The sequence below is a fragment of the Acidovorax sp. SUPP2825 genome (assembly GCF_030158995.1).
Classification (GTDB): Bacteria; Pseudomonadota; Gammaproteobacteria; order Burkholderiales; family Burkholderiaceae_C; genus Paracidovorax.
In genome coordinates, this window is sequence record NZ_BQXK01000002.1 from 279,511 (window position 1) to 334,608 (window position 55,098).

Below are 55,098 nucleotides of genomic sequence, written 5' to 3' on the forward strand. Positions count from 1 at the left end.
CAGCTCTCGCTGGGCCAGCGCATGCGCGCCGAGATCGCGGCGGCGCTGCTGCACGAGCCCGACATCCTGTTCCTGGACGAGCCGACCATCGGCCTGGATGCGCCGTCCAAACTCGCGGTGCGGGACTTCGTGCGCCGCGCCAACCGCGAGCGCGGCACCACCGTGCTGCTCACCACCCACGACATGCACGACATCGAGGCGCTGGCCGAGCGCGTGATCGTGATCGGCCATGGCCGCGTGCTGGCCGACAGCCCGGTCGAGGCCCTGCGCGCCCAGGTGATGGCCGAGCGGCGCCTGGTGGTCGATTTCGGGCACGACGCGCCTGTGCTGGCACCGCAGCCCGGCGTGTCGGTCCATGCGCGCGAGGGCCGCTCGCTGGTACTGGGGTTCGATCCGGCCGTCACCACGGCGCCCGCGCTCATCGCGCAGCTGGTGGCCGCGCACGCCGTGCAGGACATCCGCCTGGAGGGCCTGGCGATCGAAGAGGTCATCGCCCGCTTCTACGCGCTGCACGGCGCGGCCGAGGCATGAGGCCGCCGCTGGCGCTGCGGCCCTACACCGCCGCGTTCGTCTCGCGCTTCCTGCAGATGCTGCAGTACCGCACGGCGGCGCTCGCCGGCTTCGGCACGCAGTGCTGGTGGGGTGGCATCAAGGTGATGGTGCTGGCCGCGTTCTACGGCGGGGCCGGCGCCTCGGGCGTGCCCATGCCGCTGCAGCAGGCCATCACCTATACCTGGCTGGCCCAGGGGCTGCTGGCGCTGCTGCCGTGGTCGGGCGACCCGGAGGTGGCGCAGGCCGTGCGCACGGGCGCAGTGGCGTACGACCGGCTGCGGCCCGTGGACGCCTACGGCCTGTGGTTCGCGCGCAGCGCCGGCTGGATCGCCGCGCGGGTGCTGCCGCGCGTGGCGCTGATGGCGACCTTCGCCGCCGGGGTGCTGCCGCTGCTGGGCTGGCGCGAATGGGCCTGGCAGCCGCCGGCCAGCGCGGCGGCAGGGCTGGCGTTCGTGCTCTCGGCCGGCCTGGCGGTGCTGCTGTCCACCGCGCTGGTGATGCTGCTGAACGTGGCGGCCACGGCGGCGCTCAACGAGCGCGGCATCAACGCGCTGGCCGTGCCGGCGGTGGTGGTGCTGTCGGGCAACCTGCTGCCGCTGCCCCTGCTGCCCGATGCGTGGCAGTGGGCGCTGATCGCGCAGCCGTTGGCGGGGCTGCTGGACATTCCTTCGCGCATCCATTCCGGGCACTGGGCCGGCTGGCAGGCCGTGGGCGGGCTGGCCCTGCAGACCTTCTGGATCGCCGTGCTGGTGGCGCTGGGCCGCCTGGCGATGCGGCGCACGCTGCGCCACCTCGAAATCCAGGGCGGCTGAGATGGGATCGTTCGCGCTCTTCATCCGCCTGGCCGGCGCGTCGCTGCATGCGCAGGCGCGCTACCCCGCCTCCGCCATGCTGATGACCCTGGGGCAGTTCCTCGCCACGGGCATCGAGGTGGTCGCGGTGTGGGCGCTGTTCCACCGCTTCGGCAGCGTGCAGGGCTGGAGCCTGGGCGAGGTGGCGCTGTTCTACGGCCTGGTGAACTGCATGTTCGCGGTGGCGGACGCGCTGGGGCGCGGCTTCGACGTGCTGGGCACCGAGTTCCTGCGCACGGGCGCGTTCGACCGGCTGCTGCTGCGCCCGCGGCCGCTCGCGCTGCAGCTCATGGGCCACGACCTGCGCCTGAGCCGGCTGGGGCGGCTGCTGCAGGGGCTGATGGTGGTGGCATTCGCCACCGCGCAGGCGCCGATCGACTGGACGCCGGCCACCCTCGCGCTGGCGGCATGGGCGGTGGCCGGGGGCGTGGCCCTCTTCCTGGGCATCCTGGTGCTGCAGGGCACCCTGGCGTTCTGGACCGTGGAGAGCCTGGAGATCGCCAACGTGCTCACCTACGGCGGCGTGCAGGCGGCGCAGTACCCGCTGGCGCTCTATGCGCAGTGGTTCCGCCGGCTGCTGACCTTCGCCGTGCCGCTGGCCTGCGTGGCGTATTACCCGGGCCTGGCGATCCTCTCGCACCCCGACCCGCTGGGCGCGCCCGCCTGGGTGGGCTGGGTGTCGCCCGCCGCCGGCTTCGCCTTCCTGGCCGCCGCCTTCGGGGCCTGGCGCCTGGGCCTGCGGCACTACGCCTCCACCGGCAGCTGAACCCCCTCGAACCCGACCTGGCAAATAGAGACTTGACATTGTTTGTCTAGTCAATTATTGTTCAGGCCATGATCGACGCCCAAAAAACCGATGCCAGCCGCCTGCCGCCCGCCCCGCTCACCGTGGCGGGCATTCCGTTTCTGGTGGAAGAAAGCATCGGCTACCAGATGCGCCGCATCGTGTGCATCGTCGCCAGCGAGATCGAGCGCCGCATGGAGCCCCTGGGCCTGACCGATGCGCAATGGAAGCCGCTGCTGCGCCTGTACCTGAACCACGAGAACACGGTCGCGGGCCTGGCGCGCCTGTGCCAGCTCGACGCCGGCGGCATGACCCGCCTGCTCGACCGGCTGGAGGCCAAGGGCCTGTGCTCCCGCACGCGCTCGTTGGAAGACCGCCGGGTCGTGCACATCGAACTCACGCCCGAAGGGCACGCGGCGGCCGCGCAGATTCCCGACATCCTGGGCAACGTGCAGCAGGTGTGCGCCCAGGGTTTCCAGCCGGCCGAGTACCACCAGTTGCAGGATTTCCTCAAGCGCATCCACGGCAACCTGCAGACGCTGGGGGCGGCGGCCGACACCGCTGCGCCCCGCCCATCCTGAGAGTCAGTCCACCATGAACGCCACTTTTCCCTCCACGCCCGCCGCAGCCGATGCGGCCTCGGCCCGCGACGCCGCGGCGCCCGACACCCCCAGCCCGCTGCGCGGCGCGCTGCAATATTTCGCCACGCTGGCCATCGCGCTGGCGGCCCTGCCGGGCCTCACGGCCTGCGCCGACATGTCCGGCATCGCGCCCCATGCGCAGATGCGCGATGCTGCCTCGCTCGGCCTCGCGGCGCCGGCCGCCGGTGCCGGCGCGGTGGCGCAGCAATCCTTCGCCGAAGCCACGCTGCCCACGGACTGGTGGCTGGGCTTCGGCGACGGCCAGCTCGATGCGCTCATCGACCGCGCCCTGGCCACCAACCCCAACCTGAAGCTCACCGAGGCGCGCATCGCCCGCGCCCAGGCCTTCATCGAAACCGCCCGCGCGGCCGACGGCCCGCAGCTCAACGGGAGCCTGGACGTGAACCGGCAGCTCTACAGCGCCAACGGCCCCTACCCGCCGCCGCTGGCCGGGAGCGTGCTCAACAGCGGCACGGCGCGCCTGTCGGGCAGCTGGGAGATCGACTTCTTTGGCAAGAACCGCGCAGCGCTCGAATCCGCCCTGGGCAGCGCCAACGCCGCGCAGGCCGACGCCCAGGCCGCGCGCCTGCTGCTGGCCAGCAACGTGGCGCGCAGCTATTTCCAGCTGGCGCGCCTGAAGGCCCAACTGGGCGTGGCCGAACGCACGCTGGCCCAGCGCAACGAAACGCTGCGCCTGGTGCGCGACCGCGTGGATGCGGGCCTGGACACCCAGCTGGAGCGGCGCCAGAGCGAAGGCGGCCTGCCCGAGGCGCGCCAGCAGATCGAGGCGATCCAGGAGCAGATCGCCCTCACCCGCAATGCCCTGGGCGCGCTGGTGGGTCAGCCAAATGCAGCGAACGCCCTAGAATTTCCTGCCCTGGATGCTATTCATTCGATAGCAATTCCCGGCACGCTGCCAGCCGACCTGCTGGGCCGGCGGCCCGACGTGGCCGCCGCGCGCTGGCGCGTGGAAGCCGCCACCCAGGACGTGGCCGTGGCCAAGGCGCAGTTCTATCCGAATGTGAACCTGACGGCCTTCCTGGGCCTGTCGTCGATCGGGCTGGACCGCTTCGCCGAGGCCGGCAGCAAGGAGTGGGGCATCGGCCCGGCGATCCGCCTGCCGATTTTCGACTCGGGCCGCCTGCGCGCCAACCTGCGCGGCAAGGCCGCCGACGTGGATGCGGCGGTCGAGAGCTACAACGCCGCGCTGCTGGATGCCGTGCATGACGCGGCCGACCAGCTCGCCTCGGCCCGCTCCATCGACCGCCAGCAGGCCGAGCAGCGCCATGCGCAAGAGGCCGCCGAGGCCGCCTACGACATCGCCCGCCAGCGCTACCAGGCGGGCCTGGGCAACTACCTGAACGTGCTCACCGCCGAGACGGCCGTGCTGCTGCAACGCCGCCAGGCCGTGGACCTGGAGGCCCGCCGCCTGGACACCCAGGTCGCGCTGATCCGCGCCCTGGGCGGTGGCTACGCCGCCACCACGCCCGGCGCCGCGGGTGCCGTGGCCACGGCGGCCCCTGCCACCGCCACCGCCACCGCCGCGCACTGAGCCGCCCGCCACCCCTTTTTACCGAACCGAACACCTTCCCGACCGCGAGGAGCCTTTCCATGAACGCACCGCAAACCCCCGCCACCGCGCCCGCAGACCCCGGCGCCGCCAAGGCCCGCCGCCGCAAGGCCCTGATCTCGCTCGCCGCCGTCGTGGTGGTCGCGGGCGGCGCCTGGGGCGTGTACGACTGGCTGGTGGCCAGCCACTACGAAGACACCGACAACGCCTACGTGCAGGGCAATGTCATCCAGATCACGCCGCAGACGGGCGGCACCGTGATGTCCATCCTGGCCGACGACACCGACTTCGTGAAGGCCGGCGCCGCGCTGGTCAAGCTCGACCCCGCGGATGCCAGCGTGGCGCTGGAGCAGGCCGAGGCGGGCTTGGCCCAGGCGGTGCGACAGGCGCGCACGCTCTATGCCAACAACGGCTCGCTCAACGCGCAGATCAGCCTGCGCCAGGCGGACGTGGCCAAGGCCCGCTCCGACATCGCCCGCGCCAACGACGACCTGCGCCGCCGCCAGGCCCTGTCGGGCAACGGCGCCGTGTCCAAGGAAGAGTTGAACCACGCCCAGAGCCAGCTCGACGCGGCCCGCACGGCGCTGGCCGCGGCCGAGGCCGGCGTGGTGTCGGCGCGCGAGCAGCTCGCCAGCAACCAGTCGCTCACCCAGGGCATCTCGGTGGACCAGAACCCCAACGTGCTGGCCGCCGCCGGCAAGGTGCGCGAGGCCTACCTGGCCGCCCGCCGCACCGACCTGCCCGCCCCCGTGGACGGCTACGTGGCGCGCCGCACCGTGCAGCTGGGCCAGCGCGTGGCCGCCGGCACGCCGCTCATGACCGTGGTGCCGCTCAACCAGGTGTGGGTGGATGCGAATTTCAAGGAAAACCAGCTGCGCAACCTGCGCCTGGGCCAGCCCGCCAAGCTCACGGCCGACCTGTACGGTAAGAAGGTGGAATACACCGGCACCATCGCCGGCATGGGCGTGGGCACGGGCTCGGCCTTCGCGCTGCTGCCCGCGCAGAACGCCACCGGCAACTGGATCAAGGTGGTGCAGCGCGTGCCGGTGCGCATCGCGATCGACACCGAGCAATTGCGCACCCACCCGCTGCGCGTGGGGCTGTCCATGGACGTGAAGGTGGACACGCAGGACCGCAGCGGCCACCTGCTGGCCGACGCGCCGCGCACCCAGGCCGTGGCGCAGACCGCGGTGTACGACGACCTGGACAAGGGCGCCGGTGCCGACGTGGCCCGCATCATCGCGGCCAACGCTGGCCCGGGCTACAAGCCCACGCTGGCCGCCGCGCCGGCCAAGGGCGCGTCGCAGGTCGCCATGGCGCCGGCCACGACCGCGTCGCACTGACCCTGCGGGCCGCCTCGGCGGCGCCTCGCTCCCCAAGACAGACCCGCTGCGCACCGCCGCAGCGGGCCAGCCGTAGAACCACTCCCACAACACGCTGACCCATGTCTTCCCCCAACACCCCTGCGCCTCAGGCGCCGCCGCCCCTCGAAGGCAGCGCGCGCATGTGGGGCACGCTGGCCCTCTCGGCCGCGACGTTCATGAACGTGCTGGACACGTCCATCGCCAATGTGTCCCTGCCCGCCATCGCGGGCGACCTGGGCGTGAGCCCCACGCAAGGCACCTGGGTCATCACCAGCTTCGCGGTGGCCAATGCCATCGCGGTGCCGCTGACGGGCTGGCTGTCGCAGCGCTTCGGGCAGGTGCGACTGTTCGTGGCCAGCGTGACGCTGTTCGTGATCGCCTCGCTGCTGTGCGGCATCGCGCCCAACATGGCCACGCTGATCGCCTTCCGCGCGCTGCAGGGCTTCGTGGCCGGGCCGATGATTCCGCTGTCGCAGTCGCTGCTGCTGTCCAGCTACCCCAAGGCGCTGGCCGGGCTGGCGATGGCGATGTGGTCGATGACCACGCTCGTCGCGCCGGTGATGGGGCCGCTCCTGGGCGGCTGGATCACCGACAACATGAGCTGGCCGTGGATCTTCTACATCAACGTGCCGGTGGGCATCATGGCCGTGCTGGTCACCTGGAGCATCTTCCACAAGCGTGAATCCGAGCGGCGGGCGCTGCCCATCGACTCCATCGGCCTGGCGCTGCTGGTGATCTGGGTCGCGGCCATGCAGGTGATGCTGGACATCGGCAAGGAGCACGACTGGTTCGCCTCGCCCTGGGTGGTGGCGTGCGGCGTGGTGGCGGTGGTGGGTTTCGCCGCCTTCATGATCTGGGAGCGCGGCGAGCCGCACCCGGTGGTGGACCTCACGCTGTTCCGCATCCGCAACTTCTGGGCCGGCGCGCTGGCCACGTCGGTGGGCTACGGCCTGTTCTTCGGCAACGTGGTGCTGCTGCCGCTGTGGCTGCAGCAGTACATGGGCTACACCGCCACGCAGGCCGGCGAGGTGCTGGCGCCGGTGGGGCTGCTGGCGCTGGTGCTCTCGCCCGTGGTGGGCAAGAACATCGCCAAGGTGGACCCGCGGCGCTTTGCCACCTTCGCGTTCCTGGTGTTCGCGCTGGTGCTGTGGATGCGCTCGCGGTTCAACACCCAGGCCGACCTGACCACGATCATGGTGCCCACGATCATCCAGGGCATCGCCATGGCGTTCTTCTTCATCCCGCTGGTGACGATCACGCTGTCGGAGATCGCACCCGCGCGCATTCCGTCGGCCTCGGGGCTGTCGAACTTCATGCGCATCACGGCCGGGGCCATCGGCACCTCGGTCTCGACCACGCTGTGGGAGCGGCGCGCCACGCTGCACCATGCCCAGCTCACCGAAGGGCTGCAGCAGGGCGGCGTGGCCGTCACGCAGACGCTGCAGGGGCTGCAGGCGGGCGGCCTCACGCCCGAGCAGGCGCTGGCGCAGGTGGAGCGCATGGTGAACCAGCAGGCCTTCATGCTGGCTGCCAACGACATCTTCTATGCGTCGGCCGTGCTGTTCCTGCTGCTGATTCCGCTGGTCTGGCTGGCCCACCCGGTGCGACCCAGCGCCGGCAGCGCGGACGCCGCGGCCGGCGCGCACTGAGGCCGGGGGCTGGGGCGACTGTTGCGCCACCGCCTCACTCCAGGGCATTCGCGCGGGCAAAAAGCCGCCTGCGCAGGCGATGTCATCACGGGTTCATCCGGGATTTCTACAAACGCGGGGCTGCACCGGCATGCGCCGGCCGGCGGCCCCTGCGTCAAAAAATCCAGATAACCCATGACCCGCCCCTCTGCCCCTGCCCCCAAAACCTTCCGCCGTGCCCGGATGCCCCTGGCCATCGCCCTGGCCCTTCCCTCCCTCCTGCTGGCGGGCTGCGGCGGCTCCGGCGACGGCACGCCCGCCGCCGAACAGGGCCGCTGGACCACCGGCGACCTGCACACCCACACGGTGCAATCGGACGATTCGCGCACGACGCAGACGCTCGACTTCCTGCTCGGCAAGGCCTTCACCACCTACCGCCTGGACTGGATGGCGGTGACCAACCACCTGCGCTCGTCCAAGTACGACAACGCGGCCAACCTGCTGCCCGCTCCCAAGGCCTTCGCCTATGGCATGGAGGCCTATGAGATCCCGCGCATCCAGGCGCTGCAGGCCTCTGGCAACTACGCCGGCAAGCTGATCTTCTCGGGGTTCGAGTGGGACATGCCCACGCACGACCACATCGGCGTCGGCCTCTTCGAGGGGGCCAGCGGCAGCCTGAAGCCCTCCACCAGCGGGGCCAAGGAGTTCCAGTACCTGTTCACCACGGGCGCCGAATCGCTCTTCGACGCGGCGGACGTGGCCCGCTGGAAGGCCCAGTACCCGCAGCGCTTCAACCAGACGGCCGACGACGCGCTCAAGGCCATCGCCTGGCTGAAGGCGAAGTACCCCGACACCAGCTACGCCCTGATCAACCACCCCTCGCGCAACCCCGGCAAGTATTCGATCGCCGATCTGCGCCAGATGAACGACCTGGCGCCCAGGATCGTGTTCGCCATCGAGGGCATGGTGGGCAACCAGCTCGAACCCGACCGCGGCGGCTACACCTCGGCCTACATCGACGCCAACCAAGCCAACCGCACCTACGGCGGCACCGACGCCATCGTGGCGAAACTCGGCGGCGTGTGGGACGCACTGCTGGGCGAGGGCCGCCGCATCTGGAACATCGCCGACTCCGACTCGCACTTCGAGATCGACTCGAACAACAACAGCAGCGGCTACTACCCTGGCGAATACGCCAAGAACCACGTCTGGCAGGCCAGCAAGGCGGAGGGGGGCATCGGCGGCCTGGTCGACAGCCTGCGCGCGGGCCGCAGCTTCGGCGTCTTCGGCGACCTCATCAACGCGCTGGACTTCAACGTGTACGCCCTGAGCGGCAAGGGGACCATGGGCCAGGAGGTCAAGGCCTCGGCCGGCGAGAGCGTGACGGTGCGCATCCGCTTCAAGAGCCCGCCGGTCAACAACTACCAGCGACCGGTGGCCAGCGGCAACCTGGGCAACATGACGCCCAAGGTGGACCACATCGATCTCATCGCGGGCGACGTGGGCGAGCGCGCGCAGCCCGGATCGGCCGCCTACCAGCAGGCCACCAACCCCACCACCCGCGTGCTGCGCCGGTTCACGGCCGCCGACTGGACGCAGGACGGCGAGGGCTACTACACCATGGAGATTCCGCTCACCATCGCAAAGAACCAGTACCTGCGCCTGCGCGGCACGAACCTGGGCGAGAACGTGGCCGGTCTCACGGCGAACGGCGAGCCGCTGGCGGACCAGGCGGTGACCACGTCCGACCCGGCCCAGCGCCACGACCAGATCAACGACCGCAACTACGGCAACCTCTGGTTCTATTCCAACCCGATCTTCGTGTCGGTGCGCTGAAGGCCGGGCGCGGCGGGGCGCCTGGCGCCTGTGGATGGTCGGGGCAGTTTGCTATTTATTTAATAGCGCAATGCCCTAGAAACATATGCGCTGGAGCCCTTTCCGACTCGATACCCAGGAGGCGGCAGGGCCGCGCAACGCCCGCCCGCTTCACGTCAGGGCGGCGCCGGCCGGCACCCCGCCCCCCGTGTGCCAGCGCGCCTGCAGCCACGCGGCGAACCCTTCCGGCGCGCGGGCGATGCAGCGTGCGCTGGTGATCACCCGCGGGTCGCGCACCCACGCCACCGTCGCCTGCTGGGCGAGCAGCGCCTCGACCAGCCGCACGTCCTCGTGCGCCACGAGCGGCGCGAAACCGCCCGCGCGCCGGTAGGCCGCGGACGAGACGCCGAGGTTGGCGCCGTGGATGTGCCGGTGGCCGTTGCGGTCCTGGTAGTGCGATGCGAAGGCCTGAGCCACGTGCAGGGGATGCTCGTGCCAGTCCTCCACGCCGATCGTGCCGCACACGGCATCGCTCGCGCAGGCCAGTTGCGCCGTGATCCACTGCGGCGGCACGCGGCTGTCGGCATCGGTGCAGCACAGCCAGCGGGCGCCAAGCCCGACCAAGTGGTCCATGCCCACCGCCCGCGCCGTGCCGACGCAGCGCGCGCCGATCTCCACCACGTCGCAGCCCCACGTGCGTGCCAGGGCCGCCGTGGCGTCCCGGCAGGCATCGGCCACGACCACGATGCGCACGGGTTCCTGCACCTGCGCGGCCGCCGCGCACACCGAATCCAGGCAGGCGTCGATGAGGGCGGCTTCGTCGTGCGCCGGAATGCACACGCCGATCATGGGGCGCCCTCCGCCGCACGGGCCAGCCGCTCCTGAGCGCCGCCCGCCTCCGCCACCGAGGTGCCGCCCCCGTTCTGCCACACGTCGATGCGCATGTCTTCGTCGCACCAGCCGCCCACGTGGTCGAGCGCCAAGGTGTCCCGCGCCTGCGCGTGGACGCCGTCGCCATGGGCCGGCGCATCCGCCACCGGCGCGCGCCAGTGGCACATCGCCAGGTGGCCGCCGTGCTGCAGATGCCCGGGCACCTGCGCGAGGAAATGGGCGAAGTCGGCCGGCGGCAGGTAATAGGCCAGTTCCGCCACCACGATGAGGTCGCTGGGGGCCTCGGGCCAGTGCTGCGGAAAGCGCCAGTGCCGCAGCGCCACATGGCCGGCGCCGCTCAGCGTGGCGGCGGCGCGCACCAGCGCCGCCGCGCTGGCATCGGATGCGATAAGCCGGTCGCAGCGCGCGGCCAGCGCCACCGTGTTGCCGCCCACCGAGCAGCCGGGCTCGAAGCCCTGGGCATACCGGGGACGGGGGAGCGCGGCCAGCAGCAGATCGCGTTTGCGGCGCTCGTACCAGCGGGTGTGCACGCCCCACGGGTCGGCGCTGCGCGCGTGCAGTTGATCGAAGTGAACGGTATCGGCCAGGGGCGCGCCCATGTCAGGCCATCGCCCACTCGAAGCGGCCGTTCCACGCCTGCAGCGCCGAAGGCGGCAGCACCGGCGCCACGCCGCCGTCCGGCTGGATCTGGCTCTGGAAGGCGCGCACGGCGCGGGCCTTGGCCTGCACCAGGTCATCGGCCACGGCGATGCGCCGCAGCGTGCGATGGCGCAGCCGCGCGTGGGCCGCGTGTTCGGGCACCAGGGCCCAGACGGGGTACTCGATGCAACAGGCCCCCACCGTGCGGGCCGCCGCCAGGGCGGCGCGGGCGCAGGCCTCGTGGTCGGGGTGGCCGTCGTGGCGCCACGGCACGAAGACCGTGTCGCCCGGCGCCAGTTGCAGGTGCGCCGCGAGCGCAAGCTCCTCGGCCGCCAGGCCGCCATCGGGCAGGCCCAGGCGCACCACGGTCGCCGCGATGCCCAGTTGCGCCAGGGCGTTGGCCGACTCCTGCGGCCGGACCTGCCGAAGGCGCTCGGCGGGCCAGGCGTGCGAGCCGGGGTGGCTCGCCTCCCCATCGGTAACCGCGTAGACCAGCACCTCGTGGCCACGGCGCGCCAGTTGCGCCACCGTGCCGCCGAGCACCAGCACCTCGTCGTCGGGGTGCGGCGCGACGACCACCACGCGGCTGAAGGGCGCCACCAGCGATTCGGGGGTGGCCGGCAGCAACCGCGGCTGCGGCGCTGCCGGCACCGGCGTGCGCGCGGGCACGGCCCGCAGGCGCCGGGCGGCGGGCTTGTGGGAAGCGATCACAGCGTCCATGCGTTGTCTCCAGGAAGGGTTTCGTTCGCCTGTGCCGCCAAGCGGCCGAGCACCGCCAGGTCCCATTCGGCATGGCTCTGGCGCAGGAAGACCGCAAGATCCGCCACGCGCTGGGCGTGGTCGGCGTCGCGGCACAAAGGGCCCGCCCCCAAGGCGCGCCCCACGTGGTCGATCGTGGTGGACGCGGCCGCTTCCACGGTGCCGCGCACCTGCAGGGCCTCGCGGCGGCCGAACGGCGACCCGCCCGCCCGGTGCGCATCGATGGCGGCGGCGGCATGGCACAGTGCCAGGGCGGACGCGGACAGCGCGCAATCCACCGCGCCCAGGTGGGCAGCCAGCAGGTCGTCCGCCGCCGCGCCGCGCTGCTGCACCCGCTCGCGCAGGCGCTGTGCCACGGCGGCAGCGGCACCGTGCCAGCAGGCAGCGATGCCGGCCGCACCGTGCCAGAAGCCCGGCCGGTCCAGGTAGGCGCCGGGCGCCCCCACGGGCCATGCCGGCACCGTGTCGAACAGCACGTCCACGCTGGCGGTATCGGCCATGCCCACGGCGTCCCAGCCCTCGCGGGTGACGGTGACCCGGGGGTGGTGCATGGACACGGCAATGAGTTGAACCTGCCCGTCCGGATCGCGGGCCGTGGCCAGGGCGGCGCTGACGCCCGAGGCGCCAGAGCACCAGCACTTGCGGCCGGAGACCACCAGCCCGCCGTCGGGGCCCGCGGCCAGCTGCAGTTCTGCGCCGGCCGGCCCGCCCGCGGCCCACACGCCCCACAGGCCCTGCGACGGATCGACCGCACGGACCAGCGCGGCGGCGTCGCCATCGCCCAGAATCTCCCGCGCGATGCCGACCGCGTCGAGATGGGATTCGAACAGCTTGCCGATGGCGGCGTCCTCACCGGTCACCTTGGCGAGCCAGCGAAAGCGATCGGCGGTGGTGGCACGGGCCTGCGGGTCGGCACCGAACGCCTGGACATGGTCCAGTGCGTGGCGCACGGGGGTGCCCAGAGGGAAATCGGTGGGGGGAAGGAGATCGCGGCGCATCCTTCCGACGCTAGGGGGCGGCCCCCGGCGGCCGTGTCAGCCTCGGCCCCCTGCCGCTGTGGGACGCCGGTCGGCGGCCCGCTGCCACTCAGCCGGCCCCGGGGGGCTCCGCTCAGCCCACGTGCTTGGCGAAGAACGCCAGCGTGCGTTCGCGCGCCAGGGTGGCCGAGGCCTCGTCGTAGGAGCCGCGCTGGTCGCAATTGAAGCCGTGGTCGGCGTCGTACACGTGCACCTCCACTTCCGGGTGCGCCCGGCCGAAGGCCTGAACGCTGTCGAGCGCAATGAAGTGGTCGCGGTCGCCGAAGTGCGCCAGCACCGGAACCTTCGGGGTGCGCGCGCTTTCCTCGGTAGAGGTCATACCGCCGCCGTAGTAGCAGACGGCGGCCGACAGGCCCTGCAGCTCGCACGCCGCGCGCCAGGTGAGCAGCCCGCCCCAGCAGAATCCCACGATGCCCACCTTGCCGCCGCCGGCCTGCGCCGCGTGGTCGATGGCGGCCTGGATGTCGGGCAGCACGCCCGCGCCGGGCAGCGCCTCGACCCGGGACTTGAGTGCGATGCCGTCCTGCATGTCCTGGGCGCTGTAGCCCAGCTCGACCCCGGGCTGCACCCGGGCGAAGGTGGCGGGCGCCACGGCCAGGTAGCCGCGCGCGGCCAGCCGGTCGGCCACGGCGCGGATGTGCGAGTTCACGCCGAAGATTTCCTGCAGCACGACCACGGCGCCGCGTGCCTGGCCCTCGGGCTGCGCGACCCAGGCGGGCACCTTGAAACCGTCAGCCGATGCGATGTCCACGAAATTGCCCATGATGATGCGACTCCTTTGCCGGAAGGGATGGGTGAGAGAGGGTGGTTGAAAGAAAGCGGAGCGGTGAAAAGACGCGCCGGCCCGGTGGTGGCCCGGGCCGGCGGATGCTGTAATGCGGGACCTTTCGCCAACGGTGCATTCTTGCAGGAGACGGCAATTGAACAAAGTGGTACTTGTGACCGGTGGTAGCCGGGGCATCGGCGCAGCGACCGCACGCCTGGCCGCGCGCCAGGGCTGGGCGGTGGCGGTGAACTACGCCCGCGATGCGCAGGCGGCCGACGCCGTGGTGCAGGCCATCCGCGAGGCGGGCGGCCAGGCCATCGCCGTGCAGGCCGACGTGGCGAAGGAAGACGAGGTCGTCGCCCTGTTCGAGGCAGTCGATGCCCGCCTGGGAGCGCTCGGTGCCCTGGTGAACAACGCGGGCGTGGTCGATGTGCCCGCGCGCGTGGACCAGATGAGCGCCGAGCGCTTGCGCCGCATGTTCGACATCAACGTGGTGGGCAGCTTTCTCTGCGCCCGCGAGGCCGTGCGGCGCATGAGCACGAAGCACGGCGGCGCGGGCGGCAGCATCGTCAACGTGTCCAGCGCCGCGGCGCGCCTGGGCGCGGCCGGGCAGTACGTGGACTACGCCGCCTCCAAGGGCGCCATCGACGTGCTCACGCTCGGCCTGGCCCGCGAGGTGGCGGCCGAGGGCATCCGCGTGAATGCGGTGCGGCCCGGCCTCATCGACACCGACATCCACGCCAGCGGCGGCCTGCCCGACCGCGTGCGCGACCTGGCGCACCAGGTACCCATGGGCCGGGGCGGCACGGCCGAGGAGGTGGCCGAGGCCATCGTCTGGCTGATGTCGGAGGCGGCCAGCTACACCACCCTGTCCCTGCTCGAAGTCTCCGGAGGCCGCTGATGGACCTGAAACCGCTCATCACGCTGCTGGCCATCGTGAACCCGCTGGCCATCGTGCCGTTCTTCATCCACTACACCGACGGGTTCTCGCAGCGCCAGCGCCGGCGCACCATCCAGGTGGCGGCCTTCAGCGCGTTCTGCGTGATCGCGGCCTGCGCGCTGCTCGGGCTGCAGATCCTGGAGTTCTTCAACATCTCGCTGCAGAGCTTCCAGGTGGGCGGCGGCATGCTGCTGCTCATCAGCGCGATGAACATGCTCAACGCCCAGCCGGCCGAGGCCAAGCCCCACACCCACGAGCTGGAGGAAGGCGCCGAGAAGGCCGCCCAGGGCGACAGCATCGCCGTGGTGCCGCTCACCATCCCGCTGCTCACCGGGCCGGCCAGCATGTCCACCGTGGTGATCTATGCCGACCGGGCGCAGACCTTCTGGCAGCACCTGGCGCTGGTGGGCTACGGCGTGGTCATCGCCGGCGCCACGGCGCTGTGCTTCGCGCTGGCCGACCCCATCGCGCGCGTGCTGGGCAAGACCGGCATCAACGTGATGACGCGGCTCATGGGCCTGATCCTCGCGGCGCTGGCGGTGGAAGTGATGGCCGAAGGGCTGGGCAAGCTGTTCCCCGTGCTGGTCGCGCGCTGAGGGCACGGCATGGCCACCACCCACGCCCGATTGCTGCTGCTGGAGGACGACCCCGCCATCGCGCGCACGGTGGCCTATGCGCTCGAGCGCGAGGGGCTGTCCATCGTGCACAGCCTGCTGCTGCGGGACGCGCGCGAACAGCTGCGCGCCCGGCCTTTCGACCTGCTGGTGCTGGACGTGGGCCTGCCCGACGGCAACGGCCTCGATCTGCTGCGCGACCTGCGCCGCGACCCGGCGCACCAGGCCACACCGGTGCTCATGCTGAGCGCCCACGGCGAAGAGCTCGACCGCGTTCTGGGCCTGGAACTGGGCGCCGACGACTACCTGCCCAAGCCCTTCAGTCCGCGCGAGCTGGCGGCCCGCGTGAAAGCCCTGCTGCGCCGCGCGGCGGCCCCCGCACCGCTGGCAGCGGCATCGGCGCCGCCCAGCCCGTTCCACGACGATGCCGCCGGCCAGCGCGTGAGCCTGCACGGCCGGCCGCTGCCGCTCACGCGGCGCGAATACCGCCTGCTGGCCTGCCTGCTGCGCGGCGCCGGCCGCATCCAGTCGCGCGAGGCCCTGCTCGCCGGCGCCTGGGGCGACGACAGCGAAAGCACCGACCGCACGGTGGACACCCACATCAAGACGCTGCGCGCCAAGCTGCGCGAAGCGGACCCGGCGCGCGAATACATCAGCACGCACCGGGGCATGGGCTACTGCCTGGAGCCATGAGCGCCCGCTGGCACCGCTCCGCGCAGCCCACCCTGGCGAGGGCCTGACCCATGCGCCTGGGCATCCGGCTGCTGTTCGCCTTCTTCCTGATCAACGGCATCGCGGCCTTCTTCGTGCTGCGCGTGTTCACCGCCGAGATCAAGCCCAGCGTGCGCGAGGTGATGGAAGACATGATGGTGGACACCGCCAACATCCTGGCCGAACTGGCGAGCGACGACCTGGCCGCCGGCCGCCTGGGCGCCACTGCGCCCGGCACGCCCGAGAGCCGCTTCGCGCAGCACGTGCGCCAGTACGCGAGCCGCCCGGTCGACGCCGCGATCTGGGGGCTCACCAAGCAGACGCTCGATTTCCGCATCTACGTGACCGATGCCGCCGGGCGCGTGGTGTTCGACTCCGAGCGCAGCGCCGTGGGCGAGGACTATTCGGGCTGGCGCGACGTGGCGCGCACGCTGCGGGGCGAGTACGGCGCCCGCGCCACGCGCGAGGTGCAGGGCGACGACACCAGCGGCGTGATGTACGTGGCCGCCCCCATCCTGGTGGACGGGCCGTCCGGCCGCAGCATCGGCGGCGTGCTGACCGTGGCCAAGCCCACGCGCTCGGTGCAGCGCTTCATCGACCGGGCCGAGCGCAAGGTGCTGCGCGGCGGCCTGCTGCTGCTGGCCCTGTCGGCGCTGGTGGGCGTGGCCGTCACCGTGTGGACCGTGTGGCACGTGCGCCGCCTGCGCGATTACGCCCTGAGCGTGCAGGGTCCGGCCGACGGCGGCCTGAATCCCACGCAGCCCCTGGCCGTGCCGCGGGTGCCGGGCGAGCTGGGCGACCTGGCCCGCGCCATGGACCGCATGCGCGTGCGGCTGGAAGGGCACGACTACATCGAAGGCTACGTGCGCGCCCTCACGCATGAACTCAAAAGCCCCGTGGCCGCCATTCGCGGCGCGGGCGAACTGCTGCAGGAGGACCTGCCCCCGGCCGACCGCGCCCAGTTCGCCACGCAGGTGGTCGAGCAAAGCGAGCGCCTGCAGCGCCTGGTGGACCGGCTGCTGGCGCTGAGCCAGCTCGAGCAGCGCCAGCGGGCCGAGGGCGCGACCGCCGTCTCGCTGCAGGACTGCGCGGCCCTGGCGGTGCGCCAGGCCCAGGCCCGCGCCAGCCAGCGCACCATCGACCTGGTGCTCACGGGCGACGGCGCCGGCGGCCCGTGGGAGGCCGAACTGGTGACGCTGGCGATCACCAACCTGATCGACAACGCCATCGACTTCGCGCCCGCCGGCAGCGCGGTGCGCGTGGAGTTGCAGGGCCCGGTGGTGGCCGTGCAGGACGCGGGCCCCGGCGTGCCGGACTATGCGCTGCCGCGGCTGGGCGAGCGCTTTTTCACCACCGCGCGGCCGGGCGGAGAGCGCAGCGGCTCGGGGCTGGGCCTGGCCATCGTGCGCCGGATCATGGCGCTGCACGGGGGAACGATGGCGGTGCGCAACACCCAGCCCGGGCTGCGGGTCGAACTCGCCTTTCCGGCCGCCTGACGGCGGCGCCCCGGCCACCGGGCCGGCCGCGCGCCGGCGCACTTCACCGTGCACTCACAAACTTCATTTCCGCCTCACGCCCGATCACCACACTGCCCTCCACATCCACTGGCGGAGAGCCTCCTTGAAACACCCCCTGTTCACCAAACTGGCCGCGCTCGCGGCCATCACCCTGCTCCTGCTGTTCGGCCTGGGCCTCATCGAAGACGTGGTGCGCGACCGCCAACGCTACCGCACCCTCACCGCCGATGGCGTGGCGCGCAGCCTGGCGGGCTCGCAAACCCTGCTGGGGCCGCTGATCCACAGCGCCTGCGTGGAAAGCTGGGATGCCGTGACCGGCACCGGCAGCGAGCGCACCACGGTCGAGAAACGGCGCGAGTTCGTGCTCACCGCCATGCCGGATACCCTGCAATTGCGCGCCGGCACTGCCATGCAGGAGCGCTCGCGCGGCGTGCACAAGGTCAACACCTACACCCTGAAGGCGCATGTCGCCGCCGAGTGGTCGTCGCTCGCGAGCCTGCGGCCGGACACCACCGTGCAGGGCTCGCGCATGCAGTGCGGCGCGCCCCTGCTGATGATGGCGGTGGGCGATGCGCGAGGCATCCGCGCGGCCCAGCTCACCGTCGGCGGCCAGGCGCTGGCCCTGAAACCCGGCACCTTCCACCCCGCCTACCCCCGCGGCCTGCATGCCCCGCTGCCCGAAGCGCTGGTGCAGCGGCCAGGCGGCGACACCGGCCCGTTCAAGGCCGAGATGGACCTGGAACTCGTGGGCACCGAGAGCGTGGCCATCGTGCCGCTGGGCAGCCAGACCCAGGTGCAGATGGACGGCAGCTGGCCCCACCCCTCGTTCGCCGGCCGCTTCCTGCCATCGGAGCGCACCGTGGGGGACAAAGGCTTTTCCGCGCTGTGGCGCCTGTCTTCGCTGGCCAGCACGGCCCAGCAGGACGTGGCCGCCGGCCGCCCCGCGTGCGAGGCGGCCCCTACCGCGGACCGCGCCTACGACGCCGCGCCCGCCGACGGCCGCGGCTGCGCCGACAGCTTCACCGTGGCCTTCGTGGACCCGGTCAATCCCTATTCCCTGAGCGACCGCGCCACCAAATACGGCGTGCTGTTCGTCGCGCTCACCTTCGTGGCGGTGGGCCTGTTCGAGCTGATGAAGCGGCTGCGGGTGCACCCGGTGCAGTACCTGCTGGTCGGCAGTGCGCTGTGCAGCTTCTTCCTGCTGCTGGTGAGCCTGTCGGAGCACCTGCCCTTCGGCGTTTCGTATGCCATTGCGGCCAGCGCGTGCGTGCTGCTGCTGGCCTACTACGCCAGCCACATGCTGGGCAGCCTGTGGCTCGGCCTGCCGTTCGGGGCCGGCATCGCGCTGCTCTACGGCCTGCTCTACCTGCTGCTGCAGCTGGAGCAGACCGCGCTGGCCGTGGGTGCCATCGCGCTGTTCCTGGTGCTGGCCGCCGTGATGGTGCTCACGCGACGGGTGAACTGGTACGGCCTGACCGCGCAACGCCCTGTTTCCACCCCTCGTCCGGAGGCCGCATGAGCGCGCAGTCGCCCTGGCCGGCCCACCGGGCCAGCCCCTGGGACACGCACCTGGCCGCGCCAGCGCAGCCGGAGCGCGGCGAGCAGGGCCTGTCGATGGCGCAGGCGCAGCGCCTGCAGCGCTACCACGACCGCCTGCTGTGCGCCCTGGCGGCGCGGGACCGCGAAGCCTTGCGCCAGGCCAAGCAGGGCATCCTGAAGGCCGCCTACTGGCCAGGGGCTGCGGATGCCGCGTCCCCGGCCTGGCGCCGGGCCATGCGCACGCTCTCCTGGCAGATGGCGGCCTTGCTGCTGCCCCGCGGGCGCCATTAGCCCGCGGCGAGGGCCGCCGGGCTTCAGGCCGCGACCGCTTCGCGCGCCGGGCGGGGCGCTGCGGCCGTCTCTGCCTGCAGGGCCCCACCGTCGCCCGAGCAAGCGCCGCCGCAGCCGTGAATGGCCTGCGCCGGCAGGGCGCCCGGCGCATGCACGGTGCCGGTCGCGGGATCGAAGCCCACGCGGCGCAGGTGCAGGGCGAGCGCCGCGTCCATGGTCTGCGTGTGTTGCGGAAACCACAGGGCCAGCTCCGACGCCATGCGGCGCAGCACGGCCGGCTCGCCCGCTTCGGCCTGCGCCGTGCCCTCGCGCAGCACCTGCAGCACGACCTTGTGCTGCAGGCTGTGGCAGTTGCCCGAGGCGAAGCGGGTGGCGGCCATCCAGTCGTCCTCGCGGGCGAAGTGGTCGGCGGTGTGCGACACCAGCGCGTGCCAGGCGCCCAGCAGTTGCGCGTCCGGCGCGGCCTCCACGGCGGCCAGCAGTTCCACGAACTCCTGGTGGGTTTCGTCCATGAGGGGAAGGTCGAGGGCGAGGCCCTCGGACCATTGCAGTGCAGCCATTTCCAGTCCTTGCATCCAGTGGAAGGCCAGCTTAAGAGCCACCGCGGCACCGGGCTTTGATGCAGGTCAGGGCGCCGGCGATCGCGCACCGGGCCACGGCCTGCGGCGCAGGCCTGCCGGAAAGGGGCCGGACATCTGATAATTATTCGATGACTCAGCCGTCCACCCCGGGTAGTGCCGCCGCCGCGATGCCGTTGAACGAAGGCGAGCGCGTCGCCGCGCTCCAGATGCTCGGGGTGCTGGACTCGGCGCCGGAGCCGGTCTTCGACGACCTGGTGTGGCTGGCCAGCCAGTGCTGCGATGTGCCCATCGCGCTCATCTCGCTGATCGACGAAACGCGCCAGTGGTTCAAGGCCAGCTGCGGCCTGGGCACATCGCAGACGCCCCGCGAGATCGCGTTCTGCAGCCATGCGCTGGCGTCCACGCAGATCCTGGAGGTCCCCGACGCGCTGGAGGACCCGCGTTTTTCCAGCAACCCCATGGTGCTCGACGAACCGCGCATCCGCTTTTATGCAGGCGCGCCGCTGGTGGGCAGCGCCGGGCATGTCTACGGCACGCTGTGCGTGATCGACCGGGTGCCGCGGCACCTGTCCGGAACGCAGCGGGAGGCGCTGCAACGCCTGTCCAGGCAGGTGGTCAGTCAGCTGGAGGCCCGCCAGGGCCGCCGGGAGGCCCAGATCCAGGCGGGCACCCTGGGCCGCCTGCTGGAGGCCATGCCCGATGCGGTCGTGTCCTGCGGCCCCGATGGATTGCTGGGCGAGTTCAATCACGTGGCCCGGGCATGGCACGGCACCGACCCTCGCTCCCTGCCGCCGAGCGAATGGGCTGAGCATTTCGACCTGTTCGAGGCCTCGGGCACGCGGCTGCTGGCGACCGGGGACATCCCGCTGCTGGCCGCCTGGCGCGGCGAGACCGTTCGCGGGTTCGAGCTGGTCATCAAGGCGAGGGGCCAGGCGCCCCGGTCGGTGCTGTGCAACGCGTCGCCGTTGTTCTATGCGGACGGCACCAAGATGGGCGCGGTGTGCCTGATGCACGACGTGACGGCGCTGCGCGCCGCGACCCGGGCCGCCACGATCGCGGCCCAGCGCTTTTCGGGCGCCTTCAGCGCGGCCACCCACGGGATGGTCCTGGTCGCCACCACGGGCCACTGGATCGAGGTCAACGACGCGATCTGCGACATGCTGGGCTACTCGCGGGACGAATTGCTGCACATGGATTTCCGGCGGCTCACCCACCCCGACGACCTGATGTCCCACCGCGACCACATCGACCGGCTGGTCCGCAGGGAAACGCAGAACTACCAGTTGGGCAAGCGCTACGTGCGCAAGGACGGCGAGACGGTGTGGGCCCATCTGGCGGTCTCGCTGGTGCGGGACGAATTCGACCAGCCCCTGCATTTCGTGGCCCAGATCCAGGACGTCACGGAGCAGCGGTCCATGGAAGAGCGCCTGCGCGACAGCGAGCGCCGCATGCGCAGCATCCTGGAAAACACGGAGGATGCCTTCATCGTGGCCGATGAGGACGGCCACATTCTGGAGTGGAACCGCGCCGCCCAGGCGACGTTCGGCTGGCGCAGGGCCGAGGTGCTGGGGCGGCCGATGGCCGAGACCATCCTGACCCCGGCGATGCGAACGCGCAGCCTGGCGGCGCTCATGGGCAACGAGGACACGCGGGCCCGCAGGCAACTCCTTCCGGGATGGCACCGCGACCAGCACGAGTTCCCCATGGAGATCACCCTCAGCCAGGTGCAGCTGGAATCGTCCCGCATCGTGACGGCCTTCATGCACGACATCAGCGAGCGCGTCGCGGCCGACCAGCAGCTGCGCCGGCGCGAAGCCCAGCTGCAGCTGATGGCCGACAGCGTGCCCGCACTCATCGCGCACGTGGACGCGGACCTGCGCTACCAGTTCGCCAACAAGGCCTATGGCCGATGGTTCGGCAAGGACCCCGCGCAGATCGTGGGCCGCTCCATGGATGAAGTCCTGGGGCCGGCGCACTTCGCCAAAGCCTGGCCCTACATCGACCGCGTGCTGAAAGGCGAACGGGTGCAGTTCGAGGCAGAGGTCACCAACGCCGCCGGCGAAACCCGGGTCATGTTCGCCAGCTACATCCCCGATGTCCAGCCGGAGGGGCTGGACCCGGCATCGGCGCCCGCAGTCGGGTTCCACCTCACGGTGACGGACATCACCATCCACAAGGATTACGCCAACAGGCTTGCGATCAGCTCCGCGCGGCTGGAGCGGGCCCTCGAAGGGGCCGAACTGGGGCTGTGGGAACTGAACATCGAGGCCATGACGCTGCAGGTGGACGCCCGCGGATCGGCCATGCTGGGCTTCGGCCCCACCGAGGTGACCAAGACGGTGCCCGAATGGACCGCTGCGCTGCATCCGCTCGACCAGGAGCCGAACGTGGCCGCCTTCCGCCGGCATCTCGGCGGGTTGACGGAAAGCTACGAAAACGAGTTCAGGGTGCAAGGCCCGCAGGGGCCATGGATCTGGCTGTTCTCCCGCGGCAAGGTCATCCGGCGCAGCGCCACGGGCGCGCCCTCCACCATCATCGGCACCTTCATGGACATCACCCAGCGCAAGCTCGACGAAGAGGCGCTGGCCCGCGCGGCCCTGCTGCTGCGGCAATCGGGGGCCATGGCACGCGTGGGAGGCTGGACGCTGAATCCGGCCACGGGCGAGGCGGCATGGACGGACGAGGTCTACCGCATCCATGACCTGGAGCCGCAAACCGCGCCGGACCTGTCACAGGCGCTGAACTACTACACCGAGGCCTCGCGCCCCCTCATCGGCGCGGCCGTGCAGCGGTGCATGGACGACGGCACGCCGTGGGACCTGGAGCTGGAACTGATCTCGCACAAGGGGCGCCATCTCTGGGTGCGCGCCCAGGGCGAGCCGACCTACCAGGACGGCCGGATCGTCCAGCTGAGCGGGGCCTTCCAGGACATCACGGAGCGAAAGCACTCGGAGCTGCAACTGCAGCGCCTGAACGCCACGCTGGCGGAACTGTCCTATACGGATGCCCTCACGGGGCTGGGCAACCGCCGCCTGTTCGACGAGGCATTGAGCGCCGAGTGGGGCCGAACGCGCCGGCAAGACGCATCCGTGGCCCTGCTGATGATCGATATCGACCACTTCAAGCACTACAACGACATGCACGGGCACCAGGCCGGCGACGAATGCCTGCGCCAGGTCGGCGCCGTGCTGCAGGGGGCGTTGTTCCGGGCCCATGAAAAGCCGATGCGTTACGGAGGCGAAGAATTCGTGGTGCTCCTGCCGGGCACCACGGGCGACGAGGCGCAGGTCGTGGCCCAGCGGGTGCTGCAGGCGTTCGACCATGCCGCCCTCCCCCATGGCGCTTCGCCCCTGGGCCCGCACGTCACCCTGAGCATCGGCGTGGCGGCCCTGCAGCCCACGGCGGAAGTGACAGAAAAGCAATTGGTGCGCGACGCGGACCAGGCGCTCTACCAGGCCAAGGCCGCCGGACGGGCGCGTTTCATGCGGTGGCGCTGAACGCACGGCCCTTCGCTGCGGCCGCCGCAATGCAAAAAAAAGGCTTCGCACTGCGAAGCCTTTTTGCTTTTGGCACCCCCATCCGTTCATCCGAACGCGGGGGTAGGCCAACCCGTTTTACTGGTTGTAGACGCGCTTCAGATCGGCAACGCACTTGTCCTTGACGTCACCGGTCGCGGCATCGCAACGCTCCTTGGCGGCCTTGTATTCGGCTTCGCGCTTTTCTTCAGCGGCATCCTTCTTCACTTCAGCGACCTTGGCGTCCTTCTTGGCCATGTTGTCCGAAGGCTTGGCCTGAGCGCGTGCCACCTTGGCGTCTTCCTTGGCCTTCACGTGGGCGGCCTTGGCATCCTTCACGCAGACGTCCTTGGCATTGCCTTGCTGGTCGTCGCACTTTTCCTTGGCGACGTCGTAGGCGGCGTCAGCGCGGGCTTCGTTCACCTTGTAGGTGGCCTTGTCGCTGGGCTTGTACTGGGCTTCCAGTTCGGCCTTGGCGACCTTCTCGGCGCCCTTGGCTTCCTTCATGCAGACGTCCTTGGCGTTGGCCGTCATGCTGTCGCACTTCTGCTTGTTCATCTTGTAGTCGGCAGAGATGCGGTCCTTGGCGGCGCTGTGCTCTTCCTTGGTCATGGCCATGCCGCTGGTGGCGAGAAGGCCGGCGGCCACGATGGCCAGAAGATTGCGTGCGTGTTTCATATTTTTCTCCTTAATGTCTGTAGGGGGGGCGGTTGTCGATTTGCCTTGTGGCAGCACGGCGAACACCGCTGGTTTTTAAAAGTGGGAAAGGCCCGGGATTTACTTGTCGAAACGGAATTCGGGGTGGCGGTCTTGCCAGGACTTCAGTTCCTTCTCGGCGGCATCCTTGGCCAGACCCTGGCGCTCTTGCAGCTTGCCCAGGAACTGGTCGCGCTTGCCGGCTGCCACGTCAAGATCGTCGTCCGTCAGCTTGCCCCATTGCTCCTTGATCTTGCCGGTGAATTGCTTCCAGTTTCCCTTGACGGTGTCTTCATTCATGGCACAAGTCCTCTTGGTTATTCGCTTCAGCCCTCCACTCCGAGACGGTTTGGAACCCTGGCTGGATGCGATGGACGAACTGTAAAAGTGCCCCCTCGGGACAGGCGTAGTCATCCGGGGGCAGCACGCGTCAGCCCAGGCCTACGGTTGATAAGGACAAAAAAAAGAGGCGTGCACTGCACGCCCCTTTCGGCTATTGGCCCATGCGCTCAGTGCGCCAGATGCAGCCCGCATTCGCGGTTGTCCTCGCCCTTCGTCGGGTCCACGTAGTCGAAGTTGTTGGGCAGTTGGTGGGCCACGAGGTATTCGTACAGATCCTTGGACGACCAGTGCAGCAGCGGTGCGACCTTGAGCAGGCCGTCGGGGTTGATGCTCACCGGGTCCATCTGCGCGCGCACGGCCGTGTCGGTGGCGCGCAGCGCGGTGAACCACACCTGCGGCGCGGTCTCGCGCAGCGCGCGGGCGAAGGGCTCGAGCTTGACCTCTTCGGTGAAGGCGGCATGCCGCGGATCGTCGAGCGCGGGCACCGGGCCTTCGACGGCCTCGCGGTGGGCGCGCGATCGGCGTGGCAGGTAGATCGACAGGTTCAGGCCGAGCTGCCGGGTCACCTCGTCGGCGAACTGGTAAGTGGCCTCGGTGTTGTAGCCGTTGTCCATCCACACCACCGGCACGTCGGGCCGGGCCCGCGTGACCATGTGCAGGATGACGGCCTCGAACGGCCGGAAATTGGTGGTGACGATGGTGGGCCGGCCCAGGCCCACGGCCCAGTCCACGAGGCCCTGGGCGTCCTTGCCGAGTTCGGCGTTGATTCTTGCGAGGTCGATGCTGCTCATTCCATGCTCCAACGGGACCGGGCGAGAGCGGCCCGGTGGGACGGGCGATTGTGCCTTTTGCGCTGCAGGGCCGCAGCCTGGCGGCATCCCGCCCCTGCAGCCCGGCGGGGAACCGGTGAAGCGGGCCGCGAAAAATCAGTACAGCCGCTCGCGATAAGTGAGCAATCCGCCATTTCTATCTGCTGCAATGAAATTGCACTTAGAGTAAGTACAGTAACTTGCAGGCCATGTGATCAGCTGCTCAGATGACTCTGATCCCGGCGTCTGCCAGCATCTGCTGTAAGTGCGGGCTTTAACCGCATCGGAGCTCGAGCCATGAGCGTGGCATAGCTCTCCGCTTCAAGGTCAGCCGTAATCTCATGACATAGACGATCTATCTCTTTATCAACGAAGGTAAGGGTGCTCAAAACAAGGTGCTTAAGGTTTTGCCAAGATCGGGGCTGCAACAGCTCAACACCAACAGCGAGGGCCAAAACCTTTTCAACTTTGTAGGGATGTGTTCCATCGTTCAGAACCGCTCCGACATAGGCTTGCAAAGCTGAATTCTCATCATGAACAACGTGCTTGTTCCTCTCCAATCTAAGTTCTTCATAGACGGTCATCCCGTTTGGCTCATTTGCCAATATGACCGAAGCATCAAGCTGATAGGCTCTTCTTGATTCGTTTTTGCCAAAACACTTGAAGCATCGCGTGAGCGCAGCGACATACAGCCCTTCACGTGCGGTGTCTGGGCCATCTAGAAGGACGTTGATATCCTCAAGGTACTGGTTGGCGCGCACAAGATCAGACTGGTGAAGGATGAGGTCTGCAAGCATTTTTGCCTTAGAACCTCCAACGCTGACCAGCGACACTGCGTTGGGAATGCCGTTGAGTTCGATCCCTGAAGACGTTTGATGCAGTTCCATATCCACCTTTCTCAAAACGGTCCGGCCGGCTCGGTCATACGATCCCAACTGTAGATCACCAACTAACCGCGCTCGGCCCGGTTGACCCCGCCAGCCAGGCGCAGATGGGCGGCTGAGAGGTTTTCTTCGATGCGCAGTGGGTTGATGGCCGGCGTAGTCGTGGCGGTGCCCAAGGTCTGGCCAGTAACCTTGCCTCCGAAACTCTGCTGCTGGAGGTAGAAGAGTCGGGCGGCGCGCTGGACGTCGGCGAGTGCCTTGGGGCAGGTTTCCTGAAGCCACTTGAACACCTGCCTGCTGGTGTGACCTGCCCCCTTTAGACGTAGCAATGTCGAGTTAGCGATTCCAAGATTGAGCGCATGCGCAAACTCATCGTTAGGGTGGAGGCGCGACTCGCCAAATACTCGCGCGAGGATCAGCTGCAGTTGCTCGTCTGGTTCTCGGGGCGGCTTTAATTACATCCATTGCAAGCCGATTGGAGCACCCTGTTTCAGTCCATTCCCCTGCGTTCCTCAAAAGCCCAATTTTCGCGCCGTTGTTGTTGGGTTAGCTCAACTCCTTTCACACCGCAATGCCGCAGTACGGCAAAAATACAACAATAAGAATCATTCCCATTCTCTTTTTATAATCGGCGTTCCATGCCGCACCCCGCCTCGCTTCCTCCGCCGCCCGAGCCCCTGCTGGCCGCCCTGGTGAAGCACTACGAAGACCTGGTGGGATCGCTGCGGCACCGCTTCGGGGACGAGTGCTTTCCGCGCGAGATCGTGAACGACCTGTGCGTGCGGCTGCTCGAGCGCCCCGTGCCCGGCGAGATCGCCAATCCGCTGGCGTTCCTGCGCTGCGTGGCGCGGGACCTGGCCATCGACCGCTACCGCGCCCAGGCCCGGCGCCGCGAGACGGCGCACGAGCACCCCGAGGCTGACGCCCCCGTCCCTTCGGCCGCGCCGCTGTCGCCGCCGGAACTGGCGCTGGCCGCCCACCAGCGCCAGCGGGTGCTGCTGGCCGCCATCGAGCAGCTGCCGCAGGCCAGCCGCGAGGCGTTCATCCTCACCAAGCTCTACGGCATGCCGCAGGACGAGGCCGCCCGGCGCATGGGCGTCTCGCGCGGGATGGTGGCCCGGCACCTGGCGCGCGCCCTGCGCGACGTGGAGCCGGTACTGATCGAGGGCACCGGCCATGCCGCCCGCTGAATCCGCTGCGGCGCCGGCCGCCCTTGCAGCCGGCGCCGGCAACCCTTCCGTGCGCGGCGCGGGCCGCCGCGCCCACTTGCCCATCGACGACGCCCTGGCGCCGTTCGCCGACCTGCTGCGCCAGCACCTGCCCACGCCCGAAGACATCGAGCAGGCGGCTGCCCTGCGCCGCGAGCGACGCCGTCGTCCCGCCAAAGCCCGCGCGGCGGGCGCGGCCACGGCATTGGCAGTGGTGGCGGTGGCAGGGGTGCTGTGGGCCGATCCGGTGCTGCACCGCGAATCGCTGGCCAGCGCCGTGGGCGAGCGCCAGGCCCGGCCGCTGCCCGATGGCAGCACGGTGCGCCTGAACAGCGGCACCCGGGTGGAGGTGGCGCTGCACCTGCGCTCGCGCCGCCTGTCGCTGGCGCACGGCGAGGCCGCCTTCGAAGTCGCCCACGCGCCCTGGCACGCCTGGGCGCCCTGGCTGCAGCGCCCGTTCACCGTGCAGGCGGGCGCGGTGGCGGTGGAGGACATCGGCACCGTCTTCAACATCCGCCGCGACGGGACGGCTGCGGCCGGCGACGTGGCCGATGCCGGCGCCGACATCACCGTGCAGCAGGGCAGCGTACGCGTGCACGCCGGGACTGGCACGGCGCCGGTGGTGCTGCATGCGGGCCAGGCGCTGCACACCCGGCCGGGCACGGCCTGGCCCGCCCCGGTGGAAGCGGACACCGCCCGCGTCGCCGCGTGGCAGGCCGGCCGGCTGCGGCTGGACGCCACGCCGCTGGCCGACGCCGTGGCCGAGATGCAGCGCCACCGCCGCACCCCCATCACGCTGGCCGACGGGCACGCCGCGGCGCTGCGTATCTCGGGGGAATTCGACCTGGACCGCATCGACCAGCTGATCGACCTGCTGCCGCGCCTGGCCCCGGTGCGGGTGGACCGCCATGCAGACGGCAGCGTGGTGATCGGCCTGCGCACGGCACATCAAAAACCATAGCAGGATGCCGGCGCATTGATTGCGGTGGCGCCCGTTTCGATGCCCAGTGCCCGGTCTCCGGCCGAGGGGCCGCCGCTAGCCATTCATTGATTTGGATCGGCGACGTGTACAAACCCGCGCGCCGCATCGGCTCACAGGGGGACGGGCGCGCCCTGCCCGCCCGCCGTCCCTTTTTTTGTGTCTTGACCGATTTCTTTCCAGGAGCCTCCATGCCGATCCCCCAACACCGCCGCCCGCCACACCGCGCCCGATGGGCCGCGCTGGCCGCCGCGCTGTGCATCGCCGCCACCGCCGCCCAGGCCCAGCCCGTCGCAGTGGACCTGCCCGCCCAGCCCCTGGCGCAGTCATTGAACGCCCTGGCGCGCCAGAGCGGCGTGCAGATCGTGTTCGTCACCGACATCGCCCAGGGCCAGCAGGCGCCGGCGGTGCGGGGCACGCTGGAGGTGCGCGACGCGCTGCAGCGCCTGGTCGCCGGCACCGGGCTGGTGGTGCGCGCGCAGGATGCCCGCACCTTCACGGTGGAGCGCGCGGGCACCGCCCCCACTGGTGGCACCCCGGGGGCCACGGGTGCGGCGGCCGGCGCCACGATGAGCGAGGTGCGCGTGCAGGCGGCGCGTGGCGAGGACACGGCCTACAACGCCGCTTCGAGCGCCAGCGGCACCAAGACCGAGGCCCCGCTGCGCGACGTGCCGCAGACCATCGACGTGGTACCGCAGCAGGTGATCCGGGACCAGGGCGCGACCTCGATGCAGGACACCCTGCGCAACGTGGCGGGCGTGGGCCTGTCGCACGGCGATGGCCAGCGCGACCAGGTCAGCATCCGCGGCTTCACCAGCATCGGCGACCAGTTCGTGGACGGTTTTCGCGACGACGCGCTGTATTTCCGCGACCTGTCCAACATCGAGCGGGTGGAGGTGGTGAAGGGCCCCGCCGCCGTGCTGTACGGGCGCGGCTCGTCCGGCGGCCTGGTCAACCGCGTGACGAAAAAGCCCGGCACGGACGTGTCCGACATCGCCCTGAGCGTGGGCAGCTGGGCCGACAAGCGTGCCGAGTTCGACGTGGGCCGCGCGCCCGCGGGCAGCGACTGGTCCTGGCGCGTCACCGGCGCGGCCGAGGACGCCGACAGCTACCGCAGCCAGCAGTTCCTGGAGCGCCAGGCCATCGCCCCTTCGGTGCTGTGGAAGCCCGACGGCGCCACCTCGCTCATGCTGCAGGCCGACTACCTGCACGACAAGCGCGTGACCGACTTCGGCATCCCGGCCTACCAGGGCCGCCCGGTCAACGTGCCCGCGGGCACCTACTTCGGCTCGGCCAACGCGCGCGATGCGGACACGTCCGAATCCACGGTCAGCTCGTTCACCGCCACGTTCAGCCACCGCTTTTCCGACACGCTGCGCGTGCGCAACGCCCTGCGCTACTACCACTACGACCTGGACCGCCAGAACACCCTGCCCGCGGGCACCACGAACGAGGCCGCGGGCACCGTGGCGCTCACGCGCTCGGGCGTGGACCGGCGCGAGCGCGGCGTGTTCAACCAGACCGAGCTGATCCAGAACCTGCGCACCGGCAGCGTCGCGCACGAGGTGCTTTACGGCCTGGAGCTGGGCCAGCAGAACAAGGATGCGGTCTCGCTCACCGGCGGCACGCTGGGCAACGTGAACCTGTGGAACCCGGTGCTGCCGGTGGCGCCGCTCAACGGCGGCGGGGCCGTGTCGGCCAGCGCGCTGAACCGCTACCTGACGCGCGCGCTCTACGTGCAGGACCAGATCACGCTGTCGCCCGAGTGGAAGGTGCTGGCCGGCCTGCGCTACGACCGCTTCGGCCAGGAGACCGACAACCGCCTGGCGGGCCAGAGCGACTTCGAGCGCACGGACACCACCTGGAGCCCGCGCGCGGGCCTGGTGTGGCAGCCCACGGCGGCGCAGTCGTACTACGTGTCGGTGAGCCGTTCCTACCAGCCGTCGGCCGAGATGTTCGCGCTGTCTGCCACCAACACGGCCATCAAGCCCGAGCAGACGACCAACTACGAGGTGGGTGCCAAGCTCGACCTGATGGACGGCCGCGCCACGGCCACGGCCTCGCTGTTCCAGCTGGAGCGCACCGACATCAAGACCACCAACCCGGCACAGCCCACGCAGCTGATCCCCATCGGCACGCAGCGCACGCGCGGGCTGGAGCTGTCGCTGGCGGGCGAGCTGGCGGCGGGCCTGCAGGCCACGCTGAGCTACGCGCTGCTGGACACGCGCATCACGCGCTCCACGGCCACCGATGCCGGCCAGGCGGTGCAGGGCAAACGCGCCACGATCACGCCGCGCAACGCGTTCTCGGCCTGGCTCACGCAGCGCCTGGGCGACGACTGGAGCGTGGGGGGCGGCATCAACTACGTGGGCGACCGCTTCGCCAACCCGGGCAACACGGTGACCTTGCCGTCGTACGTGGTGGTGGACGCCATGGCGCAGTACCGCATCGGCAAGGCGACCACGCTGCAGCTGAACCTGCGCAACCTGTTCGACCGCAACTACATCGTCTCAGCCCACGGCAGCAGCCCCAACCTGAACCTGCCGGGTGCCCCGCGCAATGTGACGGTGACGCTGCGGCACAGCTTCTGACCGGGCCACCGGCGTTTCAGGAATCTGTCCAAACAGGAAACCTCCCAGATCAAGCAATAGGTTTTTATCGAACATTCCTTCCTGTGGAACAATCCGGCCCGGCGCGCGTTAACGGCCGGTTTTGCGCAGAGATCAAACAGGAAGAGAAGAACAATGTCGCTTGCCTACTGGTTCCGGGAGGGACCTGCGGAGCCCATCGAGAATGGGCGGATTCAATATGGACCGGGGAAAGGCTTGCCCAAGTTGGTGTTCAAGGGGTTTGACAATTCACAGAAACTTGTCGAGAAAATTGCCACCATTGATCCGGTTCGAAAGAAGATCATCCTGATGCAACCTAGGGAGAAAGCCCTGTATGCCTCGGGCCTGCGGGAACAGGGCGTCAATGGATACCTGTATCTGTTCGCCCATGCGAGCGCAATCAGTCTTCAAGGAGTCACCAATATTGGAGAAATCGTCCGTGTCATCAACCTCAGCGGCCTATGGCATAGGGAACCTATCCTGATTGATGCCTGCAATGCTGGGGCCTCTCCTGATGGCATCGCAAGTAACTTAGCCGGGGCCCTGGGCACTTACGTCACCGCGCCCACCACGACCACCTGGAACCAGCCTCTCGGCGGCGCGGCCATCGGCCAGGGCGCCTTCGAGAAGCTGCCTGGCGCACTGGAGCGGCTGGCCATCCCCAACTTCCTGCGCCCGGGGCAATGGCGCACCTGGGGCCCCGACGGACAACCCATCGCCACCACGCGCACCTCGCCGCGCGATGGCGGCGAACTCGTCAAGGGTCCGCTGGCCCAGGAACTGCTGAGGAAACGATGATGCTGCTGCGATGGTGGAAGCGCATCGGCTGCGGCTTTCAACTGCTCTTGATCTTCTCTTTCCTGATCGGCACCTACACCGCGTGGTGGTGGATCGACAGCGCTAGCACCTGCGAGACGCAGGACCAGTACACCCTTCGCGGCATCTGCCTCATGCGGATACAGGAGCGCGCCGAGCAAGGCGACAACGCCGCGCAATGGACCTATGGCGCCTACCTCGAAACCGAAGGTAAACAGCAGGAATCTCGCGCCTGGCACCTCCAGGCCATGCACGGCGCCCGCGTAGGACTGGCTTTGCGCGGCGAAATGATTGGCTACTGCGACCGCATCCCCGGATTCGAGGCGCACAACGTCGAGGCCGTCATGCTGCGCGTTGCGCGGAACAGCCCCGACGCGCATCTGCGCCTGCTGCACCTATATACCACCCCCCGCTCCCGTTGCAGCGCCTTCGACCTCGACAAGGCCGGTGCCCAGATTCCCCTGCTGACGCAGTGCGCGCACTTTGGCATTGCCGACTACCTCGAACTAGCCGCCAGCGAGCATCACCGCGTTCCATCTGCCACCCGTGCGGCCATCCGCTCGAACCTGGCCCTCTGCGAAAAAGAGCTGGCAGGACAGGCGCCCCCGGATACGACCGTGCAGGAATTCATGCCGGTGCGGCGAGAAGACTTGGACGCCCTGTCGCGCCGCCTCGCGGCGCTGGAACCCTGAGATGTCCCTTCCGAACGCCAACACGCCCATGGCATGGTGGAAACGCATCGGCTGCGGTTTTCAACTGCTCTTGATCTTCTCGCTCCTGATCGGCAGCTACACCGCATGGTGGTGGATCGACAGCGCTCGCACTTGCGAGACACAGGACGAATACAACCTACGGGGCATCTGCCTCATGCGGATACAGGAACGCGCCGAGCAAGGCGACAACGCCGCGCAATGGACGTATGGCGCCTACCTCGAAACGGAACGCCGGGAGCCGGAGGCGCGTGTCTGGCAAATCAGGGCCATGCACGGCGCCCGCGACGGGCTGGATATGCGCGGCGAAATGATCGGCTACTGTGATCGAATCCCCGGCTTCGAGGCGCGCACCGTCGAAAGCATCATGCTGCGCGTCGTGCAAACCAGCCCCGACGCGCACCTGACCCTGCTTCAACTCTATACCTACCCTGGCTGCGGCGCACTGGACCTCGACAAGGCCAGCGCGCAAATTCCCCTGCTGACACAGTGCGCGCATCTTTCCATCGAGCACTATCTGCGCACGGCTTCGGAAAAGCATTACCGCGTGCCACTTGCCACCCGCGCAGCCATCCGCTCGAACATGGCCCTCTGCGAAAAGGAACTGGCAGCCCCGCCCCCACTGGGCACCACCGTCCGCGAGTTCATGCCGGTACGGCGAGAGGACGTAGATGCCCTCTCGCGCAGCCTAGCCGCGCTGGAACCCTGAACCGCTCCCTTACCGCCCCATCTGCTCCAGCCACTGCCCGATGTCCTGCGCGGCCTGGGCCGTGGCGTCGGCCAGGGCGCGGGTGCCGCCGGGCGCATCGGCCGTGGCGGCGGGGCGCTGGACCAGGAACACGCGCTGGGCCAGCAGCTTCTCGCCGGCCGGCGTGGACTCGGCGATGGATACGCGCAGCCGCACCAGTCCCACGCTGGTGGCCGGGGCGCTGAACACGTGGCTGAACTCCTCGATCTCCAGGCGCAGAATGGCCGGCAGGGCGCCGCCCTCCAGGATCTGCGCGGCGCCTTCGTCGCCCGTCAGCACGGCGCGACGCAGGCCGAGCTGGTCGCGCACGGCCTTCTGCACCAGCTGCGCGGGCGGCTGGCTCCAGCGCGCCTGGTTGTAGGGACGCAGGCGGCGCGCGTCGTCGTAGGCCAGGCGGTACAGCACGGCGGTGCTGCCCTCGACCGGGCCGGTGGTGGTCACGTCGGCCAGGGCCAGGGGCGGCAGCGGCGCGCGGCGGTCCGAGGGCGCGGCCTCCATCAGGCCGGGGCCGAAGTCGTAGACCTCGGCGCGCACGGGCGGTGCGGGCAGCGCCGAGCAGCCGGCCAGCAGGGCGGCGAATGCCAGGCCGAAAACGGCTCCAGCACAATGAAAACGCCGGCGTTTAGCTATCATTTTAATAGTACTCATGGCAAGCCCTCTCAAGGTTTGGAGGCAACAGGCGCCTCGAAGCCGGGCTCGCCCGGCCCGCCGGCGGCGGTGCCCGATCCGTAGATGAGCGACTGCGGGTTGTCGCTGATGGTGCTGGCGGTGCGGCCCAGGCGGCGCACGGCGCGCGAGGTCTCGTCGGCGGCGTGGTTCAGGCGCGGCAGCGTCACGCGGCCGAAGCGGTCGGCGGCGGTGGCCAGCGACTTGGAGCCTTCGGCGATCTGGTCGATGGGGCCGCCCTCGGCGCTCAGCTGCTTGACGGCGGCGCCCACTTCGTTGGCCGCGGCGGAGGCGCTGCTGCCGGCCTGGCGCAGCGCCTGCAGCGTCTCGCGCGCATCGCTGGCCACGCCGGGCACGGCGGCCAGTGCGGGGTCGAGCCGCTGCACCACGGTGGTGTCCAGGCGCTTCATCAGCGCGCTGGCGTTGCCGGCGGCCTGACCCAGGTTGTCGATGGCGGTGGCGATGCGCTTTTGGTTGTCGTCGCTCAGCAGGTCGTTGATGCGGCCCGTGGCCTCTTCCACCTGCGAGAGGATGGCAGGCCCCTGCTCGGCCAGTTGGCCGAACGGCGAGGTCTTGAGGGGCAGGCGCGGCAGGCCGCTCGATCCCTTGGGCAGCGGCGGCTCGGCCTGCTGGCCGTCGTCCAGCAGCACGTGGGCCAGGCCCGTCACGCCCTGGTAGCCCAGCACGGCGAAGGTGGCCGGGGTGATGGGTGCCTGGTCGCTCACGGCGATGCGGATCAGCACGTTGCCGGCCACATCGGGGTCGAAGCCGATGCGCACCACCTTGCCCACCGCCACGCCCTTGTAGCGCACGGCGGCCTGCGGCTGCAGCCCGCCCACGCTCTGCTTGCTGGACAGCTCGTAGAGCTGGTAGCTGGTGTTGTCGCGCGTGAGCCAAAGGCCCAGGCCCGCCAGCAGGGCCGCCACAACGACCACGAAGATGCCCGCAGCGAGGGCGTGGGACTTGTTTTCCATCAGGCGTCCTTGGTCGAGGGCGAAGCCGGTGCGGGCGCCATGGCGCGCCGGCCGCGTTCGCCGAGAAAGAAATGTTGAATGAACGGGTGGTCGAAGTGCACGACCTCCTGCGGGGGGCCGGAGACGATGACCTTCTTTTCGGCCAGCACGGCCACGCGCGTGCTGAGCGCAAACAGCGTGTCCAGGTCGTGCGTGACCATCACCACCGTCAGGCCCAGGGCGGCGCGCAGCTCGCGCAGCAGTTCGCAGAAATCGTCGGAGCTGTTGGGGTCCAGGCCCGCGGTGGGCTCGTCCAGCAGCAGCAGGGGCGGGTCCATGATGAGCGCGCGCGCCAGGGCCACGCGCTTGATCATGCCGCCCGACAGGTCGGCCGGCATGCGCGTGGCGTGCTCGGGCTTCAGCCCCACCATCTGCAGCTTGACCATGGCCGCATCGCAGACCAGATCGCCCGGCAGCGTGCCCTGCTCGCGCAGCGCGAAGGCCACGTTGTCGAGCACGTTGAAGGCGGAAAACAGCGCGCCCTGCTGGAACAGCATGCCCACGCGGCTGGCGGCGCCGGCGCGGCCCATCTCGGCGGCGGGGCGGCCCAGCACCGTCACCTCGCCCTTGGCGGGCCGCGTGAGGCCCAGCATCTGGCGCAGCAGCACGGTCTTGCCCGTGCCCGAGCCGCCCACCAGGGCCAGCATTTCGCCGCGGCGCACGGTGAGGTCGAGGTTCTCGTGCACGGCGAAGGCCTCCTTGCCCTTGCCGAACACGGTGGACAGCCCCTTGATCTCGACCACCGGCGGCGCGTCGGCGGGCGGGGCCTGCGGTGCCGTGTGGGCGGCGGGGGCGGGGATGAGCGAGGTGTCGTCCATGGCGTCAGATCCCGAGGTTCTTGAACGCGATGGCGAACAGCGCGTCCACGATGATCACCATGGTGATGGAGCTCACCACCGAGGCCGTCGTGCCCTCGCCCAGGCTCTGCGTGTTGGGCTTGACGCGCAGGCCCCAGTGGCAGCCAATGAGCGCGATGGACACGCCGAACACCACCGACTTGGCCACCGCCATCACCAGGTTGGGAAAGCTCACCGCGTTGGGCAGCGCCTGTACGAAGTAGGCGGGCGACACGCCCAGCGCGAGGTCGGCCGCGAGCATGCCGCCGGCCAGCGCGCACAGCGTGGTCCACACGGCGATCAGCGGCATGGCCACGGCCAGCGCCACGGCGCGCGGCATGACGAGGCGAAAGCCGTGCGGAATGCCCATGACGCGCATGGCGTCGAGTTCCTCGGTCACCCGCATCACGCCGATCTGCGCCGTGATGGCCGAGCCCGAGCGCCCCGCCACGAGGATGGCCGCAAGCATGGGCCCCAGCTCGCGGATCAATGAAATGCCCAGGATGTTGACGATGAACGACTCGGCGCCGAACTGCCGCAGCTGCAGCGACATCAGGTAGGCCAGCACCACGCCGATGAGAAAACCCACGATGGCCGTGATGGGCATCGCCGTGGCGCCCATGCGATACAGGTGGCCCGACATGTCGCGCCAGGGCGCGCGGCGCGGCGAGCGCGCGGCCCGGAAGATGTCGATGAAGAGCTGCCCCACCAGTTCGAGCAGGTGGCGCATGTGGGACAGGGCGTGCAGCACCTGCACGCCGAGCCGGTCCACCTGCTCGGCCAGCCGCCAGGGTGTGTCGGGCGGGCGGGTGGTGCTGAATTCGGCCACGCGCTCGAGCATGTCGCGCTGACTGTCGTCAAGCGCCAGCCGCTCGGGCCAGTCGCGGCCCCAGTGGTTCCACAGCAGTTGCGCGCCCACGTGGTCCAGCCATTGCAGGCTGCGCAGGTCCCAGCCGATGGCCGGGCCGCCCCGCGTTTCGGACAACTGGGCCGACAGCGCGCGCCAGTGGCGGCGCGTGCCCAGCTCCGCCGCACCCCAGCGGCCGTGCAACACCGCACAGGGGCCTTCGGGCGTGTCGTCTCGGGTGATGCGGGGCTGGCTGTCGTCTTCGGTCATGGAGGGGGGCGGGAGAAGCTGTGCATGGTAGCGGAGCGGATGGGCCCGGGCGCGTCAGCGCAGAACGCGTCCCTGCGCAGGGCACGGGCCGCGTGAATTATGATCAAAACGCCCTCCAGCACAATATCTTCTAGGGCATATAGCTACAAAAATAATAGCAATCGGCTGTTTCCCTATCGACAGCGGCACGGCGCTACGCACAATGGACCGGCACTGCCGCAATGCCCCGGGAACGTGTTCAACGTCCAACAGCCTCCATGAGCGACACCACTTTCGACTACATCATCATCGGCGGCGGCACGGCCGGCGCCCTGCTGTGCAACCGCCTGAGCGCCGGCGGCCGCCACCGCGTGCTGCTCATCGAGGCGGGCCGCAAGGACGACTACCACTGGATCCACATCCCGGTCGGCTACCTGTACTGCATCGGCAACCCGCGCACCGACTGGCTGTACCACACCGAGCCCGACGCGGGCCTGAACGGCCGCAGCCTGCGCTACCCGCGCGGCAAGACGCTGGGCGGCTGCAGCAGCATCAACGGCATGATCTACATGCGCGGCCAGGCGCGCGACTACGACCAGTGGGCCGAGATCACGGGCGATGCCAGCTGGCGCTGGGAGCACGCCCTGCCCTACTTCCGCCGGCACGAAGACCACTGGCGCCTGGACCAGCCCGATTCCGCGACCGAGGCCTTCAAGCGCCTGCACGGCAGCAAGACCACTGGCGGCACGGGAGAGTGGCGCGTGGAAAAGCAGCGCCTGCGCTGGGACGTGCTGGACGCCTTCGCCCAGGCGGCGCAGCAGGCCGGCATTCCCGCCACCGACGATTTCAACGGCGGCGACAACGAGGGCGTGGGCTACTTCGAAGTCAACCAGAAGGCCGGCTGGCGCTGGAACACTGCCAAGGCCTTCCTGCGCCCCACCTGCTACGGGCGGCCCAACTTCGAGATGTGGACCGCCGCGCAGGCCACCCGGCTGCTGATCGACACCCAGCCCGACGGCTCGCGCCGCTGCACCGGCGTGCAGGTGTGGACCGGCGAGGAGATGGTCACCGCCCACGCCACGCGCGAGGTGGTGCTGAGCGCGGGCGCGGTCAACTCGCCGCAGCTGCTGCAGCTGTCGGGCATCGGCCCGGCGGCGCTGCTGCGCCAGCACGGCATCGACGTGGTGCACGACCTGCCCGGCGTGGGCGCCAACCTGCAGGACCACCTGCAGATCCGCGCGGTGTTCAAGGTGAACGGCGTGCCCACGCTCAACATGCTGGCCGGCAACTGGCTGGGCAAGGCGAAGATCGGGCTCGAATACGCCTTCAAGCGCAGCGGGCCCATGAGCATGGCGCCCTCGCAGCTGGGCGCCTTCACGCGCAGCTCGCCCGACCAGGCCCACCCCAACCTCGAATACCACGTGCAGCCGCTGTCGCTGGAAGCCTTCGGCGAGCCGCTGCACGCCTTTCCCGCCTTCACCGCCAGCGTGTGCAACCTGAACCCCACCAGCCGGGGCACCGTGCACATCAAGGGCCCCGACTTCCGCACAGCGCCGGCCATCGCCCCCAACTACCTGAGCACGCCCGAGGACCGCCAGGTCGCCGCCGACAGCCTGCGCGTGACGCGCCGCATCGTCGCCCAGCCGGCGCTGGCGCCCTACCGGCCCGAGGAATGGAAGCCCGGCGTGCAGTTCGAGACCGACGAGGACCTGGCGCGGCTGGCCGGCGACATCGCCACCACCATCTTCCACCCCGTGGGCACGACGCGCATGGGCCGCGACGGCGACCCGATGGCGGTGCTGGATTCGCAGTTGCGCGTGCGCGGCATCGACGGCCTGCGCGTGGTGGATGCGGGCGCCATGCCCACCATCACCAGCGGCAACACCAACTCGCCCACGCTGATGCTGGCCGAGAAGGCCGCCGAATGGATCCGGCAGGCGGCGCGGGCCGAAGCGCCCGGGGCCGAGGCGGTGGCCACGGCCACGCGCTGATCCGCCTTGCGGGGACGCGCTCAGCCGCGCTCGGGATCGGCCTGCGGCTCGCGGTGCGGCTGCGCCGTCTTCGCCCAGACCGCCCCCACCGCCGCGGCCGAGCCCGCGAGCCACAGGGCGGAAGACGCCGTCTGCAGCCGCACGGCCTGGCTGGCATCGCGGGTCGACGCCTGGACGGCCGCCGCACTCAAGCCGGCGGCGGCCAGGTTGGCGATGCCGCTCACGCCCTGCAGCAGCCCCGTGGCCGCATGGGTGGCCCCCGTGCCCACGGCGCTGAGCGCCATCGCCGCGCCGCTCGCGGCCCAGGCACCTGCGGAGCCGTAGGCGATCGCGCGCTGCACCGGCCCCAGCGTGAAGGGGGCGGCGGCACTCAACCCGCCCGCCACCACGGCGAAGGCGTTCGCCCCGGTGGTCCAGGCGCGGTACGGCACGTTGCCGACCTCGCCCACCATTCCAGCGCCCGCCCACAGGCTGCCGCTGACCGCCGCCGTGGCCTGCGCGGCGCGGGGCACGGCGGCCAACCGGGCCGACGCCAGGAACAGCGCCGCCGCGGCGGCATCCACCACCGGGGCACTCCAGGCCGACACGGTGCGCACCGCGCTCCAGGGCGATCCGGACGGCCGTGGCGCGGTGGGCTCGGTGGGCTCGGTGGGCTCGGTGGGTTCGGTGGCTGCATCTTCCGGGGCGCCGATCCGCTCCGCCGCTAGGCCGGCGGGCCGGTCCGTTTCCACCCTGCTGGCGCCCAGCGCCGCGGGTGCCGAGGCGGCCCGGGGCAGCAGCGCGGCGCGGGGCGACAGGCTCGCACCCGGCTGCGGGGCCGGCGGTGCACTGCGGGCCCGCAGGCCGGCCGGGGCGGAGACCGTTCGGCGCAGCGCAGGCGCCTCGGCGGGGAACGCCGGCCACTCGGGGGCGGCCGAGCGGGGCGCGGCCAGGGCCGCAGGCGCGGAAAGGGTGCGGCGAAGCGAAAGATCGGTCATGGCGAACAGGCCTTGGAGAGGGAAGCGAAACGACCGCCGATTGAAGCAAACCGCGCATCAATACCGCGTAAAAAGAACCGCCCGCCGCACCCGAGCTTCGCCAATCCCGCAAGCGCTTCGCCAGGGTGCCCCAGAACGGGGTGCGGGAAACCACCAATGCACCAGCAGGGTGCACTCGTTACAGTTCAACCACTCGAAAATGCGCCCGTCGCGTCGAACGAGGGGACCGAGGAGACATCTCGAAGTCGAACAAACCATTCCGAGCATCCCCCTATAAGATGCCTTTTTTACAAAGCGCCGGCGACCCCGGCGCTTTTTCTTTGCCCGTTCTCCTGGCCGGCGCGCTGTGCGCCGGCACGCACGAATCGCCCCCCATTCCCCGTTCCGCCCTGCGGCAGCCCCGACAATCGGGGGATGGAATGGATCATTGTTTCTCTGGCGTCGCTGCTGGCCGGCTTCGTGGACGCCATCGTCGGGGGCGGCGGCCTCATCCTCGTGCCCGCCCTGTTCGCCACGTTTCCCAACGCACCGCCCGCCACGCTGCTGGGCACCAACAAAAGCGCCTCCATCTGGGGCACGGGCATCGCCACCTGGCAGTACAGCCGCCGCGTGCAGATGCGCTGGCAGGCGATGCTGCCGGCCGCCGCGGCGGGCTTCATCGGGGCGTTTGCCGGCGCCTGGACGGTGACGGTGATCTCGGCGGATTCGCTGCGCAAGCTGCTCCCGCTGATCCTGCTGGCCGTGCTGCTGTACACGCTGGCCCGCAAGGACCTGGGCCGCCACCACACCCCGCGCTTCGAGGGCCGGATCGAGACACGCCTGGCCTGCGCCATCGGGCTGGTGGTGGGTTTCTACGACGGCTTCTTCGGGCCGGGCACGGGCAGCTTCTTCGTCTTCCTGTTCGTGCGGCTGCTGGGCTACGACTTCCTGAACGCCTCGGTGTCGGCCAAGCTGCTCAACCTGGCCACCAACGTGGCGGCCATCATCCTGTTCGCGGCCAAGGGGCACGTGTGGTGGCACTTCGCGGTGCCGCTGGCGGTGGCCAATGTGGTGGGCAGCGTCATCGGCACGCACATGGCGCTCAAGCACGGCACGGGCTTCGTGCGCGGCATCTTCATCGTGGTGGTCAGCGCGCTCATTCTCAAGACGGGCTACGACGCCTTCCTGCGCTGAGCCTCAAAAAGGCAAAACGGGCCCGTTTTTTGCGCTCCGGCTCAGGGTTTGCGGGTGTGCATGGCCTCATGCACGCCTTTTATAATGTGGCAATCCCGTGACTGCCCGTCCCGCGGGCGGCCCACTGGCCGCTGGCTCCGGCTTCGCTAACCGCCAAGCCGGATTTTTTGTACCTGAAACCACCCTGCGCAGGAACAACAGAGATGAAGATGTTCAAGACGATCGCCACCGTAGTGGCAATGTGTGCCGCTTTTTCCGTGCAGGCCCGCACGCTGGAGGCCGTCAAGAAGGACGGCAAGATCATCATCGCCACCGAAGGCCAGTTCGCGCCTTTCAACTATTTCCAGGGCACCCAGCTCACGGGCTTTGAGATCGAAGTGGCCAATCTGGTCGCCAAGAAGATGGGCCTGAAGGTCGAATGGAAGACACTGGGCTTCGATGCCCTGCTGACCGGCCTGGCGCAGGACCGCTGGGATGCCGTCATCGCCTCGCACGGCGTGACCGAAGAGCGCGCCAAGGCCGTCACCTTCGCCACGCCCCACTACTGCTCGGGCGGCATGATCATCGCCACCGACCCCAAGATCCGCACCGCCAAGGACCTCACCGGCAAGATCGTCGCCGTGCAGACCGGCACCAGCTACCTGGAGAACGTGCAGAAGGTCGCCGGCATCAAGGAAATGAAGAACTTCCCCACCGACGTGGACGCCCGCAGCGCGCTCACCTCCAAGCGCGTCGATGCCTGGGTGACCGACAAGTTCGTGGCCAAGGAAGTGGTCGCCAAGAACCCCAAGGCGGGCCTGAAGCTGGGCGACATGCTCTTCATCGAGAAGATCGCCCCCGCCGTCTCCAAGGGCAACACCGGCCTGGCCGACGCATGGAACAAGGCCTTTGCCGAAGTGCTGGCCGATGGCAGCTACGCCGCCGTGTCCCAGAAGTACTTCAACGAAGACGTCCGCTGCGCGCCATAAGCCGCGGCGCCGGCTTCGGACCGCCTTCCTTCCATGCTCAATGCTCTGTGGCCACAGCACTGGACGCGCCAGCACCGCAGCAATGCGACGCTGGTCTCCGCCCTGCTGCTGATGGTGTTGGCGCTGGCCCTGCTGGGCCAGCTTCTTTCCTTCCTGCCTGACCCGATCGGACCGAACGCCCAGGCGTTCTCCGACGGCGCGCGCACCACGCTGTGGCTCACCCTGGTGAGCGGCAGCGTGGGCCTGGTGCTGGGCACCAGCGCCGCGCTGGCCCGCACCTCGCGCTGGATCGCGCTGCGCTGGGTCGCCGGGTTCTACATCTGGGTCATCCGCGGCACGCCGCTGCTGGTGCAGATCCTCTTCGTGTACTTCGCGCTGCCGGTGCTGGTGCCGGGGCTGAACCTGCCCGACTTCGCCGCCGCCGTGGTGGCGCTGGGCCTGAACGTGGGTGCCTACAACGCCGAGGCGGTGCGCGCCGGACTGCTGGCCGTGCCGCGCGGGCAGACCGAGGCGGCGCGGGCCCTGGGCCTGTCGCGCCTGCACGTGTTCTTCGACGTGGTGTTTCCGCAGGCCTTCAAGATCTCGCTGCCCCCGCTGGTGAGCAACTTCGTGGCGCTGCTCAAGGACTCGTCGCTGGCCTACGCCATCGGCGTGGTGGAGCTGACCAACGTGGGCAACCGCATCCAGTCGGCGACCTTCCAGCCCATCGCGACGCTCTCCACCGTGGCCATCACCTACCTGCTGCTGACCACGCTGGTCACGCAGATCTCCAACGCCGTCGAATACCGCTTCGACGTGGAAGGACGGGCGCAATGAGCCAGGCCACGCCCTACATCGTCGCCGACTGCGTGTGCAAGTCGTTCGGCGCGCACCAGGTGCTCAAGGAGGTGTCCACCACCTTCAACACCGGCGAGGTGACGGTCATCATCGGCGCCTCGGGCTCGGGCAAGAGCACGCTGCTGCGGGCCATCAACCGGCTGGAGCCCCACGACAGCGGCCGCATCACCATCGGCGGCACCGAGGTGACGGACGACCAGCGCACGCTGCAAAAGCAGCGCAGCGAGGTCGGCATGGTGTTCCAGCAGTTCAACCTGTTCGGCCACATGAGCGTGCTGGACAACGTGACGCTGGCGCCCCGCCGCATCCACCGCACCCCGCGCGCCAAGGCCAACGAACAGGCCATGGCGCTGCTCAGGCGCGTGGGCATGCAGGACCATGCGCACAAGTACCCGTGGCAGCTGTCGGGCGGGCAGCAGCAGCGCGTGGCGATCGCCCGCGCGCTGGCGATGGCGCCCAAGGTGATGCTGTTCGACGAACCCACCTCCGCCCTCGACCCCGAGATGGTGCAGGAGGTGCTGGACGTCATGCGCGAGCTGGCCCGTGGCGGCATGACCATGATCGTGGTCACGCACGAGATGGGCTTCGCGCGCGAGGTGGCCGACCGCGTGATGTTCTTCGACCAGGGCCGCATCGCGCACGATGCGCCGCCGGCCGAGTTCTTCGGCAACCCCGCCAGCGACCGCATCCGCGCCTTCATCGGCCGCATGGGTGCCTGAACCGGGGAGGCGCACGCCTCCCCTTCCCGCCGGGCCACTGGCTTTTTCCGGCCCGCGCGCTTTCGGGTGCGCGGGCGCCTTGCCTCCATGAAACCTGAACGCCTGGGCCTGCTGGCCCTGCTGGCCGTGACCCTGGTGTGGGGCACGACCTTCCCCGCGATGAAGCTGCTGTCGGCGCACCTCGATGCGCTGCAACTCATCTGGCTGCGCTTTGCCATCGCGCTGCTGGTGCTCGGCCCGCTGTGGCGCGGCATGCGCCGCGCCGAGGCGCGCTGGGGCCTCGCGCTCGGCCTGCTGCTGTTCCTGGCGTTCTGGCTGCAGATCGAAGGGCTGGCGCGCACCACCAGCAACCGCAATGCCTTCGTGACAGGGCTGAACGTGCTCGTGGTGCCGCTGCTGGCCATGGCCTTGCTGGGGCGGCGCTACGGCTGGCGCCTGTGGGCCGCCTGCGCGATGGCCCTGGCTGGCATGGCGCTGATGTTCCATGAGAACGACCCCTGGAACCTGGGCGATACGCTGACCTTCGCCAGCACGCTGTTCTATGCCCTGTACATCCTGGCGCTGGAAGAGTGCGCGCGCCGCACGGCCGCCGAACCCGTGCGCGCCACGCGCATGGCCGCGGCGCAGGCCACCATGATGCTGGCGGCCTCCAGCGTGCTGATCGCCGTGCGCCACGGGGGGCTGGGCAGCACGTGGGCGTCGCTGGCCACGCTCTCGGTGCCGTCGTGGATCGCCCTGGTGTACCTCGGCCTGCTGGCCAGCGTGGTGGTGGTGACGCTGCAGGCCTGGGGCCAGCAGCGCGTGGATGCGATGCGCAGCGCCATCGTGTTCGGGCTGGAGCCGGTGTTCGCCGCGCTCACCGCCTGGGTGCTGATCGACGAACGCCTGGGCATCGCCGGGGTGGCCGGCGCGGCGCTGATCGTGGCGGCGCTGATCTTCAGCCAGTGGCAGCCCGCACCGCGGCGCACCGCGGGTGCCGGCGGCGCGCAGCCCGGGAACTGACCGCGCCGGGCGGCGTCAGGGCTCGATGAGCGGCACGTCGGCTGCGCGCAGCGGCGTGCCGATGGGGGCTGCCGCCTGGCCCTTGCGCACCGCGGCCATGTCCTGCTCGTTGGGGTAGTCGCCCTGCAGCCAGTAGTCGAACACGCGCCGCGCGATGGGCGCGGCATGCGCGGCGCCGAAGCCGGCGTTCTCCACGATCACGGCCAGCGCCAGGCGCGGGTTTTCGGCCGGGGCGAAGGCGGCGAACAGCGAGTGGTCGCGCTGGTGGTCCTCCAGCGCCTTGGCGTTGTACTTGACGTTCTGCCCCAGGCTCACCGCCTGCGCCGTGCCGGTCTTGCCGGCCGAGGTGTAGGGCGCGCCCGCGAACACGCGCGTGCCGGTGCCGCCCTTGTTCACCGCGACGAGCGCATTGCGCACGATCTCCACGTTCTTCGGCGAAAAGCCCAGGTCCTGCCCCGGGGGCTGCTGCACCTCGGTGATCTGGCCCGTGACCGTGTCCTTGATGGCCTTGATGAGGTGGGGCCGATAGCGCGTGCCGCCGTTGGCCAGCGTGGCCTCCGCCAGCGCCAGCTGCAGCATGGTGAAGTTGTTGTACCCCTGCCCGATGCCCAGCGACACCGTCTCGCCCGAGTACCAGCGGCGCATCTCGGGGCGCCGGTAGGTGTTGCGCTTCCACTCGGTGCTGGGCAGCACGCCGCGCACCTCGCCGTTGATGTCGATGCCCGTGGCCTGCCCGAAGCCGAGCGGCTTCATGAAGTCGTGGATGGTGTCCACGCCCATGTCCACGGCCAGCGAATAGAAATACGTGTTGCTGGAGAACTGGATGGCGCGGTGCATGTCCACGCCGCCCAGCCCGCCCTCGTGGCTGCGGAAGGTGTGGCCGCCGTAGGTGTAGAAGCCCGGGTCGTTGTACACCTGCGTGGGCGAGCGCTTGTTCAGCTGCAGCGCCCCCAGCGCCATGAAGGGCTTGTAGGTCGAGCCCGGCGGGTAGGTGCCGCGCAGCGCGCGATTGAGCAGCGGCTTGTCGATCGACTCGTTGAGTGCCTGCCAGTTCTCGCTGTCGATGCCCTCCACGAACAGGTTCGGATCGAACGTGGGCTTGCTCACCAGCGCCACGACCTCGCCGTTGCGCGGGTCGATGGCCACCAGCGCGCCGCGCCGCTCGCCGAACATGTCCTCGATCATCTTCTGCAGCTTGATGTCGATGGACAGCATCACCGTGTTGCCGGGCGTGGCCGGGTGGCTGGCCAGCCGGCGCACGGCGTGGCCGCCGGCGGAGGTCTCCATGCGCTCCACGCCGGTCTGGCCGTGCAGGGTGCTCTCGAAGCCCTGCTCCACGCCCAGCTTGCCGATGTGGTCGGTGCCGCGGTAGTTGGCCGCGTCTTCGGAGTCGTCGATGCGCTCCTTCTCGCGCTGGTTGATGCGGCCGATGTAGCCGATCGCGTGGCTCGCCACCTCGCCCATGGGGTAGTTGCGAAACAGCCGGGCCTTGATGTCCACGCCGGGAAAGCGGTAGCGCTGCGCGGTGAAGCGCGCCACTTCCTCATCGGACAGGCGCGTGCGGATGGGCAGCGATTCGAAGTTGCGCGACTCGTCCATGAGCCGCTTGAACCGGCGCCGGTCGCGCGGGTGGATGTCCAGCACCTTCGACAGGGCATCGATGGTGTCGTCCAGCGACTCGACCTTGGAGGGCGTGATCTCCAGCGTGTAGGCCGAATAGTTGGTGGCCAGCACCACGCCGTTGCGGTCCATGATGAGGCCGCGGTTGGGCACGATGGGCACCACGGCCGTGCGGTTGCTCTCGGCCTGCTCGGCGAGGTCGTCGTGGCGCACCACCTGCAGGTACACCAGCCGCGCCACCACCAGGCACAGCGCCATCAACACGACCAGCGCCACCACGAACACGCGGGTGCGGAAACGCGACGCATCGGCTTCGGTGTTGCGCAGTTCGGTCATGTCGGCAAAGAAACTGTCAGATCAGGGGGCTGGCGGCGATTCGTGCTCACAGCGGGCGGTTTTCGTCGCGGTCGGGCGGACGGCGCTGCGGCGCCAGCAGTATCCAGCTGGCGAGCGGCCACAGCAAGGCCTCCAGGCACGGCGCCACCAGGCCTTCGAAGCCGGGCAGGATCCCGCCCGACACGATGCGGATCAGCAGTTCGATCACATGGGCCGCGATGAACAGCGGAAACACCTGCAGCGCCTGCGACGGCACGCTGAACCACAGCAAGCGGCGGTGCATGTACAGGGCGCCGTACATCAGGGCGCAATAGGCCAGGGCATGCTGGCCGAGCAGCGCGGTCTGGTACACGTCCATGCACAGCCCCATGGCAAAGGCCACGCCCATGCCCACGCGCTGGGGCTGGTGCACGCCCCAGAACACGAGCAGCACCATCACGAGGTCGGGCGTCCACACCACGCGCCCGAGCGGCAGCATGTTGAACGCCAGCGCCACCAGCAGGCTGCCGACAATGAACAGGGGACGGACCGGCAGCAGCAGTTGCTGCCCGCGGGGCATGATCATGCGGACCTCCCGGGACGGGATGCGGCGGCCACGGCAGGCCCGCGGGGGCGCAGGGCAGCGCGGATCATCGGCGCCCCTTGCGAACCGGCGCGGCGGGCGCAGGCGCGGGGCGCTGCGGCAGGTCGGCCGTCAGCGGCTTGAGCACCAGCACGTGGCGCGCGCCGTTCACCTGCGCCAGCGGCGCGCAGTAGATGCGGGCGAAGGCCGAGTCGGCGCGCCGCTCCACCCGCACCACGCGGGCCACGGGCAGCCCCGGCGGGTACAGGCCGTCCACGCCGCTGGTGGTGAGCAGGTCGTTTTCCTGCACGTCGGCATTGCCGGGCATGAAGCGCAGCTCCATCCCGCCGCCGTGGGCGATGACCGGATCGCCATAGGCCACGCTGCGCGCGCCGGTGCGCAGGTTCATCACGGGAATGGCCTGGTCGCGGTCGATGAGCAGGGTCACCTCGCTCAGGAACGGGTGCACGCGGGTGACCTGGCCGAGCATGCCGGACTCGTCCATCACCGGCGAGCCGAGTTCGACGCCGGCCACCTGGCCCTGGTCGATCATCACGCGGCGGGTGTAGGGATCGGCGGCGTCGTAGATCACCTGCGCGGCCTGCGACGGCGTCGTCAGGCGCTCGCGCAACTCCAGCAGCTTGCGCAGCCGCGCGTTCTCCTGCAAGAGCTGCTCGGCCTGGTTGGCGCGCTCGGACATCTGCGCCATGTTGCGGCGGGCCGTGTCGGCATCGGCCTGGGCCACCTGCAGCGACTGGAAGTAGCCCGCCCCCTTGGCGGCGAACTCCACCGGCTGCAGCATGGTCCACTGCAGCGGGTAGAGCGCCACGGCCACGGCCTTGCGCAGCGGATCGGTCACCTGGAACCGGGCATCCGCCACCATCAAAAACAGCGCCAGGGCGCTGTAGAGGGCAAGTCGGGAGCGCGGCGAGGGCCCTTGCTTGAAGAAGGGCGGCGCGGACCGTTCGAGCGTACCGAGGGGCATGGGCAGGCAGGCCGTGGGATCAGGCGACAACCGGCCAGGCAGCGGCCGGGGGCCGCGCCAGGAGCGCGGCAGCGGTGGCCCGCCCGCAGCCCTGCACGCCCGGCAGGGGCGGAAGGAGGACGGCCAGCGGTTGATCCATGTCTTTTTCCAGGGCCCCGGCTTCGCGCCAGGGCCGGGCGTGTCACTCGCTCGTGAAGATACTGCCCTGGCGGTCCATGCGCTCCAGCGCAATGCCGCACCCGCGCACCACGCAGGTCAGGGGGTCTTCGGCGACCAGTACCGGCAGGCCGGTTTCCTCGGCCAGCAGGCGGTCCAGGTCGCGCAGCAACGCGCCGCCGCCGGTGAGCATCATGCCGCGCTCGGCGATGTCGGCACCCAGTTCGGGGGGCGTTTGCTCCAGCGCGTTCTTGACGGCGGAGACGATCTGGTTGAGGGGGTCGGTGAGCGCCTCCAGCACCTCGTTGCTGGAGATGGTGAAGCTGCGCGGCACGCCTTCGCTGAGGTTGCGGCCCTTGACTTCCATCTCGCGCACTTCGGAGCCGGGAAAGGCCGAACCGATGTTCTTCTTGATGGCTTCCGCCGTGGGCTCGCCGATCAGCATGCCGTAGTTGCGGCGGATGTAGCTGATGATGGCCTCGTCGAACTTGTCGCCGCCCACGCGGACGCTGCCCTTGTAGACCATGCCACCCAGCGAGATCACGCCCACCTCGGTGGTGCCGCCGCCGATGTCGACCACCATGGAGCCGGAGGCTTCGGAGACCGGCAGGCCGGCGCCGATGCCGGCGGCCATGGGCTCTTCGATCAGGTACACCGCGGTGGCACCGGCGGCCTCGGCCGCGTCCTTGATGGCGCGGCGCTCCACCTGGGTGGAGCCGCAGGGCACGCAGATGATGATGCGGGGACTGGGGGTGAGCAGGGTGCGGGGATGCACCATCTTGATGAACTGCTTGATCATCTGCTCGGTGATCACGAAATCCGCGATCACCCCGTCCTTCATCGGACGGATGGCTTCGATGTTGCCGGGCACCTTGCCCAGCATGGCCTTGGCTTCGCGGCCGACGGCCTGGATGACTTTCTTTCCGTGGGGGCCGCCTTCGTGGCGGATGGCGACGACCGAGGGTTCATCGAGCACGATGCCCTTGTCGCGGGCAAAAATCAGGGTGTTGGCGGTGCCAAGGTCAATCGCAAGGTCGGTGGAGAAGTACCGACGGAAAGCTCCGAACATTCAAAAATCCTCTCAGGCACGGCATGCACGTCGGCCTGCCATCGCCGGGTGATATTAGGGGGTGTTTATTGGATTTTTTCGCACAATGACCGGCAGTTGGGAGGGTATTGCGGCAAAGCCGGGATAATACCGCATCCCCTGTGAATAACTCCCTCCGGCATGGCCCGGATTTCAGCTTTACATCCGGTTTCCCACCCCCCTTCCCCTATGGCACTGACACCCCAGGACATCGGTCGCATCGCCAATCTGGCGCGGCTCGAATTGAGTTCGGACGACAGTGAGCGCATGCTCACGCAGATCAACGGTTTCTTCGGCATCGTCGAGAAGATGCGGGCTGTGGATACTACCGGCATCGCCCCCCTCGCGCACCCGGTCGCCGCCGTCCAGGCCGTGGCCCTGCGCCTGCGCGAGGACATCGCCAGCGAACCCGATCAGCGCGAAGCCAACCAGCGCAGCGCGCCGGCCGTGGAGAACGGCCTGTTCCTCGTGCCCAAAGTGATCGAATGAGGGCGCCCCGATGACCATCCACTCCACCACCGAATTGCACGACCTGGGTGTGGCCGCCCTGGCCACCGAACTGCGCGAGCGTCGCGTCTCCGCCGTCGAAGCCGCCCAGCACTTCCTGGCGCGGGCCGCCGCCCACCAGAACCTGGGCGCCTACGTCGCCGTGAACGAAGAAGCCACCCTGGCGCAGGCCCGCGCGCAGGACGAGGCCATCGCGGCCGGCACGGCGGGCCCGCTGGCCGGCGTGCCCATCGCCCACAAGGACATCTTCGTCACGCGCGACTTCCCCAGCACGGCCGGATCGAAGATGCTGGCCGGCTACCAGTCGCCGTTCGACGCCACCGTGGTCGGCCAGCTGGCCAACGCCGGTGCCGTCACGCTGGGCAAGCTCAACTGCGACGAGTTCGCCATGGGCTCGGCCAACGAGAACTCCGCCGTGGCCCCGGTGGGCTTCGATGCGCCCGCGCCGGTGCGCAACCCCTGGGACACCACCCGCGTGCCGGGCGGCTCGTCGGGCGGCAGCGCCGTGGCGGTCGCCGCGCGCCTGGCGCCTGCCGCCACCGGCACCGACACGGGCGGTTCGATCCGCCAGCCCGCCTCGTTCTGCGGCATCACGGGCATCAAGCCGACCTATGGCCGCGCCTCGCGCTACGGGATGATCGCCTTCGCCTCCAGCCTGGACCAGGCCGGCCCCATGGCCCGCTCGGCCGAGGACTGCGCCCTGCTGCTGTCGGCCATCTGCGGCCCGGACCTCGACCGCGACTCCACCTCGCTCGACCTGCCGGCGCAGGACTTCACCCGCCAGCTGAACGACGGCATCGACGGGCTGCGCATCGGCATCCCGGCCGAATTCTTCGGCGAGGGCCTGGCTCCCGGCGTGCGCGCCGCGGTGGACGCCGCGCTCCAGGAATACGAGAAGCTCGGCGCCAAGCTGGTGCCCATCAGCCTGCCGCGCACCGAGCTGTCCATTCCCGTGTACTACGTGATCGCGCCGGCCGAGGCCTCGTCCAACCTTTCGCGGTTCGACGGCGTGAAGTTCGGCCACCGCGCCAGCGACTACACCGATCTGGTGGACATGTACAAGAAGACGCGCGCCGAGGGCTTCGGGGACGAGGTCAAGCGCCGCGTCATGATCGGCACCTACGTGCTGTCGCACGGCTACTACGACGCCTACTACCTGCAGGCGCAGAAGATCCGCCGCATGATCGCCGACGACTTCCAGAATGCCTTCCAGTCGTGCGACCTCATCGCCGGCCCGGTGGCACCCACGGTGGCCTGGAAGCTCGGCGAGCACGGCAACGACCCGCTGGCCGACTACCTGGCCGACATCTTCACGCTGCCCGCCTCGCTCGCCGGCCTGCCCGGCATGAGCGTGCCCGCCGGCTTCGGCGAGGACGGCATGCCCGTGGGCCTGCAGCTGATCGGCAACTACTTCCAGGAAGCCCGGCTGCTCAACGCCGCCCACCGCCTGCAGCAAGCCACCGATTTCCACCTCCGCAAGCCGGGAGGCCTCTGAACATGACCGCCCCATTGATCCACGGCTACGAAGTCGTCATCGGCTTCGAAACCCACACCCAGCTTGCGACGAAATCCAAGATCTTCAGCCGCGCCCCCACCGCCTTCGGTGCCGCGCCCAACACGCAGGCCTGCGCGGTGGATCTGGCCCTGCCGGGCACCCTGCCCGTCATGAACCGCGAGGCCGTGGCCTGCGCTATCAAATTAGGACTGGCCCTGGGCTCCACCATTGCGCCGGAGAGCGTTTTCGCCCGCAAGAACTACTTCTATCCGGATCTGCCCAAGGGCTACCAGATCAGCCAGTTCGAGATCCCGGTGGTGCAGGGCGGCGAGGTGTCGTTCTTCCTGGGCGACGAGAAGAAGACCGTGAAGCTCGTGCGCGCCCACCTGGAAGAAGACGCGGGCAAGTCGCTGCACGAGGACTTCATCGGCCAGAGCGGCATCGACCTGAACCGCGCCGGCACGCCGCTGCTGGAGATCGTGACCGAGCCCGACATGCGCTCGTCCGAAGAGGCCGTGGCCTACGCCAAGGAGCTGCACAAGATCGTGACGTGGATCGGCATCTGCGACGGCAACATGCAGGAGGGCTCGTTCCGCTGCGACGCCAATGTCTCGGTGCGCAAGCCCGGAGCCCCGCTGGGCACGCGCCGCGAGATCAAGAACCTGAACAGCTTCAAGTTCATGCAGCAGGCGATCGACTACGAGATCCGCTGGCAGATCGAGCAGATCGAGGACGGCCACGCGATCCAGCAGGCCACGGTGCTGTTCGACCCCGGCACGGGCGAGACCCGCGCCATGCGCACCAAGGAAGACGCGGCCGACTACCGCTACTTCCCCGATCCGGACCTGCCGCCGCTGCAGATTTCGCAGCAATGGGTGGACGAGCAGCGCGCGCTGATGCCCGAGTTGCCCCGCAGCATGGCCGCGCGCTTCGTGGCCGACTACGGCCTGCCCGAGTACGACGCGACCACGCTGACCCAGTCGAAGGCGATGGCTTCGTATTTCGAATCGGCGGCGCAGGCCAGCCAGCAACCCAAGCTGGTCAGCAACTGGATCATGGGCGAGGTGTCGCGGCGGGTGAATGCCGGCGAGAGCGACATCGCCTCGGCCCCCGTGGGCGCCGCCCAACTGGCGCAATTGGTCACCCGCATCGCCGATGGCACGGTCTCCAACAACGCCGCCCGGCAGGTGTTCGATGCGCTGTGGAGCGATGCGACTGCGGGCGACGTGGACGCGATCATCGAGGCCAAGGGCCTCAAGCAGATGAACGACTCCGGCGCGCTGGAAAAGATCATCGACGACGTGATCGCCGCCAACCCCGACAATGTCGCCCAGTTCCGCGCGGGCAAGGACAAAGCCTTCAACGCGCTCGTGGGCCAGGCCATGAAGGCCAGCAAGGGCAAGGCCAATCCGCAGCAGGTGAACGATCTGCTGCGCGCCCGGCTCGCAGCGGCGTCTTCCTGACGCCCGCCCTGCCCCGGCCACCGGGGCGGGTCGCCTTCACTGCGAAGGCATGGCGGCGGGGCGTTGCCCCGCCCAGAGGCTCTTGAGCTGCACCAGTTCGGCGTCGAACCGCTGGTGCACGCGGCGCTTTTCCTGCTCCTGCCCGGCGATGAACCGCTGCTGCTCGGCCAGCGCGTCTTCCTGCTCGGCGATCTGGCGGCGCAGGAGCATGGGCGCCTTGCTGGGATCGCGGCGGTAGAACTCCATTTCAGTATCGAGCGCCTTGCGCTGGCGCTGCAGGTCGGCCACGCGCTTTTCGGCGACGGCCGTGACCTCGTTGACCTGCTGGATGGCCGCGGCGCGCTCGGCATCGTGCGAGGCCTGGTCGGGGTAGCGGGCCACCAGCACGCGCTCGCGGCGGCGCTCATCGGCGATGCGGGCGCGCTCCTCGGCCTCCTTGCGGCGCTGGGCCTCCAGGGCGGCGCGCTCCTGGTCGGTGAGGGTGGGGCCCAGGCGCTGGCGCTCGGTGCCCGATGGCCCCAGCACCCGCTGCTCGCGGTCCACGCACTCGGCGATGGGCCGGTCCGCCGTGAGGCGACGGCCCTGGGCATTCACGCAGGTGTAGATGCCGGCGGTCGGAGAGCCGCTCGGCTGCGCCCCGGCCGGCGTGCCCGCCAGGCCCGAGAGGGCGATCACCCACCAGCCGAATCTCCAGGCCGTCTTGCTCAAACGAACTACCCCCCTTGCACGCCGTAGCGCTGGCGGTATGCCAGCACGTGTTCATGGTGGGTGTGCACACCCGGCTCCCCACTCTGGGCCAAATACTGCAATAAATCTGCCAGCTTGGCGATGGTGCATACCTGCATGCCCAGATGGTCGCGCACGTACTGCACGGCGCTGTGCTCCACGTCCTGGCCGTTCTCGGTCGCTTTCTCCTGCCGGTCGAGGGCGATGGCCATGGCATGGGGCTGGGCGCCCGCAGCGCGGATCAGCGCGATCGACTCGCGCGCCGCCGTGCCGGCGGACATCACGTCGTCCACGATCAGCACGCGGCCGCGCAGCGGGGCCCCCACCAGCGTGCCGCCTTCGCCGTGGTCCTTGGCTTCCTTGCGGTTGTAGGCAAAGGGCACGTTGCGTCCGTGCCGTGCCAGTTCGACGGCCACCGTGGCCGCCAGCGGAATGCCTTTGTACGCGGGACCGAACACCATGTCGAACTCGATGCCGCTCGCCAGCAGGGCTTTTGCATAGAATTCGGCCAGCCTGCCCATCTTGGCGCCGTCATCGAACAGCCCGGCGTTGAAGAAATACGGGCTCAAGCGGCCTGCCTTGGTCTTGAATTCGCCGAAGCGCAGCACCCCCGCTTCCACGGTGAATTGCACGAAGTCCTGCGCCAGGCGGTCCTGTTCCACCGATTGCGCCTTATCTGTCACCATGGATTCACCCCTTTTCAAATTAACGAGCCTCAACCTCAACGGCATCCGCTCCGCCGCATCCAAGGGGGTGGAGGCATGGATCGCCGCAACGCGGCCGGATTGTATTTGCGTGCAGGAGATCAAGGCGCAGTCGGCCGACATGCTGGGCCGCTTCGAGCACTTGGCGGGCCTGAAAGGGCACTTTCACTTCGCGGCCAAGAAAGGCTACTCGGGCGTGGGCATCTACTCGCGCCACGAGCCGAGCGACGTGCGCATCGGCTACGGCTCGCAGGAGTTCGATGCCGAGGGCCGCTACGTGGAAGCCCGCTTCGACACGCCCGCGCGCAAGCTGTCGATCATCAGCGCGTACTTTCCGAGCGGCTCCTCGGGCGAAGAGCGCCAGCTGGCCAAGTTCCGGTTCCTCGACGAGTTCCATCCCCACCTCATGCGCACCAAGGGCGAGCGCGAGTTCATCCTCTGCGGCGACATCAACATCGCCCATCAGGCCATCGACCTCAAGAACTGGCGCAGCAACCAGAAGAACAGCGGCTTCCTTCCGCAGGAGCGCGAGTGGATGACAAAGTTGTTGCACATAACTGATGAAGGCGGCGGGCTGATAGACGTTTACCGTCAGTTACAACCAGACGCCACGGACACTGCCTACACGTGGTGGAGCAACCGGGGGCAAGCCTACGCGAACAACGTCGGATGGCGGCTGGACTACCACCTGGCCACGCCAGCCATCGCCGCCCTCGCCCGCACCGAGCACATCTACAAGACCGAGAAGTTTTCGGACCATGCGCCGATCACGATCGGGTATGACATGGTGCTGTAAACGCAGCACGCGGCGTGCGGCGGGCATCCACCCCGCTTGCAGGGAACCGGCCCTGCCGGGCGGCCGTCTCCCGTTGCGGGCATGGGCCGGATCAGCGGTGAGCGGCTGCGGCCAGTTCGGCCGCGAAGGCCTGGGCCTGCTCCGGCGCTACGAAGGCCTCTTCGTCCTTGCGGATCAGCCCTGCGACTTGGCCGTCATCGGTAACCAGGCGCTTGACGTAGAAGCCATAGCCGGTCTTGCCGTTGTTGGGATACCAGTCGCCCTCGCCCTCGTTCACGCTGTACTTGAAAAGATAGGTGTGCTGCGTGGTGCTGGAGTTGGAAAAGAACTTGACGCAAAACACGAAGCCCACCAGACCGCCGCTGACCTGGTGTTCACATATCAGGTTGCTGGACGGCGCGGAGATCGTCCCGCTACCGGTGCTGGTGGCATTGCCCACGGCTGTGAACGTGGGAGTCTCAACGCCCCAGCCCAGCGTGGGCGAGTACGTCGTGAACAGCCAGCTGCCTTTCAGGCTTTGCGGTACGGCCGCGTAACCGAAGTTGAAGCGCGAGATGGCTTTTTCGCTCTCGCCGGG

General features: G+C 69.5%; 53 protein-coding genes and 1 pseudogene (2 of these 54 cut by a window edge). 31 read left to right on the top strand and 23 right to left on the bottom strand.

The window, feature by feature from the left end; translation table 11 throughout:
* The 8 genes from AVAK2825_RS03820 to AVAK2825_RS03855 form a co-directional block, all read left to right on the top strand.
* Positions 1-531: the 3' portion of an ABC transporter ATP-binding protein gene (locus AVAK2825_RS03820; RefSeq protein WP_284394579.1), read on the top strand. 465 nt of this gene lie to the left of the window's left edge; only the last 531 of its 996 coding nucleotides appear in the window; the start codon falls outside the window, past its left edge; the stop codon is at positions 529-531.
* Entirely contained in the window at positions 528-1,364 is an 837-nt protein-coding gene (locus tag AVAK2825_RS03825) for an ABC transporter permease (RefSeq protein WP_284394581.1), read from the top strand. Before AVAK2825_RS03820 ends, AVAK2825_RS03825 begins: the two co-directional genes overlap by 4 nt.
* Before the next feature lies 1 nt (position 1,365).
* Positions 1,366-2,169, top strand: coding sequence for an ABC transporter permease (locus AVAK2825_RS03830; RefSeq protein ID WP_284394583.1), 804 nt, complete (start codon positions 1,366-1,368; stop codon positions 2,167-2,169).
* Between the two features lie 68 nt (positions 2,170-2,237).
* The gene (locus tag AVAK2825_RS03835; RefSeq protein WP_284394585.1) at positions 2,238-2,768 is read left to right on the top strand and encodes a MarR family winged helix-turn-helix transcriptional regulator; all 531 of its coding nucleotides are present in this window, start codon (positions 2,238-2,240) and stop codon (positions 2,766-2,768) included.
* Between the two features lie 13 nt (positions 2,769-2,781).
* Positions 2,782-4,380, top strand: coding sequence for an efflux transporter outer membrane subunit (locus AVAK2825_RS03840; protein ID WP_284394587.1), 1,599 nt, complete (start codon positions 2,782-2,784; stop codon positions 4,378-4,380).
* 59 nt (positions 4,381-4,439) lie between these two features.
* Entirely contained in the window at positions 4,440-5,741 is a 1,302-nt protein-coding gene (locus AVAK2825_RS03845) for an HlyD family secretion protein (RefSeq protein ID WP_284394589.1), read from the top strand.
* Positions 5,742-5,842: 101 nt separating this feature from the next.
* Positions 5,843-7,411 (top strand): DHA2 family efflux MFS transporter permease subunit, encoded by a 1,569-nt coding sequence (locus AVAK2825_RS03850; protein ID WP_284394591.1) that lies wholly within the window; start codon positions 5,843-5,845, stop codon positions 7,409-7,411.
* A 174-nt stretch (positions 7,412-7,585) separates the two neighbouring features.
* Entirely contained in the window at positions 7,586-9,226 is a 1,641-nt protein-coding gene (locus tag AVAK2825_RS03855) for an S-layer protein (protein WP_284394593.1), read from the top strand.
* A gap of 150 nt (positions 9,227-9,376) precedes the next feature.
* On the opposite strand, the gene AVAK2825_RS03860 is transcribed toward AVAK2825_RS03855, so the two are convergent.
* The 5 genes from AVAK2825_RS03860 to AVAK2825_RS03880 form a co-directional block, all read right to left on the bottom strand.
* A complete protein-coding gene (locus AVAK2825_RS03860) occupies positions 9,377-10,054 on the bottom strand; it encodes a glycosyltransferase family 2 protein (protein ID WP_284394595.1) in 678 nt (225 codons plus the stop codon).
* Positions 10,051-10,695, bottom strand: a complete 645-nt coding sequence (locus AVAK2825_RS03865) for an SAM-dependent methyltransferase (RefSeq protein ID WP_284394597.1) — start codon at positions 10,693-10,695, stop codon at positions 10,051-10,053. The genes AVAK2825_RS03860 and AVAK2825_RS03865 overlap by 4 nt, the downstream gene beginning before the upstream one ends.
* A 1-nt stretch (position 10,696) precedes the next feature.
* Positions 10,697-11,455: a PIG-L deacetylase family protein gene (locus AVAK2825_RS03870; protein WP_284394599.1), complete on the bottom strand. Its 759-nt coding sequence runs from the start codon at positions 11,453-11,455 to the stop codon at positions 10,697-10,699.
* The gene (locus tag AVAK2825_RS03875) at positions 11,443-12,444 is read right to left on the bottom strand and encodes an acyl-CoA dehydrogenase family protein (RefSeq protein ID WP_284394600.1); all 1,002 of its coding nucleotides are present in this window, start codon (positions 12,442-12,444) and stop codon (positions 11,443-11,445) included. The genes AVAK2825_RS03870 and AVAK2825_RS03875 overlap by 13 nt, the downstream gene beginning before the upstream one ends.
* 160 nt (positions 12,445-12,604) lie before the next feature.
* Positions 12,605-13,294, bottom strand: coding sequence for a dienelactone hydrolase family protein (locus tag AVAK2825_RS03880; protein WP_284394601.1), 690 nt, complete (start codon positions 13,292-13,294; stop codon positions 12,605-12,607).
* Between the two features lie 157 nt (positions 13,295-13,451).
* On the opposite strand from AVAK2825_RS03880, the gene AVAK2825_RS03885 reads away from it, so the two are divergent.
* The 6 genes from AVAK2825_RS03885 to AVAK2825_RS03910 all read left to right on the top strand — a co-directional run bounded on the left by AVAK2825_RS03885 (position 13,452) and on the right by AVAK2825_RS03910 (position 18,909).
* Positions 13,452-14,198 (top strand): SDR family oxidoreductase, encoded by a 747-nt coding sequence (locus tag AVAK2825_RS03885; protein ID WP_284394602.1) that lies wholly within the window; start codon positions 13,452-13,454, stop codon positions 14,196-14,198.
* Positions 14,198-14,833 (top strand): MarC family protein, encoded by a 636-nt coding sequence (locus AVAK2825_RS03890; RefSeq protein ID WP_272565846.1) that lies wholly within the window; start codon positions 14,198-14,200, stop codon positions 14,831-14,833. The genes AVAK2825_RS03885 and AVAK2825_RS03890 overlap by 1 nt, the downstream gene beginning before the upstream one ends.
* Positions 14,834-14,842: 9 nt before the next feature.
* On the top strand, positions 14,843-15,544 hold the full coding sequence (locus AVAK2825_RS03895) for a response regulator (protein ID WP_284394603.1): 702 nt from the start codon (positions 14,843-14,845) through the stop codon (positions 15,542-15,544).
* 50 nt (positions 15,545-15,594) lie between these two features.
* Positions 15,595-17,058 carry a two-component system sensor histidine kinase CreC gene (gene creC / locus AVAK2825_RS03900; RefSeq protein WP_284394604.1) on the top strand — a complete coding sequence of 488 codons (1,464 nt, stop codon included), beginning with the start codon at positions 15,595-15,597 and terminating at the stop codon, positions 17,056-17,058.
* Positions 17,059-17,182: 124 nt separating this feature from the next.
* Positions 17,183-18,598: a cell envelope integrity protein CreD gene (gene creD / locus AVAK2825_RS03905; protein ID WP_284394605.1), complete on the top strand. Its 1,416-nt coding sequence runs from the start codon at positions 17,183-17,185 to the stop codon at positions 18,596-18,598.
* Positions 18,595-18,909: a hypothetical protein gene (locus AVAK2825_RS03910; RefSeq protein ID WP_284394606.1), complete on the top strand. Its 315-nt coding sequence runs from the start codon at positions 18,595-18,597 to the stop codon at positions 18,907-18,909. The genes creD and AVAK2825_RS03910 overlap by 4 nt, the downstream gene beginning before the upstream one ends.
* 23 nt (positions 18,910-18,932) lie before the next feature.
* Here the strand turns inward: AVAK2825_RS03910 and AVAK2825_RS03915 are convergent, their stop codons facing one another.
* On the bottom strand, positions 18,933-19,469 hold the full coding sequence (locus AVAK2825_RS03915) for a hemerythrin domain-containing protein (protein WP_284394607.1): 537 nt from the start codon (positions 19,467-19,469) through the stop codon (positions 18,933-18,935).
* 149 nt (positions 19,470-19,618) lie between these two features.
* On the opposite strand from AVAK2825_RS03915, the gene AVAK2825_RS03920 reads away from it, so the two are divergent.
* Positions 19,619-22,987: a sensor domain-containing diguanylate cyclase gene (locus AVAK2825_RS03920; RefSeq protein ID WP_284394608.1), complete on the top strand. Its 3,369-nt coding sequence runs from the start codon at positions 19,619-19,621 to the stop codon at positions 22,985-22,987.
* Between the two features lie 117 nt (positions 22,988-23,104).
* Here AVAK2825_RS03920 and AVAK2825_RS03925 read toward each other — a convergent pair whose 3' ends face one another.
* From AVAK2825_RS03925 to AVAK2825_RS03945, 5 genes and pseudogenes are all read right to left on the bottom strand, one after another.
* Complete coding sequence (locus AVAK2825_RS03925; RefSeq protein ID WP_272565860.1) at positions 23,105-23,683, bottom strand: hypothetical protein; 579 nt, start codon at positions 23,681-23,683, stop codon at positions 23,105-23,107.
* Between the two features lie 99 nt (positions 23,684-23,782).
* Positions 23,783-24,001: a CsbD family protein gene (locus AVAK2825_RS03930; RefSeq protein ID WP_272565861.1), complete on the bottom strand. Its 219-nt coding sequence runs from the start codon at positions 23,999-24,001 to the stop codon at positions 23,783-23,785.
* A 209-nt stretch (positions 24,002-24,210) separates the two neighbouring features.
* Positions 24,211-24,834, bottom strand: a complete 624-nt coding sequence (locus tag AVAK2825_RS03935; RefSeq protein WP_272565862.1) for a phosphoadenosine phosphosulfate reductase domain-containing protein — start codon at positions 24,832-24,834, stop codon at positions 24,211-24,213.
* 233 nt (positions 24,835-25,067) lie between these two features.
* Complete coding sequence (locus AVAK2825_RS03940) at positions 25,068-25,739, bottom strand: hypothetical protein (RefSeq protein WP_284394609.1); 672 nt, start codon at positions 25,737-25,739, stop codon at positions 25,068-25,070.
* Positions 25,740-25,828: 89 nt separating this feature from the next.
* A pseudogene (locus tag AVAK2825_RS03945) lies at positions 25,829-26,038 on the bottom strand (DNA adenine methylase); the annotation flags it as partial.
* A gap of 336 nt (positions 26,039-26,374) precedes the next feature.
* Here AVAK2825_RS03945 and AVAK2825_RS03950 point away from each other — a divergent pair.
* The 6 genes from AVAK2825_RS03950 (at position 26,375) to AVAK2825_RS03975 (ending at position 32,767) form a co-directional block, all read left to right on the top strand.
* Complete coding sequence (locus AVAK2825_RS03950; protein WP_284394611.1) at positions 26,375-26,926, top strand: RNA polymerase sigma factor; 552 nt, start codon at positions 26,375-26,377, stop codon at positions 26,924-26,926.
* Positions 26,913-27,905: a FecR family protein gene (locus tag AVAK2825_RS03955; RefSeq protein ID WP_284394612.1), complete on the top strand. Its 993-nt coding sequence runs from the start codon at positions 26,913-26,915 to the stop codon at positions 27,903-27,905. Before AVAK2825_RS03950 ends, AVAK2825_RS03955 begins: the two co-directional genes overlap by 14 nt.
* Before the next feature lie 209 nt (positions 27,906-28,114).
* Positions 28,115-30,514, top strand: coding sequence for a TonB-dependent siderophore receptor (locus AVAK2825_RS03960; RefSeq protein WP_284394613.1), 2,400 nt, complete (start codon positions 28,115-28,117; stop codon positions 30,512-30,514).
* Between the two features lie 153 nt (positions 30,515-30,667).
* Entirely contained in the window at positions 30,668-31,330 is a 663-nt protein-coding gene (locus AVAK2825_RS03965; RefSeq protein WP_284394614.1) for a DUF8616 domain-containing protein, read from the top strand.
* Positions 31,327-32,040: a hypothetical protein gene (locus tag AVAK2825_RS03970; protein ID WP_284394615.1), complete on the top strand. Its 714-nt coding sequence runs from the start codon at positions 31,327-31,329 to the stop codon at positions 32,038-32,040. The genes AVAK2825_RS03965 and AVAK2825_RS03970 overlap by 4 nt, the downstream gene beginning before the upstream one ends.
* A 1-nt stretch (position 32,041) precedes the next feature.
* Positions 32,042-32,767 carry a hypothetical protein gene (locus AVAK2825_RS03975; protein ID WP_284394616.1) on the top strand — a complete coding sequence of 242 codons (726 nt, stop codon included), beginning with the start codon at positions 32,042-32,044 and terminating at the stop codon, positions 32,765-32,767.
* A 9-nt stretch (positions 32,768-32,776) separates the two neighbouring features.
* Here the strand turns inward: AVAK2825_RS03975 and AVAK2825_RS03980 are convergent, their stop codons facing one another.
* Genes AVAK2825_RS03980 through AVAK2825_RS03995 form a run of 4 tightly spaced genes read right to left on the bottom strand, consistent with a single transcriptional unit; the run spans position 32,777 to position 36,438 of the window.
* Positions 32,777-33,454: an ABC-type transport auxiliary lipoprotein family protein gene (locus tag AVAK2825_RS03980; RefSeq protein ID WP_272565876.1), complete on the bottom strand. Its 678-nt coding sequence runs from the start codon at positions 33,452-33,454 to the stop codon at positions 32,777-32,779.
* Positions 33,455-33,465: 11 nt separating this feature from the next.
* Positions 33,466-34,446, bottom strand: a complete 981-nt coding sequence (locus AVAK2825_RS03985) for an MlaD family protein (RefSeq protein WP_272565877.1) — start codon at positions 34,444-34,446, stop codon at positions 33,466-33,468.
* Positions 34,446-35,303, bottom strand: coding sequence for an ABC transporter ATP-binding protein (locus AVAK2825_RS03990; protein WP_272549709.1), 858 nt, complete (start codon positions 35,301-35,303; stop codon positions 34,446-34,448). Before AVAK2825_RS03990 ends, AVAK2825_RS03985 begins: the two co-directional genes overlap by 1 nt.
* Before the next feature lie 4 nt (positions 35,304-35,307).
* Complete coding sequence (locus tag AVAK2825_RS03995; protein ID WP_284394617.1) at positions 35,308-36,438, bottom strand: MlaE family ABC transporter permease; 1,131 nt, start codon at positions 36,436-36,438, stop codon at positions 35,308-35,310.
* Between the two features lie 257 nt (positions 36,439-36,695).
* On the opposite strand from AVAK2825_RS03995, the gene AVAK2825_RS04000 reads away from it, so the two are divergent.
* Positions 36,696-38,408 carry a GMC family oxidoreductase gene (locus AVAK2825_RS04000; RefSeq protein WP_284394618.1) on the top strand — a complete coding sequence of 571 codons (1,713 nt, stop codon included), beginning with the start codon at positions 36,696-36,698 and terminating at the stop codon, positions 38,406-38,408.
* Between the two features lie 20 nt (positions 38,409-38,428).
* Here AVAK2825_RS04000 and AVAK2825_RS04005 read toward each other — a convergent pair whose 3' ends face one another.
* Positions 38,429-39,385 carry a hypothetical protein gene (locus AVAK2825_RS04005; protein WP_284394619.1) on the bottom strand — a complete coding sequence of 319 codons (957 nt, stop codon included), beginning with the start codon at positions 39,383-39,385 and terminating at the stop codon, positions 38,429-38,431.
* A gap of 414 nt (positions 39,386-39,799) precedes the next feature.
* Between AVAK2825_RS04005 and AVAK2825_RS04010 the strand changes: the two genes are divergently transcribed.
* From AVAK2825_RS04010 to AVAK2825_RS04030, 5 genes are all read left to right on the top strand, one after another.
* The gene (locus tag AVAK2825_RS04010; protein WP_284394620.1) at positions 39,800-40,558 is read left to right on the top strand and encodes a sulfite exporter TauE/SafE family protein; all 759 of its coding nucleotides are present in this window, start codon (positions 39,800-39,802) and stop codon (positions 40,556-40,558) included.
* A gap of 203 nt (positions 40,559-40,761) precedes the next feature.
* Positions 40,762-41,526 carry an ABC transporter substrate-binding protein gene (locus AVAK2825_RS04015; RefSeq protein ID WP_272565884.1) on the top strand — a complete coding sequence of 255 codons (765 nt, stop codon included), beginning with the start codon at positions 40,762-40,764 and terminating at the stop codon, positions 41,524-41,526.
* 33 nt (positions 41,527-41,559) lie between these two features.
* Positions 41,560-42,342: an amino acid ABC transporter permease gene (locus tag AVAK2825_RS04020; RefSeq protein ID WP_284394621.1), complete on the top strand. Its 783-nt coding sequence runs from the start codon at positions 41,560-41,562 to the stop codon at positions 42,340-42,342.
* On the top strand, positions 42,339-43,082 hold the full coding sequence (locus tag AVAK2825_RS04025) for an amino acid ABC transporter ATP-binding protein (RefSeq protein WP_284394622.1): 744 nt from the start codon (positions 42,339-42,341) through the stop codon (positions 43,080-43,082). The genes AVAK2825_RS04020 and AVAK2825_RS04025 overlap by 4 nt, the downstream gene beginning before the upstream one ends.
* 87 nt (positions 43,083-43,169) lie before the next feature.
* Positions 43,170-44,084: a DMT family transporter gene (locus AVAK2825_RS04030; RefSeq protein ID WP_284394623.1), complete on the top strand. Its 915-nt coding sequence runs from the start codon at positions 43,170-43,172 to the stop codon at positions 44,082-44,084.
* A 15-nt stretch (positions 44,085-44,099) separates the two neighbouring features.
* On the opposite strand, the gene mrdA is transcribed toward AVAK2825_RS04030, so the two are convergent.
* From mrdA to AVAK2825_RS04050, 4 genes are all read right to left on the bottom strand, one after another.
* Complete coding sequence (mrdA, locus tag AVAK2825_RS04035) at positions 44,100-46,040, bottom strand: penicillin-binding protein 2 (protein WP_284394624.1); 1,941 nt, start codon at positions 46,038-46,040, stop codon at positions 44,100-44,102.
* Between the two features lie 46 nt (positions 46,041-46,086).
* Complete coding sequence (mreD, locus tag AVAK2825_RS04040) at positions 46,087-46,605, bottom strand: rod shape-determining protein MreD (RefSeq protein ID WP_284394625.1); 519 nt, start codon at positions 46,603-46,605, stop codon at positions 46,087-46,089.
* A 64-nt stretch (positions 46,606-46,669) separates the two neighbouring features.
* Positions 46,670-47,587 (bottom strand): rod shape-determining protein MreC, encoded by a 918-nt coding sequence (gene mreC, locus AVAK2825_RS04045; protein WP_272565891.1) that lies wholly within the window; start codon positions 47,585-47,587, stop codon positions 46,670-46,672.
* A 181-nt stretch (positions 47,588-47,768) separates the two neighbouring features.
* A complete protein-coding gene (locus AVAK2825_RS04050) occupies positions 47,769-48,812 on the bottom strand; it encodes a rod shape-determining protein (protein ID WP_092745880.1) in 1,044 nt (347 codons plus the stop codon).
* A gap of 207 nt (positions 48,813-49,019) precedes the next feature.
* Between AVAK2825_RS04050 and gatC the strand changes: the two genes are divergently transcribed.
* The 3 genes from gatC to gatB are packed head-to-tail and all read left to right on the top strand — an operon-like array spanning position 49,020 to position 52,295.
* Positions 49,020-49,319: an Asp-tRNA(Asn)/Glu-tRNA(Gln) amidotransferase subunit GatC gene (gatC, locus tag AVAK2825_RS04055; protein WP_284394626.1), complete on the top strand. Its 300-nt coding sequence runs from the start codon at positions 49,020-49,022 to the stop codon at positions 49,317-49,319.
* Positions 49,320-49,329: 10 nt separating this feature from the next.
* Positions 49,330-50,832, top strand: coding sequence for an Asp-tRNA(Asn)/Glu-tRNA(Gln) amidotransferase subunit GatA (gene gatA / locus AVAK2825_RS04060; protein ID WP_284394627.1), 1,503 nt, complete (start codon positions 49,330-49,332; stop codon positions 50,830-50,832).
* Positions 50,833-50,834: 2 nt separating this feature from the next.
* Positions 50,835-52,295, top strand: a complete 1,461-nt coding sequence (gatB, locus tag AVAK2825_RS04065; protein ID WP_284394628.1) for an Asp-tRNA(Asn)/Glu-tRNA(Gln) amidotransferase subunit GatB — start codon at positions 50,835-50,837, stop codon at positions 52,293-52,295.
* A gap of 36 nt (positions 52,296-52,331) precedes the next feature.
* Here the strand turns inward: gatB and AVAK2825_RS04070 are convergent, their stop codons facing one another.
* Positions 52,332-53,003 carry a DUF4124 domain-containing protein gene (locus tag AVAK2825_RS04070; RefSeq protein ID WP_502868902.1) on the bottom strand — a complete coding sequence of 224 codons (672 nt, stop codon included), beginning with the start codon at positions 53,001-53,003 and terminating at the stop codon, positions 52,332-52,334.
* A 5-nt stretch (positions 53,004-53,008) separates the two neighbouring features.
* Positions 53,009-53,707, bottom strand: coding sequence for an orotate phosphoribosyltransferase (pyrE, locus tag AVAK2825_RS04075; protein WP_284394629.1), 699 nt, complete (start codon positions 53,705-53,707; stop codon positions 53,009-53,011).
* Between pyrE and AVAK2825_RS04080 the strand changes: the two genes are divergently transcribed.
* Positions 53,706-54,521 carry an exodeoxyribonuclease III gene (locus AVAK2825_RS04080; protein ID WP_272565908.1) on the top strand — a complete coding sequence of 272 codons (816 nt, stop codon included), beginning with the start codon at positions 53,706-53,708 and terminating at the stop codon, positions 54,519-54,521. The genes pyrE and AVAK2825_RS04080 overlap by 2 nt on opposite strands.
* 91 nt (positions 54,522-54,612) lie before the next feature.
* On the opposite strand, the gene AVAK2825_RS04085 is transcribed toward AVAK2825_RS04080, so the two are convergent.
* Positions 54,613-55,098: the 3' portion of a hypothetical protein gene (locus AVAK2825_RS04085; RefSeq protein WP_284394630.1), read on the bottom strand. Its footprint extends 360 nt past the window's final position; 486 of the gene's 846 nt are visible here — the last part of the coding sequence; the start codon falls outside the window, past its right edge — the gene reads right to left on this strand; it ends in the stop codon at positions 54,613-54,615.

What these genes read in the sequence shown, in the direction of transcription:
- AVAK2825_RS03825 (WP_284394581.1), top strand. Translation starts at nt 528, where the DNA reads ATGAGGCCGCCGCTGGCGCTGCGGCCCTACACCGCCGCGTTCGTCTCG.
- AVAK2825_RS03830 (WP_284394583.1), top strand. Translation starts at nt 1,366, where the DNA reads ATGGGATCGTTCGCGCTCTTCATCCGCCTGGCCGGCGCGTCGCTGCAT.
- AVAK2825_RS03835 (WP_284394585.1), top strand. Translation starts at nt 2,238, where the DNA reads ATGATCGACGCCCAAAAAACCGATGCCAGCCGCCTGCCGCCCGCCCCG.
- AVAK2825_RS03840 (WP_284394587.1), top strand. Translation starts at nt 2,782, where the DNA reads ATGAACGCCACTTTTCCCTCCACGCCCGCCGCAGCCGATGCGGCCTCG.
- AVAK2825_RS03845 (WP_284394589.1), top strand. Translation starts at nt 4,440, where the DNA reads ATGAACGCACCGCAAACCCCCGCCACCGCGCCCGCAGACCCCGGCGCC.
- AVAK2825_RS03850 (WP_284394591.1), top strand. Translation starts at nt 5,843, where the DNA reads ATGTCTTCCCCCAACACCCCTGCGCCTCAGGCGCCGCCGCCCCTCGAA.
- AVAK2825_RS03855 (WP_284394593.1), top strand. Translation starts at nt 7,586, where the DNA reads ATGACCCGCCCCTCTGCCCCTGCCCCCAAAACCTTCCGCCGTGCCCGG.
- AVAK2825_RS03860 (WP_284394595.1), bottom strand. Translation starts at nt 10,054, where the DNA reads ATGATCGGCGTGTGCATTCCGGCGCACGACGAAGCCGCCCTCATCGAC.
- AVAK2825_RS03865 (WP_284394597.1), bottom strand. Translation starts at nt 10,695, where the DNA reads ATGGGCGCGCCCCTGGCCGATACCGTTCACTTCGATCAACTGCACGCG.
- AVAK2825_RS03870 (WP_284394599.1), bottom strand. Translation starts at nt 11,455, where the DNA reads ATGGACGCTGTGATCGCTTCCCACAAGCCCGCCGCCCGGCGCCTGCGG.
- AVAK2825_RS03880 (WP_284394601.1), bottom strand. Translation starts at nt 13,294, where the DNA reads ATGGGCAATTTCGTGGACATCGCATCGGCTGACGGTTTCAAGGTGCCC.
- AVAK2825_RS03890 (WP_272565846.1), top strand. Translation starts at nt 14,198, where the DNA reads ATGGACCTGAAACCGCTCATCACGCTGCTGGCCATCGTGAACCCGCTG.
- AVAK2825_RS03895 (WP_284394603.1), top strand. Translation starts at nt 14,843, where the DNA reads ATGGCCACCACCCACGCCCGATTGCTGCTGCTGGAGGACGACCCCGCC.
- creC (WP_284394604.1), top strand. Translation starts at nt 15,595, where the DNA reads ATGCGCCTGGGCATCCGGCTGCTGTTCGCCTTCTTCCTGATCAACGGC.
- AVAK2825_RS03910 (WP_284394606.1), top strand. Translation starts at nt 18,595, where the DNA reads ATGAGCGCGCAGTCGCCCTGGCCGGCCCACCGGGCCAGCCCCTGGGAC.
- AVAK2825_RS03915 (WP_284394607.1), bottom strand. Translation starts at nt 19,469, where the DNA reads ATGGCTGCACTGCAATGGTCCGAGGGCCTCGCCCTCGACCTTCCCCTC.
- AVAK2825_RS03920 (WP_284394608.1), top strand. Translation starts at nt 19,619, where the DNA reads ATGACTCAGCCGTCCACCCCGGGTAGTGCCGCCGCCGCGATGCCGTTG.
- AVAK2825_RS03925 (WP_272565860.1), bottom strand. Translation starts at nt 23,683, where the DNA reads ATGAAACACGCACGCAATCTTCTGGCCATCGTGGCCGCCGGCCTTCTC.
- AVAK2825_RS03930 (WP_272565861.1), bottom strand. Translation starts at nt 24,001, where the DNA reads ATGAATGAAGACACCGTCAAGGGAAACTGGAAGCAATTCACCGGCAAG.
- AVAK2825_RS03935 (WP_272565862.1), bottom strand. Translation starts at nt 24,834, where the DNA reads ATGAGCAGCATCGACCTCGCAAGAATCAACGCCGAACTCGGCAAGGAC.
- AVAK2825_RS03940 (WP_284394609.1), bottom strand. Translation starts at nt 25,739, where the DNA reads ATGGAACTGCATCAAACGTCTTCAGGGATCGAACTCAACGGCATTCCC.
- AVAK2825_RS03950 (WP_284394611.1), top strand. Translation starts at nt 26,375, where the DNA reads ATGCCGCACCCCGCCTCGCTTCCTCCGCCGCCCGAGCCCCTGCTGGCC.
- AVAK2825_RS03955 (WP_284394612.1), top strand. Translation starts at nt 26,913, where the DNA reads ATGCCGCCCGCTGAATCCGCTGCGGCGCCGGCCGCCCTTGCAGCCGGC.
- AVAK2825_RS03960 (WP_284394613.1), top strand. Translation starts at nt 28,115, where the DNA reads ATGCCGATCCCCCAACACCGCCGCCCGCCACACCGCGCCCGATGGGCC.
- AVAK2825_RS03965 (WP_284394614.1), top strand. Translation starts at nt 30,668, where the DNA reads ATGTCGCTTGCCTACTGGTTCCGGGAGGGACCTGCGGAGCCCATCGAG.
- AVAK2825_RS03970 (WP_284394615.1), top strand. Translation starts at nt 31,327, where the DNA reads ATGATGCTGCTGCGATGGTGGAAGCGCATCGGCTGCGGCTTTCAACTG.
- AVAK2825_RS03975 (WP_284394616.1), top strand. Translation starts at nt 32,042, where the DNA reads ATGTCCCTTCCGAACGCCAACACGCCCATGGCATGGTGGAAACGCATC.
- AVAK2825_RS03980 (WP_272565876.1), bottom strand. Translation starts at nt 33,454, where the DNA reads ATGAGTACTATTAAAATGATAGCTAAACGCCGGCGTTTTCATTGTGCT.
- AVAK2825_RS03985 (WP_272565877.1), bottom strand. Translation starts at nt 34,446, where the DNA reads ATGGAAAACAAGTCCCACGCCCTCGCTGCGGGCATCTTCGTGGTCGTT.
- AVAK2825_RS03990 (WP_272549709.1), bottom strand. Translation starts at nt 35,303, where the DNA reads ATGGACGACACCTCGCTCATCCCCGCCCCCGCCGCCCACACGGCACCG.
- AVAK2825_RS03995 (WP_284394617.1), bottom strand. Translation starts at nt 36,438, where the DNA reads ATGACCGAAGACGACAGCCAGCCCCGCATCACCCGAGACGACACGCCC.
- AVAK2825_RS04000 (WP_284394618.1), top strand. Translation starts at nt 36,696, where the DNA reads ATGAGCGACACCACTTTCGACTACATCATCATCGGCGGCGGCACGGCC.
- AVAK2825_RS04005 (WP_284394619.1), bottom strand. Translation starts at nt 39,385, where the DNA reads ATGACCGATCTTTCGCTTCGCCGCACCCTTTCCGCGCCTGCGGCCCTG.
- AVAK2825_RS04010 (WP_284394620.1), top strand. Translation starts at nt 39,800, where the DNA reads ATGGAATGGATCATTGTTTCTCTGGCGTCGCTGCTGGCCGGCTTCGTG.
- AVAK2825_RS04015 (WP_272565884.1), top strand. Translation starts at nt 40,762, where the DNA reads ATGAAGATGTTCAAGACGATCGCCACCGTAGTGGCAATGTGTGCCGCT.
- AVAK2825_RS04020 (WP_284394621.1), top strand. Translation starts at nt 41,560, where the DNA reads ATGCTCAATGCTCTGTGGCCACAGCACTGGACGCGCCAGCACCGCAGC.
- AVAK2825_RS04025 (WP_284394622.1), top strand. Translation starts at nt 42,339, where the DNA reads ATGAGCCAGGCCACGCCCTACATCGTCGCCGACTGCGTGTGCAAGTCG.
- AVAK2825_RS04030 (WP_284394623.1), top strand. Translation starts at nt 43,170, where the DNA reads ATGAAACCTGAACGCCTGGGCCTGCTGGCCCTGCTGGCCGTGACCCTG.
- mrdA (WP_284394624.1), bottom strand. Translation starts at nt 46,040, where the DNA reads ATGACCGAACTGCGCAACACCGAAGCCGATGCGTCGCGTTTCCGCACC.
- mreD (WP_284394625.1), bottom strand. Translation starts at nt 46,605, where the DNA reads ATGATCATGCCCCGCGGGCAGCAACTGCTGCTGCCGGTCCGTCCCCTG.
- mreC (WP_272565891.1), bottom strand. Translation starts at nt 47,587, where the DNA reads ATGCCCCTCGGTACGCTCGAACGGTCCGCGCCGCCCTTCTTCAAGCAA.
- AVAK2825_RS04050 (WP_092745880.1), bottom strand. Translation starts at nt 48,812, where the DNA reads ATGTTCGGAGCTTTCCGTCGGTACTTCTCCACCGACCTTGCGATTGAC.
- gatC (WP_284394626.1), top strand. Translation starts at nt 49,020, where the DNA reads ATGGCACTGACACCCCAGGACATCGGTCGCATCGCCAATCTGGCGCGG.
- gatA (WP_284394627.1), top strand. Translation starts at nt 49,330, where the DNA reads ATGACCATCCACTCCACCACCGAATTGCACGACCTGGGTGTGGCCGCC.
- gatB (WP_284394628.1), top strand. Translation starts at nt 50,835, where the DNA reads ATGACCGCCCCATTGATCCACGGCTACGAAGTCGTCATCGGCTTCGAA.
- AVAK2825_RS04080 (WP_272565908.1), top strand. Translation starts at nt 53,706, where the DNA reads ATGGATTCACCCCTTTTCAAATTAACGAGCCTCAACCTCAACGGCATC.
- pyrE (WP_284394629.1), bottom strand. Translation starts at nt 53,707, where the DNA reads ATGGTGACAGATAAGGCGCAATCGGTGGAACAGGACCGCCTGGCGCAG.